We start from the raw sequence: 57,671 nt of genomic DNA, 5'->3' as shown, positions 1-57,671 counted from the left end.
AGCCTGTTCACCAACTTCTGGGTTGGCACCCGCTCCCAAACCTTCGGTTAAGGAAACTCCCAATTGAATTTTGGTTGGAATAGGGCTATTTTGCAATGCCTGAGCATCGGTATTACAAATAACAAAATCAACTCCGTTAATTCCCTGAGAGTACATATGGTTTACGGCATTACTACCTCCGCCACCTACTCCAATGACTTTTATTACGTTTGATTGATTCTTTGGTAAATCGAATGAAATGTTGCTAAAATCTGAACTGCTCATAATATGACTTTTTGGTGTTATTGGTCTTTTTCTTTTTAATTTATTCTGCGTTGTCTAAAAAATCTCTAAACTTATCTCCCCATTTCTCAAAAATGGATTTTTTAGGCTCTTTGAATTCCTCTGGTTTTTCTTCTACTTCATTTTCTACTTCATTCTTATTTTCAACTTGCTCTTCTGTAATTTGTTGTTGAGCAATTTTTTCTTTTTGTTTATCTAGCCTATTTAATCCATTCATTAATAACCCAACAGCCGTTGCATATTGCGGACTTGAAAGGCTTTCGTCTGAATCTCCTGCTAAATTTTCATTTGGATATCCTATTCTTGTATCCATTCCTGTAATATACTCTACAAGCTGTTTTAAATGCTTTAGTTGTGCTCCTCCTCCCGTTAAAACTATTCCGGCTATTAATTTTTTCTTTGGTTCCTCGTGTCCATAGTTTTTTATTTCTAAAAAAACTTGTTCTATAATTTCGACTACACGAGCATGGATAATTCTTGAAAGATTTTTAAGGGTAATTTCCTTTGGATCTCTTCCTCGCAATCCAGGAATTGATACAATTTCATTGTCCTTATTTTCTCCTGGCCAAGCAGATCCAAATTTTGTTTTAAGCAATTCTGCTTGTTTTTCAATTATTGAACATCCTTCCTTAATGTCTTCAGTTATAACATTCCCTCCAAAAGGGATAACTGCTGTATGACGAATAATTCCATTTTTAAAAATTGCTAAATCCGTTGTTCCTCCACCAATATCAATTAAAGCTACACCTGCTTCTTTTTCTTCATTACTTAATACTGCTTCTGCAGACGCCAAAGGTTCTAGAGTTATTCCTGCTAAATTTAAACCAGCGCTTTTAATACAACGCCCTATATTTCTTATTGATGAAACCTGGCCAACAACTACATGAAAATTGGCTTCCAATCTACCTCCATACATTCCAACTGGCTCAGTAATTTCTGCTTGTCCATCAACCTTAAACTCTTGCGGTAATACGTGAATAATTTCTTCACCTGGAAGCATAACTAATTTATGCACTTGCTTTTCAAGTTTATCTAGATCGTCATCGCTAATTACTTCTTCAGAATTAGCTCTAGTAATGTAATCACTATGTTGTAAACTTCTAATGTGTTGACCTGCAATACCAACAACAGCCTCCTTTATTGCGATACCAGAAACCGCTATAGCTTCATCAACTGCCATTTGTATGGACTGTATGGTTTGAGTTATATTATTTACAACTCCTCTATGCACTCCCAAACTTTTGGCTTTTCCTGTACCGAGTAATTCAATCTTCCCATATTCATTTCTACGACCTATCATAGCAACAATTTTTGTTGTTCCTATATCTAATCCAACTGAAATATCATTATGTTCCATACCTTACTTTTTTGTGCAAACAACCTGGTTGTTGTATTTTAAATTTATTGATGTATAACTATCTATAGTTTTATCTGTCATGGTTTTATTAAAAAAGGCTTTTAAGTTTTTAAATTTTGAATCTAAATTCTCAATTTCGCCTATTTCAATTTCCTGTTCTCCAACTCGCATACTTAAAACATACTCGTTGTTAGCTGTTTTTCGACCTCCAATTATTTGTTTTTTCAAAAAATCATCGCTTAAAATTTTTGAAACCAACACATAAATTTGAGCAATATCATTATCATTAATATCTCCAGAAATTAACATAACTCTGGCCGAGTGATTATTTGATAATGGCATTTTTTTTGCCTGTTTATCAATATAATAACTTCTATTATTAGATATGACTCTTGCTATTGGAGTTCGTTGTTTTATTACAGTTTTCAACAAACCATCAACCGTTAAAAAAACCGATGCGTTTTCCACCATTGAATGTGATCGCACATTATTTTCCAGTTTTTGTAAATCTATAACAGTTTTTGCTTCATTTTTAACCGACTTTCCATTTTGTATTAACAATTTATTAACCATTTCATAATTCATAAAAAGGTTATCTCCTTGCTTAAATTCCACGTTAATATCCGTTACTTTTTTACCACTATGTTTATGATGAGCAAACCCATATAAAAACACTACTAAACCCAGTAGAAATAAGCCCTTTATGTAATTCCAATTAATTTTCAATTGTTAAACTATTTTTAATTGATTCTACCATTTCTCCAATGTCACCTGCTCCTATTACAACGACAATTTCCGATTTCGATTTTAATATATTTTCTACTAAATTTTCTTTAGAAGATATTTGTTTATTTTTAATAGATATTTTCTCTAGTAACCAATTAGAATTAACATCTTTTATTGGCAATTCTCTTGCAGGGTAAATATCGAGTAATATTAATTCATTAAACCTAGATAAACTCTTAGCAAAGTCATTAATAAAATCTCTTGTTCTGCTATATAAATGTGGTTGAAACACACCTAAAACCTTTTTATTTGGGTACATTTCTTTTACAGAATCAACTACTGCATTTATTTCTGTTGGATGATGCGCATAATCATCAATTAAAACTAAATTTGGAGTGTTAATTTTATATGAAAAACGTCTTTTTATTCCCTTAAATGAAAGTAAAGCTTTAGCAATGACAGGTAATGTTATACCGTAACTATTTGCCATTGCCAAAGCTGCCACCGCATTTAGCACATTATGTTTTCCTGGTAAATATATCTTCGCATTTTTAAAATCTTCAATAGGTGTTTTAACATCAAAAATATACGCTCCATTTTCTATTCTAATATTGTAAGCGTCAAAATCGGCTCCTTCTTCCAAACCAAAAGTTTGCCCTTTAATTGGAAGTCCTTTTTTTACTATTAATTTGTCTGAAACTTTATTTGCAAATTCTTTAAATGATTTTTCTAATTCAGAATGCTCACCGTAAATATCCAAATGATCTGCATCCATTGAGGTAATGCAAGCAATATTTGGAGAGAGCTTTAAAAACGATCGATCAAATTCATCGGCTTCAACAACGGAAACCTCATCACCTCCAAGAATTAAATTTGAATTATAATTTTCAGAAATACCTCCTAAAAAAGAAGTTGATTTCACATTGGCTTCTTTTAAAATATGCCCTAAAATTGTTGATGTAGTTGTTTTACCATGAGTTCCTGCAACGGCTAAACAAATTGTATTTTTAGTTATTTCGCCTAAAATTTCTGAACGCTTTAGAACTTTAAAATTATTATCTATAAAATAATTTAACTCTTTATGGTTGTTTGGAATTGCTGGAGTATAAACAACAATTGTTTGTTCTTTATTTTTAAATGATTCGGGAATAAAATCTATTGAATCTTCAAAATGAATTACAATCCCTTTGTTTTGTAAATTAGTAGTGATTTCGCTAGGTGTTTTGTCGTATCCAGCGACATTTTTCCCACAACTATTAAAATAAATGGCAATAGCACTCATTCCGATTCCTCCGACTCCAACAAAATAAACGTTATGTATATTATTTAAATTCAACTAACTAATAATTAATTTTTCAATTTCTTTTACAATATCCTTTGTTGCATTTGGCAACGCCAATTTCTTTATGTTTTTACTTAATTTTTCGCTCAAAATTTCGTCATTAATCAATTCAGAAAACATAGTTTTAAACATTTCTAATTCCGACTCCCTTAATAATAATGCCGCATTTTTATTTACCACAGATAAGGCATTTTTTGTTTGGTGATCTTCGGCAACATTTGGCGACGGAATAAAAATTACTGGTTTACCAACAATGCATAATTCGGAAATTGAACTAGCTCCTGCTCTACTTATTAAAATATCCGCAGCTGCATAAGTTAAGTCCATTCTATTTAAAAAAGCATATGTTTTCACACCTTCTAAATCATCATATTTTTTAAACTCTTCATAATATAATTTCCCCGTTTGCCAAATAACCTGAATTTCATTTTCAACTAACCATTTAATATGCTTTTCAATTAAATTATTAACGGCACGTGCTCCTAAACTCCCTCCAATTATAACTAAGGTTTTTTTAGCTGAATTCAATCCAAAAAATGAAATAGCTTCGTCTCTTAAATTATCGACTTTTAACAAATCTTGACGAACTGGATTACCTGTTTTAATAATCTTATCCGATGGGAAAAAGCGTTCAAGACCTTCATAAGCAACACATATTTTATTGGCTTTTTTACTAAGTAATTTATTTGTAATTCCTGGATATGAATTTTGCTCCTGAATTAATGTTTTTACGCCCTTTATACTTGCTGCATAAAGTGTTGGTCCACTTGCAAATCCACCAGTTCCAATTACCACAGTTGGTTTAAACTTTTTTATAATTTTAAAAGCATTCCACAAACTACTCAATAATTTAAATGGAAAGGCCAAGTTTTTTAATGTTAATTTTCTTTGTAGTCCAGAAATCCATAAACCTTCTATTTCATAACCAGCTTGCGGTACTTTCTCCATTTCCATTCTATCCTTAGCTCCAACAAATAAAAATTTTGCATTAGGGTATTTTTCCTTTAGCTCATTAGCTATTGAAACAGCCGGATAAATGTGACCTCCGGTACCACCACCACTCAATATTATGTTAATCGATTGCTTCATGTAAAATATCTAAAGGATTTTCTTCAGTTTCTGAATTTATAATTTTCTCTTTATCGGCTGTTACACTTAAAATAATTCCTATTGCAAAACATGTCATCCAAATGGATGTTCCTCCACTACTTATTAATGGCAATGTTTGGCCAGTTACTGGAAATAAATTTACCGCTACAGCCATATTAATAATTGCTTGAAAAATAATAGGTAAGCCAACTCCAATTATTAGTAAAGTTGCAAATATTGTTGTTGCTTTTTTTGCAGCTACTAAAATTCTAAATAGCAATAAAAAATACATTAAAATTACTGTTAGTGCTCCAAATATTAATCCATACTCTTCTACTATAATTGCAAAAATAAAATCGGATGATGATTGCGGTAAAAAGTTTTTTTGAACACTTTTTCCTGGGCCACGTCCTTGCAAACCTCCACTTGCTATTGCTATTTTGGCTTTTTCTACCTGATAGCCCTCTTCAGCATTTTTATCTGAAAAGTTTTCTATTCTACTAATCCAAGTATCAACACGGTTTGGCATTACGTTAGGAAATGCTTTTGCTGTTAGAATAAACAAAGCCAAGGCAACAATTCCTAAACCTAAAATTGAAGCCAAGTATTTAAATGGGTACCCACCAATAAATGTTAACAACAAAATCATAGTAAATATTATGGCTGTTGTTGAAAAGTTTGCTGGTAAAATAAATGCTAAAGTAACCGCAACGGGCAACCACAATTGCCACAAACTTTCTTTAAAAATTATTATTTTATCTTTATTTCTAGCTAAATATCTTGAAACATAAACCATTAGCACTAAGCCTGCCAATGTAGATGTTTGAAATCCGATTCCAATAATTGGAATCTGAATCCATCTACTTGCGTTGGCACCTCCAATTGTTGTTCCTTTAGCCAATGTAACAATTAATAAAACAATTACTATTGGTAACATTAAAACCGATCCTCCACTAAAAAAACGATATGGTATTTTATGAACTCCGTATATAATTAAAAAACCAAAAAAAAGTAGCACTACATGTTTAATTAGGTGATATGTTGTTGTTCCTGAATTTGCAACATACACTAAATTTGTACTTGCACTATATACAGGCATAAATGACAAAATAGCCATAAATCCTACAATAGCCCAAATAGTGCGATCTCCTTCAATATTTTTTAATATACTTTTCATTTATAGCTCTCTTACAGCCTTTTTAAATTGATTACCTCTATCTTCGTAATTTTCAAATAAATCAAAACTTGCACAAGCTGGAGATAATAAAACAGTATCTCCTTTTTCAGCAATTTTATACGCAACCTTAACAGCTTCTTCGGCTCCTGCTGTTTCAACAATTAGATCAACTACATTATTAAATGTTTGAATTATTTTCTTATTTTCAACACCCAAACAAATAATTGCTTTCACTTTCTCTCTAACCATTGGCATTAAATCCAAATAATCATTTCCTTTATCCACACCACCTACAATCCAAACTGTAGGAGTTTTTACACTATCAAGTGCATAATATGTTGCATTAACATTTGTCGCTTTCGAATCATTAATGTAATGCACACCATTTATTTTCAAAACAGGTTCAAGTCTATGTTCTGCACCTTCAAAATCTTCCAAACTTTCTCTAATTAAGTCTTTTCTAACCTTTAATAACGAGGCAGTCATGGCTGCTGCCATTGCATTTTTTGTATTATGTTTACCCTTTAATGCTAAAGTTGATATACCCATTATTGTTTCTTCGTTTTTATATTTTATTATTATGTTTTTATCTTTTATATAGGCTCCTTGCTTTACTTTTTTTGTTAATGAAAAAGGCAGCAAAGTCGCTTTCACTTTATTTTTACTCAAATATTTTATAATCTCTTCATCATCAGCATCATAAATCAAAAAATCATTTTCTGTCTGATTTTCGGTTATTCTAAATTTAGAATTGATGTAATTTTCATACTTATACTCATATCTATCCAAATGATCTGGAGAAATGTTTGTGATTATCGCTATATGTGGCGCAAACTTTTCGATGCCATCTAATTGAAAACTACTCAGTTCCAATACATGAATATCAAAATGATGTTCCGCAACTTGTTCTGCAAAACTTTCTCCAATATTTCCTCCCATTCCAACGTTTAAATTGGCTTGAGTTAGAATATGATTCACCAACATTGTTGTGGTTGTTTTACCATTTGAACCCGTTATACCTACTATTATTCCGTTCGTATATTTAGATGCAAACTCAATCTCTGAAATTACTCGAATACCTTTTTGTTTTAACTCAACTATTAAAGGAGCTTTGTCTGGTATTCCTGGACTTTTCATAACCACATCCGAATCAAATATTTTGGCTTCAGTATGTATTCCTTCTTCAAAAGAAATATTATTATTTAAAAGAACTTTTTTATATTTTTCAGCAATTGTACCTTTATCCGAAACAAAAACTTTATATCCTTTTTGTTTACCCAAAATAGCAGTTCCTACACCGCTTTCTCCCGCTCCAAGCACAACTAGCTTCATTTATCTCAACTTTAATGTTACTATTGTAAACACAGCCAACATAATACCAACAATCCAAAATCGAGTTACAATTTTACTCTCATGATAGCCCGATTTTTGATAATGATGATGTAACGGTGACATTTTAAAAATTCGCCTTCCTTCACCAAATCTTTTTTTTGTATATTTAAAATAACTTACTTGCATAATCACAGATAAATTTTCAATTAAAAATATTCCTGCCAAAATTGGAATTAACAACTCTTTTCTAACCGATATGGCCAATACTGCAATTATTCCTCCTATTGTTAAACTTCCGGTATCACCCATAAACACTTGTGCCGGATACGTATTATACCATAAAAACCCAACTAAAGCACCTACAAAACCCGCAATAAAAATGGTCATTTCTCCAGAGTTTGGTATATACATAACATCTAAATAATCTGCAAAAATGATATTTCCAGACACCCAAGCAAAAATCCCCAAAGTGAGCACAATTATTGCTGAAGTCCCAGCCGCCAAACCATCTATTCCATCAGTTAAATTTGCTCCATTTGAAACCGCTGTTATAATAAATATTACAATTGGTATAAATAACAACCAAGCATAATCTCTTAAACCATCTCCAATCCAATCAAAAGCTGCTGCATAATCGAGTTCGTTATTTTTTAAAAACGGAATGGTTGTTTTAGTCGATTTCTCAGCCTCTCCAAATAAAACTGGAACACCTTCTTCTGTAACATATTGCAATTTTTCTGGTAGTTTTTCCTTCATTGTTACATCTGGATGAAAAAATAACATAGCTCCTACAAACAATCCAAGAGTTACTTGACCCAACACTTTAAACCTTCCTTTTAAACCATCTTTATTTTTCTTGAATATTTTTATATAATCATCTACAAATCCAATAGCCCCCATCCAAACTGTTGTAACTAATAAAATTATGATATAAACATTATCTAATTTAGATAATAATAATACCGGAATTAAAGTTGCCAGAATAATGATAACTCCACCCATTGTAGGAGTTCCTGCTTTTTCAACTTGACCATCTAACCCTAAATCTCTTACAGACTCACCAACTTGCTTACGCTGTAAAAAACTAATTATCTGTTTTCCATATATAGTAGAAATTAACAAAGATCCAATAAAAGCCAACGCTGAACGAAAAGAGATATACTGAAACAATCCTGCTCCTGCTAAATCGTACTGTCTTTCTAAAAAATCAAATAAATAATATAACATCTCTTTATTTTTCTATAGCATTTAAAAATTGTGATACCTTTTCAAAATCGTCAAAATTTGAACGAATTCCTTTTACTTCTTGATATGTTTCGTGCCCTTTACCAGCAATTAAAATAATATCACCTCTTTTAGCTAGTTTAGCAGCAGTTTTTATAGCTTGCTCTCTATCTAATACTGTTAGGGTTTTCTTATAATTTTCAGCATCAACTCCCACTTCTATTTCATTTAATATCACTTGAGGATCTTCAGACCTAGGATTATCTGAAGTAAATACAACTTGAGAACTTAATTGAGATGCTATACGTCCCATAATAGGACGTTTAGCTTTATCTCGATCTCCACCGCATCCCACAACGGTAATAACTTGTTCGTTTCCGGTTCTAATATCATTTATTGTTTCTAACACATTTTTTAAAGCGTCTGGTGTATGTGCATAATCAATTATTGCTGTTACACCTTCTTCTGAAATAAAATGTTGAAACCTACCACTTACATTCTCTAACTCACTTATAATTCTTAATGCTTCTACTTCCTCCAATCCTAAAATTTGAGAAACCCCAAAAACTGCCACCAAGTTATATGCGTTAAAACTCCCTATAAGCTTTGTCCAAACTTCATTATTATTTATACTTAATAGCAATCCAGAAAATTGATTTTCAAGAATCCTAACTTTAAAATCGGCCATTGTTTTTTGAGCATATGTATACTTTTTGGCTGATGAGTTTTGGACCATAACCGAACCATTTTTATCATCAACATTTACAAGCGCAAATGCATCTTTAGATAAATTATCAAAAAATGATTTTTTTACGTCTCTATACTCCTTAAAAGAATTATGATAATCTAAATGGTCATGTGTTAAATTTGTAAAGACACCTCCGTTAAATTTTAATCCTTCAGTTCTTTTTTGATGAATACCATGTGAACTAACCTCCATAAAACAGTAATCCACACCAGTTTCTACCATCTGTTTTAAATACCTATTAATAACCAACGAATTTGGTGTAGTATGTGTGGCCTCAAATTGTAATTTATCTACTAAAACTTTTACTGTAGACAAAAGACCAACTTTATATCCTGCTTTTTGAAATAAATTATATAATAAAGTAGCAATTGTAGTTTTTCCATTTGTACCAGTAACCCCAACCAATGTTAAATTAGCAGAAGGATTATCATAAAAATTAGAAGCCATAATAGCTAGTGCTTCATCAGAATCTTTAACTTGAATATAAACTATGTTTTTATTAATATTCTCAGGTAAAACTTCACAAACAATAGTATTTGCACCTAACTCTATTGCCTTTTCAATAAATTTATGCCCATCAAAAACAACACCTTTTTGAGCAAGAAACAAATCATTGTTACCCACCTTTCGAGAGTCGAATTGGATTTCATTAAAAGCTCTATCCGTGCTGCCGTGCACCGCTTTAATTGAAACCTTATATAATATGTCTTTAACTATTTTCAATTAAGATAACTTTATTACTATTGTTGATCCTTTTACTAATTTTTCACCCTCTTTTTGAGATTGTTCTACCACTTTTCCAACTCCTGAAAAATTGACTTTTAAACCCATATTTTCAAGTAAAGAAATGGCGTCCATAGCCGCCATTCCTTTTACATTTGGGATTGAATTAAATTCTTTATTAGATTTTGCATAATATGCCTCAAAGTTTGATTTTACACTTTCAAAATTAGGCGCAACGTTATCAATCTTATTAATTATATGATTGTTTGAATATATTTTCTGAGCTATATCTTTAAAAACAGGTCCAGAAACATCTGCACCATAAAATCCAGTTTTGGTATCTGGTTTATGAATCACCACAATGCAAGAATACTTAGGGCTTTCAGCAGGAAAATATCCAGTAAACGATGAAATGTATTTTTTATCTTTAAGCCATTCGGAATAATTTCCATACTCAACACGTGCTGTCCCTGTTTTACCTGCCATTGAAAAATCTTCTGAATACAACTTTCTACCAGTACCCCTATAAACAACATTTTTTAAAATCTCTTGTATCTTACTAACAGTCTCTTTTGAGCAAATAGACTTATTGATAACTTCTTTATCAAAAGATTTAACATGTTTATTCCACGATCTAATTTCTTTAACAAATCTTGGCTTAACCATTTCACCATTATTTGCAATAGCGTTATAAAAAGTTAAGGTTTGCAACGGAGTTAATTTTAAATTATATCCATACGCAATAGAAGGCAATGCATTTTTACTCCATAAACTATGATTAGGGCCTGGAATCAATGGCTCTCCCTCTCCTTTTATTGGCAAACCTAATTTCTCATTTAAATTCATTGCATACAATGAATTAATAAATCTCTCTGGTTTTTCGCCAAAATTTTCTTCTATTAACCGCGCAAAAGCAATATTTGAAGACACCTCCAAAGCTCTTGCAGCTGAAATTTTACCATAACCACCTCTCTTAGAATCATTAATATACCTTCCATACAACCTATACCTTCCATTACCTGTATCTACAATAGTACTTGTATCAATTACTTTAGCCTCCAAAGCTGCAACCATAGACATTAATTTAAATGCTGAACCCGGTTCGTGAGATTCATATACAGCATAATTTCGTTTTTCGTAATACTTTCCCTCGCTGCTTCTTCCTAAGTTTGAAATAGCCTTAATCTCACCCGTTTTAGTTTCCATAACAACAACGCAACCGTGCTCGGCGTTGTAATATTCTAACTGTCTCAATAACGAATGATGAGCTATATCTTGTATATTAACATCAATTGTAGTAACAATATCTTTACCATTGATTGGCTCTTTTTCATTTCTATCATTAATAGGTTTCCATTGTCCTTTTGCAATTTTTTGCTTCATTCTTAACCCATTCTTCCCTATCAAAAATTTTCTATAAGCACCTTCAATTCCAGGAGCACCTCTATAATCATCATAGCCAATAGTTCTTTCTGCAACCTTTCCTAATGGATGCGCTCTAACTGTAGACTGCTCCGCAATAAAACCACCTTTATACATTCCCAAATTAAAAATTGGAAAACTTTTTATTTTTATATACTCAGAATACCCCAATTTCCTGGCAATAAACAAATACCTATTTTTTGAATTTCTTGCTTTTCTAATTTTGCGCTCCCAAGCTGCACTAGAATTACCTAGCATTTTTGCTAACTCATTGGATAAACTTCTTATATTCTTCTCAAAAACTTCACCATCAACAGTATAAGCATCCATTCGAATTTCATATTGAGACATTGAAGTAGCCAATAAACTACCGTCCGCCGCAAAAACACTACCTCTATTTGCATATATGGTGTCATTCCTTAAAGTTAATTTTTCAGAAAGATTTCTATATTTATCTCCTTCAGAAAATTGAATATTAGTAAGTCTTAAAATTATTGCAACTAAAAAAAGCGCAATGCAAAAACACACCACGTACAATTTATTTAAAATACCTTTTTTAGTTACTCCCAACTTTCTATTTTTTACTTGTAATTACTTTTATTACTTGTGGAGGTTTTTCACTAGGTTTAATACCTGATTCTAAAACCTTACCCCTAACCGTTGATTCTAATCTCATTTTCATTGAAATTGACCTAGTATCAAGAAACTCTGCTCTTAACTCTTTCAACTCATTTTTAAGCTTCGCAATTTGCATCACTTTTTTATCCGAACTATGAGAACTCGCAATCATCATTAACATTAAGCCAACTACGAATAAGATAAATCTCCAATTCTTAAATGAATCTTTACTTATTAAAAATTCACCTTTCAATAAATTATATATGCTCGTTTTAATTATTGACATTATACAACAGTTGCTATTCTAAGTTTTGCACTTCTAGCTCTATTATTTAACTTTACCTCTGCTGCTTTTGGAATAATCAATTTACCCACCTTTTTCATAGGCACATCCACATTCCCAAACATATCCTTCTCTGGATCACCTTCAAACAAACCACTTCTAATAAAACGCTTTACAAGCCTATCTTCAAGGGAGTGATATGAAATTACACTCAACCTTCCTTGCTCATTTAATAATTCAGGCACCTGAAGTAAAAACTCTTTTAAGACTTCTATTTCTTGATTTACCTCTATTCTAATTCCTTGGAATATTTGAGCTAAAATTTTATGCTCAACAGCTTTCGGAACAAATTGGCTTAACACCTCTTTTAACTCAAAACTTGTTTTTATTTCTTTTTCATCTCTCGCTTCAACAATTTTTTTAGCAATAGCACGGGCATTTCTCATTTCACTGTATTGAAACAGAATTGCACTAATTTGCTCTTCCGTGTAATTGTTAATAACTTCAAAAGCCGATAACTTACCAGATTGATTCATTCTCATATCCAAATCTGCATCAAACCTTGTTGAAAAACCTCTTTCAGCCTCATCAAATTGATGAGAGGAAACACCTAAATCAGCTAATATTCCATCAACCTTTTTAACTCCATAAAACCTTAAATACCTTTTTATAAATCTGAAATTTTGAGGAATTAAGGTAAATCTTGAATCTTCAATTTTATTTCTTTGCGCATCTTCGTCCTGATCAAAAGCAAACAATCTACCTTCTTCACCAAGCCTACTCAAAATCTCTCTAGAGTGACCACCACCACCAAATGTAACATCTACATACACTCCGTTTGGTTTAATATTTAAACCATCAACACTTTCTTTCAATAATACTGGATTATGATATTCCATTTACATCAATTTCAGATTCATTACCCATTACTTCTTCCGCCAAATCGGCAAAATCATCAGTTGAGTTATCTATAACATTTTCATAATTATCCTTATCCCAAATCTCAACAATGTTTACCGCTGTTGATAAAACTACATTTTTAGAAATACCAGCAAATGCTTGTAAATCTTTCGGAATTAATAACCTTCCAGAAGCATCCAATTCTACAACTTTAACACCTGCAGTAAACCTTCTAATAAAGTCATTATTTTTTTTCACAAACCTATTTAACTTGTTTACCTTTGCCATTAAAATATTCCACTCAGACATTGGATACAATTCCAAACAAGGCTGAAACACAGAACGTTTGATCACAAAACCATCTTGCAAAACCGGAGCCAACTGCTTTTTTAAAGCAGCCGATAAAAGCATTCTGCCCTTAGCATCTGCTTTACCTTCGTATGTTCCAATTAGATTTACCATAATAGTTTCAGTATGAATTCAAAAATATAAATTTTTTCCCACATTTAACCACTTTTACCCACTTTGTTAATAACTTTTACCACACAATACCATTTCATAGTTATTTTTTTGACTTCCAGGTTTTTAAATAATTAATTTCAGACATTGATAAAAAAGTCGTATTTTGGAAAAAAAAGTTACCTTTGCACTAAGCTTAAAATTTAAAATTTAATGAGCAGTAATCTTAAAAAAGAAGGGAAATTCAGTTACATTGAAGCCGGTGAAGGACAGCCAATAATATTGCTGCATGGCTTAATGGGTACCTTAAGTAATTTTGATAGTGTATTAGATCATTTTTCAAAAAATGGTTACAAAGTAATTATACCTGAACTTCCAATTTATACGCTTCCTCTTTTAAAAACAAATGTTAGAAACTTATCTAAGTTTTTAAAAGAATTTATGGAGTTCAAGAAAATTGAAAAAGCAATTCTTCTAGGAAACTCATTAGGTGGCCATATTGCTCTGTACTTTACAAAACTAAATTTGAAAAATGTTGCGGGATTAGTCCTTGCAGGTAGCTCTGGCTTATATGAAAAATCTATGGGAGATACGTTTCCTAAGCGAAGTAACTTTGAATATATTGAAACCAAAACTCAAGAAGTATTTTACGATCCACAAGTTGCATCAAAAGAAATGGTTGACGAAGTATTTAGCACTGTAAATGACAGGCATAAAGTTATTAGAACACTTGCCATTGCAAAAAGTGCCATAAGACATAATATGGCTAATGATTTAGCTGATATGAATGTTCCAACTTGCATTATTTGGGGTAAAAATGATTCGGTAACACCTCCTGAAGTTGCAATTGACTTTGAAAAACTTTTACCAGATGCAAATTTATTTTGGATTGATAAATGTGGACATGTTCCAATGATGGAACATCCAGAAGAGTTTAATAAAATTCTTCAGAACTGGTTAAAAGAGCGAAATCTTTAAACAATGAAAATAAATACCGCTAGTTTTGTAATTAGCAATTCCGACGTGGCAAAATGCCCAAAAGAAAGAATACCTGAGTATGCTTTTATTGGACGTTCAAATGTTGGGAAGTCTTCTTTAATAAATATGCTAACAGGACAAAATAAGTTAGCAAAAACATCTGGAAGACCCGGTAAAACACAACTTATAAACCATTTTAAAATTAATAATAATTGGTTTTTAGTAGATTTACCAGGTTACGGTTATGCTAAAGTTTCTAAAAGCGTAAAAAAAACATTTCAAAGTTTTATAAAGAATTATTTTTTACAAAGGGAACAATTAATTTGCTCTTTTATACTTGTCGATTGCAGACATGAACCACAAAAAATAGATTTGGAATTTATGGAGTTTTTAGGCGAAAATGAAATTCCTTTTTGTATTATTTTTACAAAATCTGATAAGTTGAAAATTTCTGAACTAAATAGAAACATAAAAAACTATGTAAAAATAATGACCAGTACAGTTTGGGAGGAAATGCCTAAATATTTTATTACCTCTGCAACTTCATCGAATGGAAAAGAAGATTTACTTAATTATATTGATGAAATAAACGCTGGTTTAGATTTAAATTCTTAAAATGGCTTCAACTGCAACTAACTTAAACATCTTATTTGAAGATAATCATCTTATAGTTGTAAATAAACAATCTGGAGATATTGTTCAAGGCGATAAAACTGGAGACAAACCTTTAAGTGAAATTGTTAAAGAATACATAAAAAACAAATACAACAAACCTGGAAATGTTTTTTTAGGTGTTGTACATCGATTGGACCGACCAACAACGGGAATTATAGTTTTTGCTCGCACTTCAAAATCGCTTGAACGATTTAATAAAATGCTGCGCGATAAAACTGTTAACAAAACATATTGGGCCATTGTAAAACAGAAACCAAAAAAGAAACAAGACACTTTAATTGGATATTTAAGAAAGAACCCAAAGAACAATAAGTCAACTTCATATTCTTCTGAAATTGAAGGAAGTAAAAAAGCAATTCTTCATTATAAAATACTAAAATCCTTAGACAATTATCACTTATTAGAAGTTGATTTAGAAACTGGAAGACATCATCAAATTCGTTGTCAATTAGCTTCCATTGGTTGTCCAATTAAAGGTGATTTAAAATACGGTTTTAATAGAAGCAATAAAGATGCAAGTATACATTTACATGCACGTAAAATTAAATTTACACACCCCGTTAGTAAAGAAGAAATTGAAATTACAGCACCAACTCCAAATGAAGTTATATGGAATTTATGTAATTAATAATATACTTTTCCCATCTTTTTTTCGTTAAATAACACTACTTAAACATAAAAGCGGGGTAAAATAGCATTTAACTATCTCAGCAACAAATACATTTATATGAAAAAAATATTTTTAAGCTACGCTTTAGTCTTAATTACTTTTTCTGGGTTTTCCCAAAATTGGCTAACAAATTTGGAGGAAGCCAAAGAAATTTCTGCAAATGAAAATAAAAATATAGTCTTAGTTTTTCAGGGTTCAGATTGGTGCGCTCCCTGTATTAAATTAGATAGAGAAATATGGAGTACACAAGAATTTAAAAAATATGCCGATAAGAATTTTGTAATGCTTAGGGCCGATTTTCCAAGAAAAAAGAAAAACAAACTCACAGAAACTCAAATTAAAAGCAACAAAGAATTAATGGAAAAATATAATCTAAATGGTTATTTTCCGTTTGTTGTTGTACTTGATAAAAATGGAAAGGTTTTAGGAAATACAGGTTACAAAAAAACGACTCCAAAAGAATATATAAACACTCTTTCTTCGTTCTAAAGAAATGAAAAAATGTTTTCTATTAAATATTGCTTTATTAGTTTCAACCGTTATTTTAGGACAGCACACTCAAAAACGCACCTTAAAATTGATGGGAAGCAGATTTGATATTACAGTAGTAGCAAGTGATTCTGCCAAAGCTGCAATGCATATTAACACTGCTATTTCTGAAATAACACGAATTGAAAAAAAAATCTCCTCTTGGGATTCTAATTCTGAAACTTCAGCAATAAATAAAAATGCAGGCATTAAACCAATTAAAGTTAGTAACGAATTATTTTATTTAATTGAACGTGCCATAGCTATTTCAAAATTAACTGACGGAGCTTTTGATATTAGTTACGCTTCTATGGATAAAATATGGAAGTTTGATGGCAGTATGAAAACAATGCCTTCAGAAAATAAAATTAAAAACTCTATTGCTAAAGTTGGTTTTCAGAATATAATTCTCAATAAAGAAAATAAAACTGTTTTTCTAAAACAAAAAGGAATGAAAATCGGTTTTGGTGGAATTGGAAAGGGTTACGCAGCTGATAAAGCCAAACAACTACTAATTTCAAAAGGTGTAAAAGCAGGAATTATAAATGCTTCTGGCGATATGAATACTTGGGGAAAGCAGCCGAATGGAAAAGAATGGATGGTTGCAATTACCAACCCTATGAATAAAAACATTGCATTTGCTACTTTACCAATTAGCAATAAAGCGGTTGTTACATCTGGTAATTATGAGAAATATGTAACGTTTAACAATATTAGATACACACATATTATTGATCCAAGAACCGGTTATCCAGCTATAAATATTATAAGCGCATCCGTTTTTGCTCCTAAAGCTGAACTTGCAGACGCACTAGCAACTTCAATTTTTGTTATGGGAACAGAAGTTGGATTAAACAGAATAAATCAACTAAAAGGAGTTGAATGTATTATTATAGACGGTACAGGAAACATTCACTACTCTAACAATATTAATATAAATAAAATATGATAAAAAAAATGGGATTAATGGCATTAGCTATTACTTCTTTAACATCGTGTGTTGCTGTTAAAGAATATGAAAAAGTATATATTAACGATCCTGATATGGTGCTTTCATCTAGAAAAATTGAGAAGTTTGAAACAAGTGCACAAGTATATCGTGAAGCTGCTTCTGGTGCGAACGGAGGAAAATCTGGTGGAGGCTGCGGCTGTAATTAAAAAATATTTATAATGAAAAAAATAACACTAATTTTAATTACACTTTTCTCAATTGCATCTTACTCACAAGAAAAAACTGCAGAGAAAACTTATAAAAAAAGGGTTTTAGAAAACACCGAAGTTGATTTTATTTCTAGTTACTATTCTCAAGACGGAGACAATGCCGCTGTAACAGGTGGAATTGGGACTGAAGAATTAACAGACATTGCAAGTACTTTAACAGTTTCTATTCCTTTAAATGATGACGATGTTTTAACTATTGATGCAACAATTTCAGCATATAGTTCAGCGTCTTCAAGTAATTTAGATCCGTTTGATGCTTCTGGAGCTTCAAATAATAACGGACATGATGACGATGATCACGATGATGATAATAATAGTTCAGGAAGTGGAGGAAGCCCTTGGGTAGAATCTTCTGGAGCATCACAATCTGATGCTTGGGTTAATTTAACTGCAAATTACAGTCATTCTTCTGATGACAGAAATACAATTTTAGACGGAAATATAAGCGTTTCTAAAGAATATGATTATACATCTTTTGGATTTGGAGGTAGTTTAACAAAGCTATTTAACGAAAAAAACACCGAAATTGGAGTGAAAGCAAATGTCTATTTCGATTCTTGGCAACCAGTTTTTCCAACCGAAATAGATTCATATTTAGAAGCTAACCAAAACTTAAATAACGGCTTTTTTAGTGGTATTGAAATATTAGACCAAGATGGAGATATAGTTAATAAAAACGGCTCAAATGTATGGAGTCCTTTAAACAATACACTTATTGAAGATGAATCTAGAAACACGTATTCTTTATCATTAAGTTTTTCTCAAATTATTAGTGAAAAAGCTCAATTTTCAATTTTTGCAGATATTATTCAACAAGATGGTTGGTTAGCAAACCCTATGCAACGTGTTTATTTTTCAGACAGAGATAATTATTATATAGGCAATGCTTCAAGTATTTCTAACTACACTTCAAAGGAGAATACAGATGTTTTTCAATTAGCTGATGATATTGAACGTTTGCCAGATACTCGTTTTAAAATACCTGTTGGAGCACGTTTTAATTATTATATAAATGAAGTAGTTTCTTTAAGAACATATTACCGTTATTATTATGATGATTGGGGAATTTCATCTCATACAGCTAGTCTTGAAGTGCCTATAAAACTAAGTGATAAGTTTACTATTTATCCTTCATATAGATATTACAATCAAACTGCTGCAGATTATTTTGCACCTTATGAAGAATTAGTTTCTACGAATGAATTTTATACTTCAGATTACGATTTATCCGAATTTAATTCAAACCAATATAGTTTAGGAATTTCTTATACTGATATTTTTACAAAACGTAGAATTTGGAAACTTGGTTTAAAAAGTGTTGACTTGAAATATAGTAATTACGAAAGAAATACAGGATTAAGCTCTAGTATTGTTTCTTTAGGATTTAAGTTTATCGCAGATTAAAGCTATTCAAAATGGACTAACACTGAATAAAGAATATTTATGTTTAACTAACTTGAGATTCTTCATTATCATTCAGAATGACAATAAAATTAATAATTACGTCAACTTAAATTTATTCAAAGTTGATTAATAAACAAAAAAGAGCCTAATTAAATTAGGCTCTTTTTTGTTTATGCTTTATTTTTCTTGGCAACAATTTCATCCAAACATAAGTTCCCTACACTTCCTTTATGCGTATGTTTTACTTTTTTATCTGGATTAAATTTACCATCGTTAATATCTTTACCAACAATTTTATAAGCATCTCTAAACGGTGTTCCGTTTTGCACTAGTTCATTTACTACCTCAACGCTAAACAAATACAAGTATTTATCTTCTTCAACAATATCTTCCCTAACTTTAATATTTTTTAACGAATAGGTTAACATTTCTAAACAAGCTTTTAATGTTGAAAATGAAGGAATTAAACCCTCTTTTAACAATTGTAAATCTCTGTGATAACCACTAGGTAAATTATTGGTAATCATTGTAAATTCCATCGGTAAGGCTTGAAGTTTATTACACTTTCCTCGAATCAATTCAAAAACATCTGGATTCTTTTTATGTGGCATAATACTAGAACCAGTTGTTAATTCATCTGGAAAAGAAATGAAATTAAAATTCTGACTCATATACAAACAAATATCCATACTCATTTTTGCTAACGTAGCAGCAACAGAACTCAAACCAAATGAAACTGATTTTTCTAATTTCCCACGTCCCATTTGAGCCGCAACCGAGTTAAATTTCAATGTTTCAAAATTTAATAATTTAGTAGTTTCATCTCTATCAATAGGAAAAGAACTTCCATAACCTGCAGCTGAACCTAACGGATTTTGATCTGCTACTTTGTAAGCCGCTTTTAAAAAGTAAATATCATCAATCAACGTTTCTGCATAAGCTGAAAACCACATTCCAAAAGATGATGGCATTGCTACTTGTAAATGCGTATAACCCGGTAATAGCACATTTTTATATTGTTCTGCTAACTTAATTAACAAATCAAATAATTCATCAACACCATCATTAATTTCAGTTAAAGCATCTTTTAAATACAAATGAACATCAACTAAAACTTGGTCGTTTCTAGAACGTGCTGTATGAATTTTTTTACCGGTATCACCTAACTTTTCAGTTAGCATAAACTCAACTTTTGAGTGCACGTCTTCAAACGAATCTTCAATAGTAAACTCTCCAGCTTCAATAGTTTTTAAAATTGCATTCAATTCAACTTCCAAAGCATTAATTTCTTCCTTTGAAAGCAATCCTATTTTATGGAGCATTTTAGCATGAGCCAAATTTCCAATTACATCATACTTTGCCAAAATTAAATCTAACTCCCTATCATTACCAACTGTAAAAATATCTATTTTTTTATCGGTTGAAAATCCCTTATCCCAAAGTTTCATAATTATTATTGTATTAAGTTGTTGTGTTTAGTTTTTATTGATTGTCATATTGAGCAATTGTGAAATATCTCACTCAAACCGAGGAGATTATTCATTTCATTCAGAATAACAATTATTATACTATTTCTTCTAATATTTTAATATATAAATCCACACCTTCTTCAATTTCTCTAACATAGATAAACTCATCTGCCGTATGCGAACGTAAACTTTCTCCTGGCCCCAATTTTAATGAAGGACACGTTAATATTGCTTGATCTGAAATGGTTGGCGATCCATATGTTTCTCTACCTAATTTAACGCCTGCCAACACAATTGGATGGTCTTTTGGAATTGACGAAGAGTTTAAGCGTTGTGATCTTGGGCAAACTTCTGATTTAACCTTAGATTCAACAATTTCAAACACCTCTTGGTTGCTATATGCATCAGTAACTCTTACATCTACCACAAATTTACAGCTCGATGGTATTACGTTGTGTTGACTTCCTGCTTCTATTTGAGTAACTGTCATTCTTACTTTACCAAGTGTTTCAGATACTTTAGGAAATTCATAGGTTTTAAACCAATTAATATCTTCTATAGCGTTATAAATGGCGTTATCTGCATTACCGTGAGCTGCGTGCCCCGAAGTTCCTTTTGCTTCGCAATTTAGTACCATTAAACCTTTTTCGGCGATAGCCAAATTCATTAAAGTAGGTTCGCCCACAATAGCAAAATCAATTTCTGGCAATATGGGTATAATACTATGTAATCCATTTGGTCCCGTATTTTCTTCTTCAGCTGAAGCAACCATTAAAAAATTGTATTTTAAATCTTCTCTATTATAAAAATAGGTAAAGGTTGCTAGCAACGAAACCAAACATCCTCCGGCATCATTACTTCCTAATCCATATAACTTACCATCTAAAACTTCCGCTTTTAAAGGATCACGCGTATACCCTTTATTTGGTTTTACCGTATCGTGATGTGAATTTAGTAATATTGTTTTTTTAGAAGGGTCGAAGTATTTATTAATTGCCCAAACATTGTGTTTTTCACTTTCAAACTTAATGTCATGATGCGAAAACCATTGCATAATCAATAATGCAGTTTCATTTTCTTCTCCAGAAAAAGATTGCTTTGAAATCAACTTTTTAAGTAATTCAATAGCCTGTTTTGTTAATTGATCAATCATTTTTAATTGTTAATTACTTTAAATTTTCGTCTATATTAACTTAACGAAGTTTTATATTGTTAATGTTGTATATAATTTTGTTGAATTTTTTATTAAAGAAGCATCTCCAATTTTCACTTTACTTACTCCTTTTTTTAATGAATTAAAACAATTATGCATTTTTGGAAGCATTCCGTCTGCAATAATTCCACGAGCTACTAACTCTTCATATTTTTCAGAATTAATTTCTTTAATAACAGAATCTTTATCTTCAATGTTTTCTAAAACACCCTTTAATTCAAACACAAAATTTAATTCTGTATTATACATTGAACTCATACCTATTGATACTTCAGAAGCTATTGTATCTGCATTTGTATTTAATAATTGCCCCTTTTTATCATGAGTAATTGCACAAAAAACTGGTGTTACATTATTTTGTAATAGCACATTTATAATTTCCGAATTAACGGCATCAACATCACCCGCAAAACCATAATCGATATCTTTTACAATACGTTTATGTGCCAAAATACAGTTGGCATCGGTGCCTGAAAGTCCCATTGCATTGCACCCAAAACCTTGCAACTTTGCTGTTATTTTCTTATTTAATAAACCAGCATATACCATTGTTACTACTTCAACTGTTGCTTCATCTGTTACTCTCCTACCGTTTATCATTTTAGGTTGTAAACCCATTGCAGAGGAAACTTCAGTGGCCTTTTTACCTCCACCATGAACTAAAATTTTAGGTCCCTTCAATTCTGAAAAATCCTTTAAAAAAGAAAATAATGCTTCTTCATTGTTAATTACATTACCTCCTATTTTTATAATTTGTAGTGTTTGTTTAGTCATTGTTTAAATTTGTTCTTTATGTCATATTGAGCTAAGGTGAAATATCTCAAATAATGATATGAGATTCTTCATTTGGCGATCTCTTCATTCAGAATGACAATTACTATAATTACATATTCTCCAATATTTTTTTCAAAACTATTTGAGCAGAATATGTTCTATTATTTGCTTGTTCAATTACAATTGAATTTTCAGAATCGATAACTTCATCCGCAACTACAACATTTCGTCTTACTGGTAAACAATGCATAAATTTACCATTGTTTGTTGCCCTCATTTTATCACCGGTTATCATCCAATTAGAGTCGGTATTTACAACTTTACCATATTCTTTAAAACTGCTCCAATTTTTTACATATACGAAATCTGCATTTTCAAAAGCTTTCTTCTGGTCATATTCAATAGTTGAATCTTTTGTTATTTCTGGATCTAACTCATAGCCTTCAGGATGTGTAATAACAAAATCAGCATCTTGTAATTGCATCATTTCAACAAAAGAATTTGCAACCGCATGTGGTAATGCTTTTGGATGCGGTGCCCAACTTAATACTACTTTTGGCTTATGATTAACTTTGTTTTCCTCTAACGTAATAGCATCTGCTAAAGCTTGTAAAGGGTGACCAACAGCACTTTCCATATTCACCACAGGAATGCCTGCGTATTTTTCAAAGTTGTTTAATACAACCTCTGCTAAATCTTTTTCTTTATCTGTTAAACTTGCAAAAGCTCTTATTGCAACAATATCGCAATACTGTGCAATTACCTCAGCGGCTTCTTTTACGTGTTCCGATTTATTTTCATTCATTATAACACCATCTTCATATTCCAACTGCCACCCTTCTGCTCCGAAATTCATAACAATCGGATTCATACCTAAATTTTGAGCTGCCTTTTGAGTGCTCAAACGGGTACGTAAACTGTTGTTAAAGAACAATAAACATATTGTTTTATCTTTCCCTAAACTTTCAAACTTTAATGGTTGTTTTTTTAACTCAATAGCCTCTTGCACTGTGTTTTGCAAATTATCTAAATCGTTAATACTTAAATAATGATTCATTTTATTTTGTAATTATTTTAGTAAACTCCGAAGTATTATTAATTGCATCAATAATAAAATTATCTTTTAACCCATTAACAATCCAAGTTTCTATTTTTGCATTTTGAGCAATTTCGGCAGCAGCAATTTTTGTAGCCATACCACCTGTACCATGCTTAGATATTGAATTACTATTTATTTGATTTTTTAATGGTTCAATTTCCGAAGTTTCTTTTATAGTTTTTAATTTGTCAGCCTCTATTGAAGCTTTGGTATAAATACCGTTTGTATTTGTTGCAATAATTAACAAATCGACATTTAATAATGAAGCTGTTAATGCCGATAATTTATCATTATCTCCAAACTTAATTTCATCTGTTGCAACAGTATCATTTTCATTAATAATGGGTATGTAATTATTTTCAACCAACACATTTATAGTGTTTTTAATATTGGTTCTAGATTTTTCTTTTTTGAAATCGGAATACGACAATAAACATTGAGAAGTAAACAAGCCAAGCTCCCAAAAATTCTCATGAAAAATTCGCATTAAATGCGGTTGACCTATTGATGCCAAAGCTTGTTTAACATTAATTAGTTTACCATTGCTTTCTAGCTCAACAAATTGTTTAGCTACAGCTATTGCACCCGAACTTACGATAACAAATTCGTATTTATCTTTTAATTGAGCTATTTGACGTGCAATATCCTCAAGTTTACCTCTAGAAATTTGATTGGTTTCTTTTGTTAAAACATTAGAACCAATTTTTAATAAAATTCTTTTTTTATCTAATTTGCCCATTTCCTTTTACGTACCATTTATTAGTAACCAAATGATGTAAGCCCATTGGACCTCTATGATGTAATTTATCTGTACTAATTGCCAACTCTCCTCCTAATCCAAACTGACCACCATCGGTGAATCTAGAAGATGCGTTTTGATATACTGCAGCACAATCCGTATTTTCCATAAAGGTTTCTGCTGTTTCATCATTTTTTGTAATAATAACTGCAGAATGTCCTCCACTATACTTGTTTGATTTAGAAATTGCCTCTTCAGTGGAATCCACACTACCAATAACAATCTTATAATCTAAAAACTCTTGATACCAAATTGATTCATTTTCATAAGCTGAAATATTATCAAATTTCGATAAAACAGCATCACCAAAAATCTCAACATTAGACTTTAACAATTTATCAACCAATGCTTTTATAAATTGATCTTTGTTTTCCAAATTTGAATTAATTAACACTTTATCTACTGCATTACAAACAGATATATTTGATGTTTTCCCGTTATTGATAATATTCAACGCCATATCAATATCTGCTTCAGAATCTACATACACAAAGTTGTTTCCTCTCCCACTTACAATTACAGGACATTTAGCATTTTTCTTAACAAATTCAATCAATTTTTCTCCACCACGTGGAACAATTAAATCTAATTGTTGCGTAGGATTTTCAAGAAATTCTTGTGTTTTAACCCTATCGTAATTTAGATACTCTACCCAATCTGTAGAAATATTGTGTTGCTTTAAAGCTTTGTGCCATAATTCCACAATTTTTAAGTTCGAATTTAACGACTCCTTCCCTCCTTTTAATAAAATTTTATTACCAGATTTAAAAGCAATACCTGCAGCTTCAACAGTAACATCTGGCCTAGATTCGTATATAATTAAAACGGTTCCAAAAGGAGCTGTTTTATTAACTATTTTAATACCGTTTTCGTGAATAAAGTTAAATAACTCTTTACCAATTGGCTCAGAATCTGCTACTAATTGTTTTAATGATAAAATCATCCCTGCAATTTTAGCATCATCAACTTTTAGCCTTTTTTCCATTGCCAAATCATCTCCATTGTAACCTTCTACATCTAGAGTATTGGCTGAAACTATTGACGCTTGTTCTGAATTGATTAATTGAGCCATTGTGCTCAAAACATCATTTTTTTGTTGAGTTGTTAATAGTGCATTCATTATAAAACTTCTTGTAATGCATTTATAAAAACATCTACTTGATCTGTATTCATTGTTAAAGGAGGTAATATTCTTAGCAGATTCTTATTCATTGATCCACCTGTAAAAATCTGTTTTTCAAAAATTAGTTTTTTACGTAACTCTCCAACTTCAAAATCGAATTCAACACCTAACATTAAACCTTTTCCTTTCACTTTTTTTACTTGCGAAATGGTTTTAATTTGCTCTAAAAGGTATGCTGAAGTTTTATTAACATTCTCTATTAATTCTTCCTCTTTGATAATATCTAATACTGAAATTGCTGCTGCACAAGCCAAATGATTCCCTCCAAATGTAGTACCTAACATTCCATATTTAGCCTCATGTTTATCCAAAATTAAAACACCTCCAATTGGAAATCCATTTCCCATTCCTTTTGCCGTTGTAATAATATCTGGTTTAATAATATGATGTTGAAACGCAAAAAACTTTCCGCTTCTTCCATAACCAGACTGAATTTCATCTAAAATTAGAAATACTCCATGTTTTTTGCAAAATTTTTCAACTTCTTGAAAAAACTCGGTAGTACCTTCATCCAACCCTCCAACACCTTGAATTCCTTCAATAATAACTGCAGCAACATCTCCCTTTCCAATTTCGTGAATTACCAATTTAATATTATTTAAAGGTAAAAATGTAACTTCTTGCTGTAAATTAATTGGTGCATTTATATTTTTATTATCAGTTGCCGCAACTGCAGCCGAAGTTCTTCCGTGAAAAGAATTATTAAAAGAAATAATTCTACTTTTACCTGTTTTAAAAGAAGCTAATTTTAAGGCATTTTCATTTGCCTCTGCTCCAGAATTACATAAAAACAAATTATAATTTTCACAATTAGATAACTTCCCTAATTTATTAGCCAACTCTTTTTGTAATGGGTTTTGAATTGAATTAGAATAAAATCCTAAATTATTTAATTGGCTAGTAATATCATTTACATACTTTGGGTGTGTATGGCCAACTGAAATTACTCCATGACCACCATATAAATCCAAATATTTTCTGTTATTTTCATCCCATACATAAGCACCTTCTGCTTTTACAGGTGTTACATTATACAACGGGTAAACATCAAATAATTCCATAACAATAATTTTAAATTTGATTAATTTTTTCGAAAGATGTTACAAGACCTTTTATTAAAGACGAACTTAGTCCTTGATGTTCCATTTCATTTAAACCTTCAATTGTGCAACCACTTGGAGTTGTAACTTTATCAATTTCTTCTTCTGGGTGATTACCCGATTTTATTAATAAACTTGCAGCACCCAATGCAGTTTGCATCGATAATTCTTGTGCCTCTTCTGCATCAAAACCTAATTGAACTGCACCTTGTGTTGTTGCACGAATTAAACGCATCCAAAAAGCAATTCCACTTGCGCAAATAACTGTGGCAGCTTGCATTAACTTTTCTTCAATACACATTGTTTTCCCTAAAGAATTGAATATCATTTTAGCCAATTCAACATTCTCACTTCCTTTCTTATTTGCACTTAAACAAGTCATAGATTGCCCAACCGAAATAGCTGTATTTGGCATGCTTCTAACAATAGCAATATCTTTTTCTAAAATATTTTCTATTTCATTTATTTTTCTACCTGTAACAACTGAAATAACGGTATGTCTTTTAGGATTAACCACATCTTTAATTTCTTCCAAAACATCACGAAGTTGATTTGGCTGTACAGCAATAATAATAACATCCGAAAAACGAACAGCTTTTTTATTATCTGTTGAAATTTTAACATTGGGTAGTTTTGACCAAGAATCTAAAGATGATGTATTTCGTTTTGTTAAATACAAATTTTTAAACTTAAAATTGTCTTGAGTTAAAATACCAATTGCTATTGAATATCCTAAATTTCCTGTTCCTAAAATCGCTATTTTCATTTGTTCGGTTTTATTTTTTCAATTTGGTCAAACGAGCTCGCAAAATTCAAATTCAATATAAATTATTATTTGCTTAGTTCATTTGTTTACTTTTTTTTGTGAATTCTAAAATGAATTCGCTTTTAATTTTAATCCTTCTGATTCATTAAAGCCAAACATTAAATTCATATTTTGAATAGCCTGACCAGAAGCTCCTTTTAATAAATTATCAATTGCCGAGGTAATTAACAATTGATTTCCGTGTTTTTGAAGATGTAAAAAACAATTGTTAGTATTTACAACTTGTTTTAAATGAATTGGTGATTTTGAAACATGCGTAAACGCAGCATCTTTGTAAAAATCTTCAAATAACTCAAAAGCTTTTTCAAGGCTCTCATCAAATTTCAAGTATATACTTGCAAAAATTCCTCTACTAAAGTTACCTCTATTTGGTATAAACAATAATTCTTGATTAAAACCATTTTGAAGTTCCGTTATGCTCTCTCCTATTTCTCCTAAATGTTGATGTGTAAATGCCTTATAAACTGAAAAATTATTATCTCTCCAGCTAAAATGTGTTGTTGCCATAGGTGAAACTCCGGCTCCTGTAGAACCTGTAGTAGCATTTATGTGCACAGTATCGTTAATTTTTGAAGCATTTGCTAATGGCAATAAAGCCAATTGAATTGCAGTTGCAAAACATCCTGGATTGGCAATATTTGCAGCCCCTTTAATTTCACTTTTTTGAGATTCTGGAATTCCATAAACAAATTTTCTCCCTTTAAAATTGGCATCAGCATTTAATCTAAAATCGTTACTTAGATCAATTACTTTTGTTGATTTAGAAAATTCATTATTTTCTAAAAAGGCTGTAGAATTTCCGTGTCCTAAACACAAAAATAACACATCAACATTTTTATTAATTGTATCAGTAAACTTTAAATCTATAGAACCTAATAAATCTTGATGTACTTGATAAATATAGTTTCCTGCATTTGATGTACTATATACAAAATCTAAATCTGCTTTTGGGTGATTTACCAATAATCTAATTAATTCCCCTGCAGTATATCCTGCTCCACCAACTATTCCTACTTTAATCATAATTATGAATTTACGCTGTGATAAATTTTATTTGCTGTTCCCAATATTTTAATAAATCCTTTTGCATCTTCTGCACTCCAAGCCTTATTTGTTTCTCCATATTCACCAAATTTAGATTTCATTAAATCGTGTCTAGATTCAATTCCATTTAAACTAAAGTGATAAGGTTTTAAGGTTACAAAAACTTCTCCTGTAACTGTTTTTTGAGAATTAGTTAAGTAAGCTTCAATGTCTCTCATTGCAGGTTCGAAGTACTGACCATCGTGCAATAACATTCCGTAGGTACTACCTAATCCTTCTTTCATATTTTGTTGCCATTTAGAAAGTACATGCTTTTCTAACAAATGATGCGCTTTAATAATTACGGTTGCAGCCGCAGCTTCAAAACCAACTCTTCCTTTAATCCCAACAATTGTATCTCCAACATGAATATCTCTACCAATTGCGTATTTAGAGGCTATTTCTTCAAGTTTTAAAATTGTATTTACAGGAGTATCTATTTCATCATTCAATCCAACCAATTCACCTTTTTCAAAGTGTAATTTAATATCGGTAGGTTCGGTTTTTTCTAATTGACTTGGGTAAGCTTCTTCTGGCAAGGCTTGGTGAGATGTTAAGGTTTCAACACCACCAACACTTGTTCCCCAAATTCCTTTATTAATGGAATACTTTGCTTTAGACCAAGGATAATCTACTCCGTGTTTCTTTAAATATTCAATTTCTTCTTGTCTGGAAAGTTTTAAATCTCGAATTGGTGTTATAATTTCAATTTCTGGAGCTAGGGTTTGAAATATCATATCAAATCTAACCTGATCGTTACCTGCACCAGTACTTCCGTGGGCAATGTATTTTGCGTTTATTGTTTTGGCATATTCTACAACTTCAATTGCCTGAAACACTCTCTCTGCACTTACAGATAATGGATATGTATTATTTTTTAACACATTACCATACACCATAAATTTTATGGCTTTTTCGTAATATATATCTAAAATATTTTGATTTGTATGAGATTTTACCCCCATATCATATGCTTTTGCTTCAACTACTTTTAATTCTTCTTCAGAAAATCCACCTGTATTAACAAGTACGCTGTGAACTTCTAAATTTAATTCGTTTTGTAAATATTTAACACAATATGATGTGTCTAAACCTCCGCTATATGCAACTACAACTTTTTCCATGATATTTATTTTTTCTTCTTTAGAAATAATGCTTGTTTAATCTTTTTTAATCTACTTAATACTTTAGAATCGTATTTATGCTCTTTTATAATTTTTTTGTGCTTAGGATCGTATAACATTCCTGTGCATAAACACATTTTACGTTCGGTTCTCGTTAAAACATCGAAATTTTTACAAGTTCTACAACCATTCCAAAAAGCTTCGTCGGTAGTTAATTCCGAAAATGTTACAGGTTGATATCCTAATTCGTAATTAATTTTTAAAACTGCCAAGCCTGTAGTTATTCCAAAAATTTTAGCGTCAGGATATTTCTCTTGAGAATATTCTAAAATTTTCTTTTTTATTTTTTTAGCTAAACCCTGATTTCTAAAATTTGGATGTACAATTAAACCCGAGTTTACTACAAACGATTTATTATCCCAGGTTTCTATATAACAGAATCCTGCAAACTCATCATTTTCTATAGCAATAATAGCATCACCCGTACTTATTTTTTTTGAAATATATTCTGGAGTTCTTTCTGCAATTCCAGTTCCTCTAACTTTTGCAGACTCTTTAATAGTTTCACAAATTATCTCAGCATATTTAATATGCGATATATTAGCAATAACAACTTTCATTGTTTACCTTTTGAATTATAAAATTAACTTAATTATGTTTTTTTATGAGAAGCGAAAACGAACGCATCGTTTTCAATAGAAAATTACGCCCATAAGGGGCGGCGCAAAAAGCGGCGTACAATTGAAGTATTTAAATTGCTTATTTTCATTGGTACAATATTACGCATTTTTTTAATATAATTTTAGTTTTGTTTAATAATTAACAACATTCCTATTTACGCTCCTTATAATTAACAATTATTAATAGAAATAAGCAAAAATATGCTAAATCAAAAATTGAAATAATTCCTGATTTTCATTTAAGTACTCTCTCAAAAATCCTTTTTGTTTCATTCTAGTTAATAAAGGTTCAAAATCCTCTTTCGACTCAAGCTGAATTCCTACAACAGCAGGTCCTTTATCTCTATTATTTTTCTTGGTGTACTCAAAATAAGTTATATCGTCATTTTCTCCCAACACTTCAACAACAAATTCTTTTAGGGCTCCAGCTCTTTGTGGAAATTTAATAATAAAATAATGCTTTAGACCTTGAAATAAAAGAGCTCTTTCCTTCATTTCTTCCATACGGGTAATATCATTATTACCTCCACTAACTATGCAAACAACTGTTTTTCCCTTAATCTGTTCTTTATGTTGTTCAAGTGCAGCAATAGATAATGCTCCGGCTGGTTCAACAACTAGGGCATTTTCGTTATATACTTTTAATATGGTTGAACAAATTAACCCTTCACAAATAACATCTGTTTTATGAAGTAATTCTTTACACATTTCAAAAGTAATTTCCCCCATACGTTTTACTGCAGCACCATCAACAAATTTTTCAATTTCATCTAAAGTAGTATTCACTCCATTTTTTAATGAAGTTGTTAAAGATGGCGCTCCCTTTGGTTCTACACCAACTAAAATTGTTTCTGGACTTAATGATTTAAATACACTTCCCACTCCAGAAGCTAAACCACCACCTCCAACAGGCAAAAATAAATAATCAATAGGTATGTCGGTAGCGTTTAATAATTCTAAACCAATAGTTCCTTGACCTGCAATTACATCTAAATCATCAAAAGGGTGTACAAAAGTACTTTGATTTTTATCACAAAATTCTTTTGCGGCTAATTGACTATCATCATAGCTATCACCAAAAAGTCTAACTTCTACAAATTCACCTCCAAACATTTTAACTTGGTCAATTTTTTGGTGTGGCGTTGTAACTGGCATAAAAATAGTCCCGCTAACTTCTAGTTTTTTACAAGCAAAAGCAACACCTTGTGCATGATTTCCTGCACTTGCACAAACAATACCATTTTTTAATTCCTTGGCAGATAATCCTTGAATTTTATTATAAGCTCCACGAATTTTATACGAGCGTACAGCTTGAACATCCTCTCTTTTAAAATAAATGTTAGCCTCGTACTGGTCGGAAAAATTCTTCATAAACATTAAAGGAGTTGCTTGTACAACTCCTTTAATGCTCTGTTGAGCTTTATAAATATTTTCTAATGAAATCCTATTTTTAATAGATTCACTCAAAATTTAAACTTTTTAAACAATTTTTTTCATTGCAGTCATTGATTCTCTTAAATATTCACCAATTTCTTCTACTGGGTGATTTCTAATAACTGCATTTACTTCAATTAACTCCTTGTTATCAACTCCGTTTGAACCGTCGTTAAATGGGCGACCAACGAAATTACTTGGTGTTTTCTTAACATAATCGGCAATTAAAGGCTTACAAGCGTGATCAAATAAATAACAACCGTATTCAGCTGTATCAGAAATTACACTATTCATTTCGTATAATTTTCTACGCGCAATAGTATTTGCAATTAATGGCGTTTCGTGTAACGATTCATAATATGCAGATTCATCAATTATTCCAGAATCTGTCATAGCTTCAAAAGCCAATTCAACACCTGCTTTTACCATTGCAACCATTAAAACTCCGTTATCGAAATATTCTTGTTCCGAAATTTCAACATCTCCAGCTGGAGTTTTTTCGAAATTAGTTTCTCCCGTTGCTGCTCTCCAAGTTAAAAGGTTTACATCATCATTTGCCCAATCCTCCATCATTGTTTTAGAAAATTCACCTTCCATAATGTCATCCATATGTTTTTGGAATAACGGACGCATAATATCTTTTAATTCTTCAGATGCATTAAACGCGGCAATTTTTGCTGGGTTGGATAAACGATCCATCATATTTGTAATACCTCCGTGTTTTAAGGCTTCGGTTATAGTTTCCCAACCATATTGAATAAGTTTTGACGCATAACCTGCATCCACACCTTCTTCAATCATTTTGTCAAAACATAAAATAGATCCCGTTTGTAACAATCCACATAGAATTGTTTGCTCACCCATTAAATCTGATTTTACCTCTGCTACAAATGATGACTCTAAAACACCTGCTGTGTGGCCTCCTGTGGCAACTGCATATGCTTTTGCTTGATCCCATCCTTTTCCTTCTGGATCATTCTCAGGATGTACAGCAATTAAAGTTGGAACTCCAAATCCTCTTTTATATTCTTCTCGAACTTCAGAACCTGGTGATTTTGGAGCCACCATAATAACCGTAATATCTTTACGAATTTGCATTCCTTCTTCAACAATATTGAAACCGTGAGAATACGATAATGTTGCTCCTTTTTTCATTAGAGGCATAACTGCCGAAACAACTGCCGTATGTTGTTTGTCTGGTGTTAGGTTAATCAATAAATCAGCTGTAGGAATCATTTCTTCATACGTTCCAACAGCAAAATTATTCTCTGTTGCATTTTTAAAAGATTGTCTTTTTTCTGAAATAGCTGCAGCTCTTAAAGTATAAGATACATCTAAACCTGAATCTCTCATGTTTAAACCTTGATTTAAACCTTGAGCTCCACACCCAACAATTACTATTTTTTTTCCTTTTAAAGCCTCTACACCTTCCCCAAATTCGGAAGCATCCATAAATCTACATCTTCCTAATTGATCTAATTTATCTCTTAATGAAAGTGTGTTAAAATAATTTGCCATTTTTTAATTTATTTATTTCTTTTTAGTTAAATTCTTGTAATAATTCTGATATTGCCATTTTAGGTCGTGTAATTGCTATTCGACCCGAGCGTACAAATTGAAGCAACCCAAAAGGCTTTAATTTTTTATACATTTTATCAATATTCTCTTTAGATCCAGAAGCCTCAATTACAAAATAACGTTCGGTTATTGTTAATACATGAGCTCTTCTAAACTTCATTCTTTTTTGAATTTCTTCATTATACAAATGTTCTGTTGAAATTTTAAATAAAGCTGTTTCATTATAAATAATTTCATCTTCTGTATGAAAGAAGGCTCTAATTACCTCAATTTGTTTTTCTAATTGACCAACAACTTTATGTGCCTGAACTTGACTAATATTTACAACAAAGGTAAACCTATGAACGTTTTCAATTTCTGATTTTGAAACAGTCATACTTTCAATATTTATATGACGCTTTAAAAATATTGCCGAAAGGCGATTTAGTATCCCTACATTGTTTTCAGTATAAACTGAAATTGTAAAATTTTTAATTTCTTCCATCTTAACTTAATCTTATATCTGAAACACTTGCTCCTGTTGGTATCATTGGAAATACATTATCTTCTTGTTCTATAACAACTTCTAAGAAAAATGCTTCTTTTGAAGCCATCATTGTTTTGATAGCCCCTTCTAAATCTTCTCTTTTAGAAACTCTAGTAGCTTCAATGTCATAAGCTTCTGCAAGCTTTACAAAGTCTGGACTTATCATTTCTGTGGAAGCATAACGCTTGTCAAAAAACAGTTCTTGCCATTGGCGTACCATTCCTAAATAACTATTGTTTAAAACAACAATTTTTACAGCTGCTTTTGTTTGAAGTATGGTACCTAACTCATTACAAGTCATTTGGTATCCTCCATCACCAATAATTGCAACCACTTCTCTATTAGGAACGCCCATTTTTGCTCCTATTGCTGCTGGTAACGCAAATCCCATGGTTCCTAATCCACCGGAAGTTACACTACTTCTTGTTTTTACAAAATCGGCATATCTACAGGCAAACATTTGGTGTTGACCAACGTCTGAAACTACTACAGCTTCACCTTTAGAAACTTTATTAATTCCACCCAAAACTTCACCCATTGTTAATCCTTCCTTGGTTGGGTTTAATTGATCTACTATTACTTCATTCTTTTCTATTGCGTATAGCTTGTCAAACTCACTCATCCATTCTTTATGCTCTGCTTTGTTAACATAAGACATAATTTCTGTTAGAGTTTCTTTTACATCACCTAAAACTGCAACGTCTGTTTTTACATTCTTATCAATTTCAGCTGGGTCAATATCAAAATGAATAACTTTTGCTTGCTTTGCATAGGTATTTAAATTACCTGTAACACGATCATCAAATCGCATTCCGATAGCAATTAAAACATCACATTCATTTGTTAATTTATTTGGTGCATAATTACCGTGCATTCCTACCATACCTACATGTAAAGGATGTTTGGTTTCTAAAGCAGAAAGACCTAATGCCGTTGAAGCTGAAGGTATATCAGTTTTTTCTATGAAATTTTTAAATTCTTGTTCAGCACTTCCAATAATAACACCTTGCCCCCATACAATAAATGGTTTTTTTGCATTGTTAATTATTTTTGCAGCTTCTTTAATTTTATCAACTTCAATTTTAGGAGTAGCCCTATAGCTTCTTATTTTTTCACATTTTTTATATGAATAATCTAACTCTCCAAATTGAGCATCTTTTGTGATATCAATAAGTACTGGACCCGGTCTACCAGATTTTGCAATATAAAATGCTTTTGCTATTACTTCAGGAATTTCAGAAGCTTTTGTAATTTGGTAATTCCATTTTGTAACTGGTGTTGAAATACCAATAATATCTGTTTCTTGAAAAGCATCAGAACCTAATAAATGAGATGCTACTTGCCCAGTAATGCATACTAAAGGTGTAGAATCTATTTGGGCATCTGCAATACCTGTTACTAAATTTGTTGCTCCAGGGCCTGAAGTTGCAAAAACAATTCCAGGTTTTCCGGTAACACGAGCAAAACCTTGGGCAGCATGTGCTGCTCCTTGTTCGTGACGCGTTAATACGTGGTGAAACTTATCTTGATATTTATAGATTTCATCATAAACAGGCATTATTGCTCCACCTGGATATCCATAGGCTAAATCAGCACCTTCTTCCAACAAACACTTTATAACCGCTTCGGCACCTGAAATTTTAACAGATGTAGTCGCTTGATTTTGTTTTGCTTCGTTGTTTAATGTTTTCATACTCTTAAAATTTATCCGTAACACATCCTTCTGAGGCTGAAGAAACTGTTTTAGCATATTTATACAATATTCCTTTTTTATGTTTAGGCGCAGGCTCAACCCATTTTGCTTTTCTTTCTGCCAATTCTTCTTCTGAAATTAAAACATCTATAGAGTTATTTGTTGCATCAATTTTAATGATATCCCCATCTTCTACTAAACCAATAGCTCCACCCGATTGTGCTTCTGGAGTAATGTGCCCTACAACAAAACCATGCGTTCCTCCTGAAAAACGTCCGTCTGTAATTAAAGCCACTGATTTTCCTAATCCAGCTCCCATTATCATTGAAGTAGGTTTTAACATTTCTGGCATTCCAGGACCTCCTTTTGGCCCTACATAACGTATAACAACAACATCTCCTCTTGAAACCTTTCCTGCTCCTATTCCATCATTTGCTTCTTGTTCGCTATTAAATACAACCGCTTTACCTTCAAACAAACTTCCTTCATTCCCACTTATTTTTGCAACCGCACCTTTTGAGGCCAAATTACCATACAATATTTGAAGGTTTCCTGAAGATTTTAATGCCTTATCTGTTGAATGTATTACTTTTTGATCTTCTTCAAAAGAAATAGCTTTAACATCTGCTAAATTTTCAGCAAGAGTTTTTCCTGTTATCGTCATACAATCTCCGTGTAAAAACCCTTTTTCTAACAAATACTTCATAACAGCTGGAGTTCCTCCAACACCATGAACATCTTCCATTAAATATTCTCCACTTGGTTTTAAATCTCCAATTAATGGTGTTCTATCGCTAACTCTTTGAAAATCTTCTAATGTAAAATCAATACCAGCTGCATGTGCAATGGCCAAATAATGCAATACTGCATTTGTAGAACCTCCTAATGCATTCACCACGGTAATTGCGTTTTCTAATGATTTTTTGGTAATTATATCTAGTGGTTTTAAATCTAATTCTAATAAATTATTAATTGCAGCTGCAATACGTTCGCTTTCACTTTCTTTATGTGGATTTTCGGCTGGGATTGAAGAATTATATGGTAATGCAAACCCCATAGCCTCTATAGAAGATGCCATTGTATTTGCGGTATACATTCCTCCACAGGCTCCTGCTCCAGGAATCGATTTTTTTATAATTTCCTTATATTCTTCTTCAGTAATTTCTCCTGAAATTTTTTGTCCCAATGCTTCAAAAGCAGAAACAATATTTAATTTTCTTCCTTTATAATTTCCAGATTTTATGGTACCTCCATAAACCATTAACGAGGGACGATTTAAACGTAACATCGCCATTATTGCTCCTGGCATATTCTTATCGCAACCAACAACAGTTACTAAACCGTCATAACTTTGAGCGTTCATTACAATTTCAATAGAATCTGCAATAATATCACGAGAAGGCAGTGAATAATTCATTCCCGAAGTTCCCATAGAAATACCATCACTAACACCAATTGTATTAAATTTTAATCCAACAAGTGGCAGTTTATTAACTTCTTCTTGAATAAAACCAGCTAACCCATTTAGGTGCATATTACAAGGATTACCGTCGTATCCTGTACTTGCAATTCCTATTTGAGGTTTTTTCATATCCTCTTCAGTTAAACCAACTCCATACATCATAGCTTGGGCAGCAGGTTGTGTTGGATCTTGTGTTACTCTTTTACTGTATTTATTTAATTGCATTTATCTCAAATATTTTTGAAATATTTTAAAATATATTTAAAATATTTATTTTATTTCTAAATTTTATATAACTAACAACAAAAGTAAATTTCACATTTGTTATTTTCTTTATTCTTTTATTTTTTTTACAATACTCATTTACCTTTTATTACCCATACCTCGCTGATTTTATGACAGTTAAACCTCTTTTTTTTACAATGATTATAAATTAAAAAAACCTCCCTAAATTTAATTAGGAAGGTTTACTATAATATTATGATATTACTCAACTATTCCTAATCGGTTTGCGAAATTATCACAACGACAACGACAGAAATAATATTGATAATAGTTTGTTTCATTTTGTTCAACAAATATTGCAAAATAATTGGTACAAAAAAACTATTTAATCATTTTTTTTGCTTTTTCTTGAATTATACTCTCAACTGATACGTTTTGAATATTGCTTTCTAACCAAGATATTATATCTAAGTACAAGAAAGCGCGTTTTTCATAAGGATGATTTTCAAACTTTATTAATTCTTTGTGGAGTTTTATAAATTCCTTTTTAATATCTTGAGGATAAATATTACTTAGATTTTTTAAAAACGTAATCATTTTTGCCTGCACCTGATTTAGATCGTTCATTTTTCTTAAAAATTTATAAGTTGAGACTATCAATTTCTCAATATTATAATCTAATCCGGCTTCATAATGGGCCACTAGGTTTAATACACGCGAAAAACATAATAAATCTTCTCGCATTTTTAACTCCTTATTATTTATAATCTTTTCTAAATAATGAATACACATTTCATTATCTCCAGCTCCAAAGTACATACATCCTATTTTATAGTAAAAAACCATTATATGATGCTTGTCAATTTTTGTGGTATATAACTCTAACTCATCCAATAAATCGTTTACATAAACCAAACCTTCACTAAAACGTCCTTCTAAAAAAAATAAATTTAATTTATTCTGATTTAAGTATAAAAAATTTAATATTTGAGTGTTCGCATTTAATGCTATATTTCCTTCATCTATATCTTTTTCGAGTAAACTTAACACCGTGTTAAACTTTGTTTTTTGTCTGGTTAAGTACAAAGACTCCAATAAATAATTAACTCCTTTTAAATAAAAAACTGGATTTTGTAATTTCATTTCAGGTTTTTCCTGAAACAAATCAACCCATTTTTTTGAATATTTAAAACTGGAAATAAAATCTTGCATTATTAAGCTCCTCCATAAATATGCCTTATACAAAAACAACTTTTCTCCAAAACCCAAATCTGATAATTCAAATTTAGGTAACCTTTTTTCAAAATAATTTACAACCTCTTTAGAAGTGCTATCATTCTTAACATATCCTTCCTTCAACATTAAGCTATACAATTGTAACGACAAATTTGAAAGCTTACTAATTCTAACATTTTTAACACTTAATTCTTTTGCTTGTATGGCCAACTCATCAGCTCTATTACTTAAACTCCTAGTTATATATTGAGACTCTATAACTTTTTCAAACTGAACAATTTCATAAGCTAAATTACTCTCTTCATTTTTTAAGGCTAATTCTTTCGCTTTTTCTAAAATTTTTAAACTTTGCTTATACAAACCTTTACCATATAATATTGCTGCAAAATCAAACTGTTCTCTAATTTGAGATCTTATATTCTGATGTACCGGATTAAACCTTAAACTCACCAAAATTTGCTTATACAAATGCGCCTTAGTATTAGATATTTGCTGCTTTTTTATGTTTGTTTTTTTTAAAATAAGCTCGTCATTATAAGAACTTACTTTATCTAATAAATTAAACAACACCATAAAATTAGCTTCAATATTTCCTCCTAATCTCCCTACATACAGCTTAAATTGTCGTTTTTCGGATTTGGTTAATGATTTAATTAAAGAAAAAAGTGCATCTTTTTGTTCAATAGCCATTGTAACTAAAATATTTTTATTATGTTGCTTATCAGTATATTAACAATCTATACCACTACTTGAATATAGTAAACAAAGATAATCATTAATTATATTAATTAACCTAAAGTATATTTTTGACTTTCAAATGTGATAAAAAAAATTCAATAATGAGTAAAAATAAAGTCCATATTTTTGACACAACATTAAGAGATGGTGAACAAGTCCCAGGCTGCAAACTAAATACTGAACAAAAATTAGTTATTGCTAAGCGCCTGGATTTATTGGGTGTTGATGTGATTGAAGCAGGATTTCCAATTTCGAGTCCAGGTGATTTTATATCTGTAGTTGAAATTTCTAAATTAGTACAAAACGCAACCGTTTGTGGTCTTACACGAGCGAATAAAAAAGATATTGAAGTAGCAGCTGATGCTCTAAAACTTGCAAAAAGACCAAGAATTCATACTGGAATTGGAACTTCTGAATCGCACATTACTTATAAGTTTAAATCTACTCAAGATGAAATTAAAAAACGTGCTTATGAAGCTGTAGCTTATGCAAAGAAATTTGTTGAGGATGTAGAGTTTTATGCCGAAGATGCTGGTAGAACAGACAATGAGTACTTAGCCCGAGTTTTAGAAGAAGTAATTAAAGCAGGTGCAACTGTTTTAAACATACCAGACACCACAGGTTATTGCCTACCAGATGAGTACGGTGCTAAAATTAAATACCTAAAAGAAAACGTAAAAGGAATTGACAACGTAATTATTTCGTGTCACTGTCATAACGATTTAGGTTTAGCCACTGCAAATGCAATTGCAGGTGTTCAAAATGGTGCACGTCAAATTGAATGTACTATTAATGGAATTGGTGAACGAGCTGGAAATACTTCATTAGAAGAAGTTGTTATGATCCTAAAACAACACCCTTATTTAGGATTAGATACCGGAATTAACACCAAATTATTATATGACACTAGTAAATTAGTACAAGATAGTATGGGAATGATGGTTCAACCAAACAAAGCTGTTGTTGGTGAAAATGCGTTTGCACATAGTTCTGGAATTCACCAAGATGGTGTAATTAAAAATCGTGAAACTTATGAAATTATGGACCCTGCTGATGTTGGAGTTACAGAATCTTCAATTGTTTTAACAGCACGAAGCGGAAGAGCCGCACTTGCATATAGAGCTAAAAATGTTGGATACGATTTAACAAAAATTCAATTAGACGATTTATATCCACAATTTTTAAAATTCGCAGATTTCCATAAAGAAGTAAACGATGAGGATATTCATCACTTAATGGAACTAAACCATATTCGTGCTACGAATCCTTAGAAATAAAGATATCCATTTTTTAGAATAAAATTTAGATGCTGAAATTAAAATCTACAGTTTTATTAAAAAATTGATATTTATTTAAAAAAACCAAACTAAAATCATTATTTTTATTTGATTATTAATCAAGCCTTTTCTTTTGAAGAGGCTTGATTTGTATAAAAACAAGAAAATAAATAGTTGATTTTACAACATAAAAAGCTTGGTGAAATCATACAACAAATAGAATATGAATTTAAATATCGCTTTACTTCCCGGAGATGGTATAGGACCAGAAGTAACTCAACAGGCAGTTAAAATATTGGATGCTATTGCCGAAAAACATGGGCATACATTTAAATACACAGAAGCTCTTGTAGGAGCTATTGCCATTGACAAAACAGGAAATCCGCTTCCAGATGAAACATTAAAAATTTGCTCTGAAGCCGATGCTATTTTATTTGGAGCCATTGGAGATTCTAAATATGACAACAACCCAAATATAAAAATAAGACCAGAACAAGGGTTACTTCAATTAAGAAAAAAACTAGGGCTTTATGCAAATATAAGACCTGTAATAACTTACGAATCTTTAATTCATAAATCTAATTTAAAAGAACATGTTATAAATGGCGTAGACATTGTAATTTACCGTGAATTAACAGGTGGTATTTACTTTGGAGAAAAAAACATAAGTTCAGATGGTTTAAGTGCTTCGGATACATGTAATTATTCGGCTGAAGAAATTGACAGAATTAGCCATTTAGCATTTAAAGCTGCAAAAGCAAGAAGAAAAAAATTAACCTTGGTTGATAAATCAAATGTTTTAGCAACATCAAAACTTTGGAGAAATCGTGTAATTGAAATAAGCAATCATTATCCTAATGTTGATTTAAGCTTTTTATACGCAGACAATGCAGCTATGCAATTAATCTTAAAGCCTACCCAATTTGATGTTATTTTAACTGAAAATATGATTGGTGATATTTTATCTGATGAGGCCAGTGTAATTTCTGGCTCTATTGGATTGCTAGCTTCCGCATCTGTTGGAACAAAAACCGCTTTATTTGAACCTGTACACGGATCCTTCCCAAAGGCCAAAGGTAAAAATATGGCAAACCCATTAGCTGCAATATTATCTGCGGCATTATTATTAGAACATTTTGAATTATTTGAGGAAGCTGAATCAATTAGAATAGCTGTTGAAAAATCTATAGAACTTAATATAACAACCCCCGATTTAAATTCTACAAATCATTTTTCAACCACCAATGTTGGAACCTTTATAAGCGACTTTATTTTGGATGATGAAAATACCTTTTATAATAAAAATAATATAGATTTAGGGCAATCAACAATTATATAACTAAAAGTATAAATATCTATATTTAACTCAAACATACATTAAATAACCTTTGGAAGAATTAATATTTAACTTTTAAAAGTAAAATAATTATGGTTATTTCGTATGATATTTACGAAATCAAGGATTTTTTTAGGAAGTTTATAAAAATGGTAAAACAATGACCGCAAAACAAAGCATTATAAATAAAATAATTTCAAGCAAAAATAAACCTCAGTTAAATTTTAGCTTAAAAAGAAAAACTGAAGCTTTTACAACAAATTTGTTTTATACATTATTCGATTCAAATGCTTGCATAGAACAAAACATAGAACAATTGGAGGCTGATTTCAAAGAAATTTATAAACTCGCTTGCAACATTCAATCTTCTTGTGATGAAATTTGGGATAAATTTTTAAACACATTACCTGAAATTTTTGAAAACTTAAACTTAGATGCACAAGAGTTGGTAAACGGAGATCCCGCATCAAACAATATAGAAGAAGTTTATTTGGCCTATCCTGGATTTTATGCTATTGCCATTTACCGTTTTAGCCATGAGTTATTTAAATTAAAGGCGCCTTTAATTCCAAGGTTAATGAGTGAATACGCACATAGCAAAACAGGAACCGATATTCATCCAGGAGCTACTATAGGAAAATCATTTTTTATTGATCACGCCACCGGAACGGTAATTGGTGAAACATGCATTATTAAAGACCACGTAAAAATTTATCAAGGAGTAACTTTAGGAGCCTTACAAGTATCAAAAGAATTAAAAAATACAAAACGTCATCCAACGGTTGAAAATAACGTAACTATATATGCAAATGCAACTATTTTAGGTGGAGAAACTGTAATTGGAGAAAATACTATTATTGGTGGTAACGTTTGGATTACAGAGTCGGTTCCTCCAAACTCTTTAGTGTATCACAAACCTGAAACCATATTAAAACAAAAAAGATAATGGCGCAACGTATAGCTAATTTAATAGGAAAAACTCCATTAGTAAAAACGTCTTCGATTATAAAAAAAGAAGGAATTACGTTATTATTAAAACTCGAAGGAAACAATCCAGCTGGAAGTGTAAAAGACAAACCCGCCTATAATATGATTGCGTCGGCAATTGAACGTGGCGACATAAAAAAAGGAGATTATTTAATTGAAGCAACTAGTGGAAATACAGGAATTGCTTTAGCAATGATTGCACAACAATTTGGACTTCAAATGGAATTGGTAATGCCCGAAAACTCTACTGTTGAACGTGTTCAAACAATGCGAGCTTATGGAGCAAAGGTTACCTTAACGCCTAGTGATGTTGGTATTGAAGGCTCACGTACCTATGCCAACAAAATGGTCAAAGAAAAAGGATATACAATGCTCGATCAATTTGCAAATGATGACAATTGGAAAGCACACTATAAAACTACAGGGCCTGAAATTTGGAATGATACCAGCGGAAAAATTACCCATTTTGTTTCGGCTATGGGAACTACAGGAACCATAATGGGAACCTCAACGTATTTAAAAGAACAAAATTCTGAAATTCAAATCATAGGTGCACAACCAATGGATGGCTCTAAAATACCAGGAATTAGAAAATGGTCACCAGAGTTTGTACCAAAAATATTTAATCCCAAAAAAGTAGATTTAGTTATTGAGGTAAGTGAAGATGAAGCCAGAGCAATGACAAAAAAATTAGCACGAGAAGAAGGGATTTTTGCCGGAATGAGTGCTGGAGGCGCTGTAACTGCTGCTGTTAAACTTTCAAAAAATATTGAAAATGGACTTATAGTTGCCATTATACCAGATCGTGGAGATCGTTATTTGTCTTCTGACTTATTCGAATAAAACGTTGTAGCATATAATTGTATTAATAATTGTATTAAATACGCTTTTATTGTAATTTTACATCTCATTAATTGTACATACAATGAGAAAAATACAAATGGTTGATCTTAAAGGTCAATACAGCAAAATCGAAAAACAAATCGATCAAAAAGTATTAGAAGTATTAAAATCTACTGCTTATATAAACGGACCAGAAGTCCATTCGTTTCAAAAAGAATTAGAAGAATATTTAGGAGTAAAAAATGTGATTCCTTGCGCAAATGGAACTGATGCTTTACAAATTGCAATGATGGGATTAGGTTTAAAACCTGGCGATGAAGTTATTACTGCCGATTTTACCTTTGCAGCAACAGTAGAAGTTATTGCCTTACTAAATTTAACTCCTGTTTTAGTTGATGTTGAAAAGGATACTTTTAACATAGATATTGAAGCAATTAAAAAAGCTATTACACCTAAAACCAAAGCAATTGTACCTGTTCATTTATATGGGCAATGTGCAAATATGGAAGCTGTTTTAGAAATTGCTAAAGAACATAATTTATTTGTAATTGAGGATACGGCACAAGCAATTGGAGCCAATTACACTTTTAAAGATGGCTCTAAAAAGAAAGCTGGTACGATAGGAAATATTGGAACAACTTCATTTTTCCCTTCCAAAAATTTAGGATGTTATGGTGATGGTGGAGCTATTTTTACCGATGATGATGATCTTGCACATATTATTAGAGGTATGGTAAACCATGGAATGTACGAACGCTATTACCACGATGTAGTTGGGGTAAATTCGAGATTAGACAGCGTTCAAGCAGCAATCCTCCGCATTAAATTACCGCATTTAAATGAATATTGTGACGCTAGAAGAACGGCAGCACGTTATTATAATAATGCATTTAAAAACGAACAAAATATTATTACACCTAAATTGGGTAATGGTTGCGAATTTGTTTGTGATAATTGTGATTGCCACGTATTTCATCAATACACATTACAAATTTTAAATGGAAAACGTAACGAGTTACACCAACATTTATTAGATAATGGAATTCCAAATGCAATCTATTATCCTGTTCCATTACATAGTCAAAAAGCGTATGCCGATGAACGCTATAACGAAGCCGATTTTGAAGTAACTAACGAGTTAAAAAACACGGTTATTTCATTACCAATGCATACCGAATTGGATGAGGAGCAACTAGAATTTATTACAAAAACAGTAAAAGAATTCATAAATAAATAGTCATGAAAAAAGTATTAGTAACAGGAGGTTTAGGATTTATTGGATCTCATACCGTAGTTGAATTGCAAAACGAAGGTTTTGAGGTTATTATTATTGATAATTTATCTAACTCAAGTATTGAAGTTTTAGATAAAATTACATCAATTACAGGCATTAAACCTGAATACCATAATATTGATTTAAAAGATAAACTAGCTGTAAAAATATTTTTTGAACACCACCCAGTTGATGGAATTATTCACTTTGCAGCCTCTAAAGCTGTTGGAGAAAGTGTTCAAATGCCACTAGAATATTACGAAAACAACATTGGAAGTTTAGTGTATATATTACAAGAATTAAAAGCTAACAACCTAAATAATTTTATATTTAGTTCTTCCTGTACAGTTTATGGACAAGCTGACGAATTGCCAATTACCGAAAATGCTCCTATTAAACCTGCAGAATCTCCATACGGAAACACAAAGCAAATAGGAGAAGAAATTATAAAAGATGCTACAAAAGTATCTAATTTAAAGGCAATTGCTTTACGTTATTTCAATCCAATTGGGGCACATGAATCTGCTAAAATTGGTGAATTACCAATTGGAGTTCCTCAAAATTTAATTCCATTTGTGGTTCAAACCGCTGCAGGAATTCGTGAAGAATTATCTGTTTTTGGTAGTGATTATGACACTCCTGATGGAACTGCTGTTCGCGATTACATTCACGTTGTAGATTTGGCAAAAGCTCATATTGTTGCTTTAAGACGCTTAATTGAAAATAATAATAAAGCCCAATTCGAAATTTTTAATTTAGGAACTGGAAAAGGAAATTCTGTATTAGAAGTTATTCAATCTTTTGAAAAAGTTACTGGTAAAAAAGTAAATTACAAATTGGTAGATAGAAGAGCAGGTGATATTACTGCTGCCTATGCGGATACCAATTATGCAAATGATGAATTAGGTTGGAAAACTGAATTATCTTTAGATGACGCTTTACTTTCTGCTTGGAAATGGCAAGAAACACTAAAGTAATTTCGATATAAATTAAATTAAAAGGCTTTCAAAAATTTGAAAGCCTTTTTTGTTTAATTCGGTGGATAACACAGTAATATTTTTGATTTTATTTGTGTTTTAAATGTTATAGTGTCAATTGCAGCCGAAAGGAATATTTCATCTCCTTGAACAAAACTATATTCTTTATTTCCACATATTATCACTCCTTCTCCAGAATATATTACGGCAACAAAAAAACAGCCGTTACCTTTAAGAGTGTAACTTCCATTTAAATCGAGTTCACCCAATCCAAAACAATTGGTATGCTTTTCATTAAAGATTGTTTTTAAGGTAAATTCTTTTCCAGAATCTAATATTTCTGGTTTAACTTTCCACTTTTCTAATGCCTCATTATAAGAATAGGTATCGTAATGAAAACATTCAAGCATATTTTCTTCCCCAACACCTTGATGAATTAGTTCGTCTCCAATAGTTAGTCCTCCAGGGGTTATTTTCTCTACACGCATTGTATAATCTGTTGGTTCTTGAACTTCCATCAAAAAACAACCGCTTCCTATTGCATGTGGCACTCCACCATAAATCATAAAAGCATCTCCCGGTTTAACTTCTATTTTGTGAAGACAATTAAGCATACCTTGTATATCTTGGCTTTCAAAATATTTTTTCCACAGTTTCTTGGTAACACCTTCTTTAAAACCCATATAAATGGCACTTTTTTCTCCATTTATTTCTCTATTGTTTAATACATACCAAGACTCCGTTTTTCCAAATTCTGAATTAAGCATTTTACGCGCATATTCTTTATCGGGATGAACCTGAATGGTTAATCGTTCTAAAGAATCGAGCATTTTTATCAATACTCCAGTAGTTCCGTATTTTTTCGCAAGTTTTTCACCTAAATATAATTCTAGATTAGAGTTTACTAATTCTTTAAGTGATATGTTACCTAAAGGTGTATTTATTATAGAAAGACCTTCGTCTAATGGTCTATTATTACCTCTGGCCGTAATAGTTGACATAATCCATTCTTCTGGAAAACTACTATCGGTTTCTGGAATATCTTTCTTCCATTTATCAATTAATGCACCGCCTTCATAAGTTCTCCAAACACGATTTGAAAACTGTTTTAGTGGTAAATAAGCAAATTGTTCCAAATTTTTATTCATCATTAGTTCTAAATTGTAGTAATTTAATATTAAATAAATTCTAAGAATCCGTTTATTGCCACATACAACATATAACAATTAAAAATAAAAGTTGCCCACAAAGCTATATTTAAGCCAACACCTATTTTAAACTGTTTCATTATCTCCTTTTTATTCAAAAGTAAAATCAAAAATAAGGTTATCAATGGCATAATAAAAGGACTTAAAGCTTGAGAAGCAATTAATATCCAAACAGGTTTTCCTCCAAGAAATGGAACTACCAAACCAGATAAGGCAACCAATACAACAATAGTTTTGTACAGTGGTTTTTTCATATCACGTTCTGTCCCAGTATAATCTGAAATTATCCAAGGAAATAGAAGTAAATTTGGAAAAATAGAAGAAAGTCCTGCTCCTATTATTCCCAGAGTAAATAAAGTAAGCGCAAAATCCCCCGCCCAAGGTCCTAAGGCATGCATCATATCCGTAGCATCTTCAACAGGAACTCCCTGAAAATACAGGGTACCTGTTGCACTTATCATAATAGCTAAACTTATAAAAAATGTCATAGCCATAGATGACATTGCATCGTTGTTTTCGGTTTTAAGGTCATCTATTCCCCAATTTTGTTCTTGTACCAATATACTTCGCGAAGCCAAACAAACACCTGCCATTGTTGTACCTACCATTCCTGCGATAATTATTCCTGTGTTATCGCCTATTGGTAATTTTGGAAAAAATCCTGTAATTGAAGTGCCCGATTCTGAAACTACCATTACACTTGTAATTATAAAAGCTAATGCCATAAATGCCACCATTATACTCATAGCTTTAATAAAATTTGCATGTTTACCTGTCCAAAAAAGACTGATTAATAAAACAATAAAGAATATGGCGATAATTGGAACATTAAGAAAAGAGATGGAAGTTTTTACTGAAATCCATTCCATTGTAACCTCAGCTACAACACCCATAACACCAATAACTGAAGAAACTATTGAAACTAATAGTGCTGTAATAATAAATATTGTTAACGGTTTTCCAAAATTCTTTTTGAAATTATACATTAAAGTATTACCTGAAACTATAGTAAGTTTACTTATGGATATTATTAAAAAATAAGTAAAAAAACAAGACAAGAATAGAGCCCAAGAAAGACTTAGTCCAAATTTAGCTCCAGAAACTACCATCGAAGTTACACTACCTGTCCCAACAACATAACCGATGATAAAAAATGCTGGTCCAAAGTTTTTAAGGATCTTTTTTAACTTTTCTGAAAGTGAAGCATTTTCTTTTTTCGTGCTCATTTTTTATATTGTTTTATTGTAGAATTATTACCTAAAGTAACTACTCTTCGTTTTAAAATGTAACCTTGCTATTGTCCTTATTTATTCTTTGTTTATTGCTAGCATTAAAAACCACACCTTCTAAATTGGTTATTTTGGTTAAATTTAAATGTGTTGAATTAAATCTAATAATGTGCATATAGGAAAATTTCCAACAAGCTTATAATTTAAAACTATTTATAGTTTTTTAACGATTTTAAAATGAATCTTCATTTTATTTACAGCAAGTTGAGGGTTTCCATCCTTTATGGCGCAGAATATTTCTTCGTGTATTTTAATCTCCTCTAAATCAACATTTTTTTTCACATCCGAAACAAATTTGCTCTTATCACAACTATTATTTTCGTATACACTAATAAGTTTGGGAGTAATTTGTAACATTAACGTATTCATGGTGCTGTTACCACTGGCTTTTGCAATTGCTAAATGAAACAATAAATCCTCTTGAAAAGCATTTTCACCATTCAATGATTTTAATTTATAATTAGTAAGTTTTTCTTCAATTTGCTTAACATCGAATTCCGTTCTTCTTTCAGCGGCTAATCCTGCAATTTTTAATTCCAAATGAACTCTAGTTTCCACTAAAGATTTAAAATCTTGTTCTTTTAGACTTAATACATCTCCAATAATTCCATTTAAGGCTATTTGACCAATGTCTGCAATAAAAGTACCGGTTTGAGGAATTGATTTTACCAGTTGATAAAACTCTAATTTTCGAATGGCTTCTCTAACATTTCTTCGACTTACATCTAATTTTTCAGACAGCACTCTTTCTGAAGGTAGTTTATCTCCAGGCTCTAGATTTTTGTATAGTATTAAATCCTTAATTTTATTAATAATATCATTTTGGATAATAATATTCTCTTTTCTATTTAGTGCTTCCGACTTCATTTAATATTTTTATGAATTTTATGCCTGAAATTAGAGATACGCTTAGTATCAATATATTAATAATTGTATTTAATATGTGAAAATTTGTTTTAGTAGATTAGTATGAAATATTGGTGTTATAAATTTTACCAACCTGATATTCAGGTCGGCAAAACTTTAACCAAACATAAATAATAATTTGGAATTCTGATTTAGTTTATAAATTAATCAGAAGTATAAAGTGTGTTAGAACAGTATCGTTTATTAAAAATAAACGACAAGAGAACTTTAAATAACCTCGGGTTTAAAATTGAAATACATCAATATAAACCCAAGGATAAAACTTAACCATGCTCTAATCAAAAAACATTTTTATTAGTAACCTGGATTATTTGGTTGTAAGTTTGGATTTCTCTCTAACTCGTCTCCAGGCAATGGCATTAAATAATCGTCAGCTGTAAAGTTTGGCTTAGCACCTTCATAACCAGCAGGACCAAATACTTCATCTCCCATTTTTCTTCTTACAATATCATACCATCTTTTACATTCAAAAGCTAGTTCAACTCTACGCTCTTCTAAAACATCTTCAACAGTAATTGAAGTAAGATCTGCCGGAACAGCACTTGGAGCAAATACCATTTCTCTATCCGCACCAGTTTTATAAGCCCCACCTTGTCTCGCTCTAGCTCTAACTCTATTTAGATAAGTAAGTGCAGGACCGGTTTGACCAACTTCTACACCTGCCTCTGCAGCAATTAACAATACCTCTGCAAAACGAATCATTGAATAATTATGACTTGTTGCTCTACCACTTCCACGAGCAAATTCTCCTGGGTAACGACTATATTTAGCAATGTATGGTGTATTTCTTGCATCTTGATGCTCACTATATGTAAAATTATCATAAGTTTGAAAAGCAACTACTCCAGCCTTATTTGCTATATATGCTTCTTCATCAAAACTTACTTTAGTTCTATAATCGTTTTGATCAAATGATGCATATACTGCTTCAGTTGGAACTGCAACAGACCATCCGCCACCTTCATTTCGTTGGTCATTTCTAATACCTGTCATTGGAGCAATTTGATCGTAGGCATTATTAGAAGCCTCCACGTTATTATAATCTAATGCAAATATTGGCTCCGGAGAACCATCTATTACCTCTGCATTAAATAAGTTTTGAAAATTTGAATCCAGATCTAATTGATAAGCAGGTGTAGTAATCACTTCTACCGCTTCATCATATGCTTTTTGAAACATTGCTTTATCATCTGTACCGGCCATTGTTAAATAAACTAATGCCAAATAAGAACTAGCAGCCGCTTTTGATGGTATTCCTGCAGATGGTTGAGTATTTGGTAACCATTGCTTGGCAAATGTTAAATCTGAAATAATATTTGCATAAACCTCTGCTGCTGGTGTTCTACTAATTGCGCTAGAAGCCTCTGCATCAGTTACTGAAGCCCCTAGATATGGAACAGCACCAAACTGTCTAACTAAATGAAAATAATAAAAAGCTCTAATAAAATAAGCCTGTGCAACAACTGGATTTTTAACATCCTCATCCACAGCCACCTTTGCAGCACCCTCAATTGCTAAATTAGCAGCAGCAATTCCTTGGTAAGTTTTTAACCAAAATTCACTAATCATTCCATTATCAGTTAAAGTAGTTAACATATCATGTTCTACTCTTCTTGTTTGTGAAGATTGAAGATTTACCATATCTGAACGCAACATTAATGCTATAGAAAGTTTTCTTCCCCAGAACTTCTCGTTGATTGCGTGCGTTTTTGCACCTTCAACAGCAGTTTGTATATCATTAGTTGTTTGGAAAAAACCATCCGGAGCTAACAAACCTATCGGCTCTTCTTCCAAATCTGAACATCCTATTATTGATAATCCTATCAATAAGAATATATATTTAAATGCTTTCATATTTTTTTATTTTTAAAATTTTAAATTAACACTAAAACTCACAGACCTTACGGTTGGATAATTCCCAAAATCGTATCCACTAAGTGTATTGCTCGATATATTACTATCAGGATTTGTACCTTCATAGTTCACCTCAGGGTCTAAACCTGAGTAATCTGTAATAGTAAATAAGTTTTGCGCACTTAGAGAGAATCTTACATTTTGTAAATTCCACTTTTCAGCAATTTCTGAAGGTAAATTATATCCTAATGCTATATTTTTTAATCTAATATAACTTCCATCTTCAACAAAACGAGAAGATATTTCTCTATTGCTATTATTTCCAACACGTGGCATATTTGTATCTGTATTACCCGATCTCCACGCATTATTAAAATAGTCATATGTTGTATTGGAATCTCCATTCATCAACTGAACATTTGTCATATTGAATATTTCTCCACCAGATGAACCTTGAAAAAAGATGTTCATATCAAAGTTTTTGTATGAAAAATCATTATTAAGTCCCCAGTTAAAATCTGCATTAGGATTCCCAATTATAGTTCTATCTGAAGCTGTTATATCACCACTACCATCTACATCCACAAATAATGGATCTCCGGCAACAGCATCTGGTAAAGTTGCTGTCCCTGATGGAGCAGTTCCTCCTTGAAATACTCCTGCATAATCATATCCCCAAAAAAGACCAACTTCTTCTCCTACTCTTAAAATTGTACTATCATCTAAACTAAAGTAACTTGGAGTACCATCAAAAAACAAATCTTTATCATTTACTAAACTAACAACTTTGTTTTTGTTTGCTGCAATGTTAAAATCTGTGGTCCATCTAAAATTATCGTTAGAAATATTTCTTGTACTTACAGAAAATTCAAAACCTTTATTATTTATTTCTCCTAGATTTGTTAAAATTTCATCATTTAAAAAACCAAAATATTCAGGAGTACCATTGTTACCTAAAATTAAATCTTTGGTATCAATATTATAATAATCTAATGAAAGAGAAATTTTATTATTTAATAAACCTAAATCAACACCAATATTTGATTGATAAGAAGACTCCCATTTTAAATCTGGGTTAGCAGGTTGATCTGGCGTAATAGCTGATACCGTTTCGCCATTGCTTGATGCATAAAGACTTTCAAATCTAGCCAAAGATTGGTAAGAAGCAATAGATGGGTTACCTGTAACACCATAACTTACTCTTAATTTTAAATTAGAAATGTTGTCGCTATCCTTTAAAAAGTCTTCGTTAGATATTTTCCAACCGAAAGCAGCTGAAGGAAAAACTGCATATTTTTCATTGGCAGCAAAGTTAGAAGCACCATCTCGTCTTACTGTAGCAGTAATTAAATATTTATCATTAAAATCATAATTTACCCTACCAAATACCGATTGAACTTCTTTTGTTGTAATAGAAGAATCCGGTTGTAAAAATCCGGTTGAAGTACCTAAACCATAGTAAATAAAACTATCTGAAATTAAACCTGTACCAGCTACAAATGACATTTCACTAACATCTCTTTGGTAAGAATACCCTCCTAATAATGTTAAATTACCATTACCCAACTCTTTTTTATATGTTAAGTAATTTTCACTCAATAACGTAGTGTTTTTTCTATTCTCAATACTTGCTCTACCTCCAACAGCACTTGCTGAAACTGAAAGTGATGATGGCACATAAAGTCCTTGGGTACTATTTCTTGTACTATACCCAAAAGTTGTCTTAAAAGTAAGATCTTCTAAAATATCATAGCTTAAATAAGTGTTTGCTCTAAAGTTATCTATTTTAGTTTCATCAGTTCTTAAAGTGGCAACTGCATAAGGGTTGTCAATTGGATCACCAATACCCGTTTGAGAAGTATAGCTACCATCAGCATATTGAACTGGTAAATCTGGAGAAAATCTCATCGCTAACGAAATTACATCATCTCCACCTGCACCAATACCATTCCTACCTGTAGATTGGGTTGCAACACCGGTTTTATTACCTCTACTACCAGTTAGGTTCATACCTAATTTTAATTTATCCGTAACCTGGGCATCAATATTAGATAAGAAGTTTGCTCTTTCAAAACCAGAGTTAACAATAACCCCATCTTGTTTAAAAAAGTTACCAGATGCATAAAAATTCATATTTTCTGAACCTCCAGAAAATGAAACTTGATGATTTTGCGTACTTCCTTGCTGATAAATTAAGTCTTGCCAATCTGTATCAAAACCTGAACCAGTAAAAGTATTAGATCCGCCTCGGTTTGCTATTATCTCATTTTGATAAGCTACAAAATCACTTGCATTTAGTAAATCTAAACTATTTGCAGTATTTTGAACAGAATAAGTAGTATTAAGTTCAATAGAAATTTTACCTTTTCTACCCTTTTTTGTTGTTACCATTATAACCCCATTAGATCCTCTAGACCCATAAATTGCAGTAGCCGACGCATCTTTTAATACTTCCATAGCTTTAATGTCATTTGCTTGAGGCATTGTTGCTCCAACAAAACCATCAACAACAATTAAAGGAGAACTACTTGCACCGATAGAAGTGTTACCTCTAATTTTTATGCTAATAGGAGCACCTGGCTCACCACCATTATTAGATTGCACAACAACACCTGCTGCACGACCTTGTAAGGCCTGAGATGCATCTAATACAGGGTACGCTGTTAATTCTTCTTCTTTAACAGAAGATACAGAACCTGTAACATCACTTTTCTTTACCGAACCATATCCAACAACAACAACTTCTTCAAGTTGACTTGCATCTTCAATCATCTGAACATTTAATACTTTTTGATTGGTTATTGTGATGGATTGTGTGACAAACCCCAAAAATGAGAATTGAACAACATCACCTTTTTTCACATTTAATTCGTACTTTCCATCAAAATCGGTAGCAGCACCTCTTGATGTATTAGCAATAATTACGTTAATCCCAGGAATAGGGGCGTTGTCAGCTCCAGTTACTGTTCCTGTAAGTAAATACCCGTCTTGAGCTAATATTGTGAGATTAACCATCAATATTAGAATTAGTGTTAACTTTAATTTTAAATTCATTTTGTTTAAATTATTTTATTAGTGTTTTCTTTAATGTGACCTCACATTAATACTGCGATATCAATCGCTATAGCTCCGACTTTAAGAAATATAATCCTCTTTAAAAACGTCAATTATAATTTACAATTTATTAGAAGGATGTTTTCACTAAAGTGATTACTCGTTTTTTTTTAACTTCTTCACTGAAGTAAATTTTAATAAGAATAAGGATTCCTAACCTTGTTTAATTTTAAAAATTACGCTTCATAAAATATTTGATTTTAATTAGATTTAGATTTGATTATTGGTTTTCCAATTTGGTTAACTACTCTGGTTTACCAGTTTGGTTTTCCAAAAGTATGTTATTTTTTTGTTAAAAAAAAGTTTTTATATGTTTTATTACCCTAAAACTATTTTTTATTACCAGTCGTTATTTTAATGGTGAATAAAACTTCTATTTATAAAATAGGTTCTATAGTGTGAATAATTAAAAAACTTGAGGTATAATTTTATTTATTGGGTAAACTCAATATTAAAAATTGTGCATAAAAAAAAGGCTTTCAAAATATGAAAGCCTTCTTTAATATAATTCTAGTAAACAATAATTCTGTTTACTATTTCTAAAAACTAATTACTAAACTGCTGCACCACTAGCTGAAACAGTTCTGTCTATTTTACGCATCAATCCTTGCAAAACTTTTCCTGGACCTACCTCAATAAATTCAGTTCCTCCATCTGCAACCATTGCCTGTACACATTGAGTCCAACGAACTGGAGCAGTTAATTGAGCTATTAAATTTTCTTTAATTTCTTCTGGTTTTGTTACGGCTTTAGCTACTACATTTTGATAAACTGGACACGTAGGCTTGCTAAAAGTTGTATTTTTTATGGCCTCTGCTAATTCTTCTCTTGCAGGAGCCATTAATGGAGAATGAAATGCCCCACCAACAGGTAATTTTAATGCTCTTCGAGCTCCTTTCTCTAATAATAATTCACAAGCTTTATCTATTGCCGCTATTTCCCCAGAAATTACCAATTGCCCAGGGCAATTGTAATTTGCTGCTACCACTACCCCATCAATACTTTCACAAATTTCTTCAACTACATTGTCATCCAATCCTAAAACTGCGGCCATTGTAGATTCTTGCGCTTCACAAGCTTTTTGCATAGCCAAAGCTCTTTTTGAAACTAGTTTTAAACCATCTTCAAAAGTTAATACGCCATTTGCAACTAATGCAGAAAGTTCTCCTAATGAATGACCCGCAACCATTTCTGGTTTAAAATCATCGCCTAAAACTTTTGCTAATATTACCGAGTGTAAAAATATAGCTGGTTGGGTTACTTTTGTTTGTTTTAATTCATCCGCAGTTCCTTCAAACATAATATCAGTAATTGCGAAACCTAAAATTTCATTTGCTTTTTCGAAAAGCTCTTGTGCTAAAGGATAGTTTTCGTATAAATCTAATCCCATCCCTGAAAATTGTGCTCCCTGACCTGGGAAAATATATGCCTTCATAATATAATTTTTCGGTTTAAATTTGAAAATGCAAAAATACGAAATATTTGCTATATTCGTATCAACTTACTTCTAATGAATCATAAACTTAAATCTGAAGCTTTTACAATTTACCTTATTTTAGGATCCATGTTTATTGCTGCGTTGGTCGCCTCAAATTTAATTTTTCAAAAATTCTTTTATTGGAATCCTTTTGGAATTTTTCGTTTTGAACTTTCAGTAGGAATTTTACCTTATCCTATTACTTTTTTAATAACCGATATTATTTCCGAAATATATGGTAGAAAAAAAGCAAATCAGGTTGTAATAGCTGGAATTTTCGCTTCATTTTTTTCAATGGGTATAGTTTTAATTGCAAATTATGTTCCTGCAATTGATAATTCTCCTATTAACAATGAAATTTTTACAAAAGTGTTTGGATTATCTCCTATTGCGGTTTTGGCTTCAATGCTTGCTTATTTATTTGCACAGTTTATTGATATTCGCATTTTTCATTTTTGGAAACGCATTACAAAAGGAAAGCATTTATGGTTGCGTAACAACTTCTCTACATTTGCATCGCAGTTTATTGATACTTTAACAGTGGTTTCTTTACTGTGCTTTTTTAAAGTACTTCCTTGGAGTTTATTTTCAACTTTATTAATTAGCGGCTTTCTTTTTAAAATATTGATTGCTTTGTTAGATACACCAATTTTGTATTTAATCGTTTATTTATTTAAACGCAGATTTAACCTAAAAGCTGGTGAAGAAATTGAGCTCATTCACTAATTAAATTTTGGCATATTTTTTGAATTAACATTAATACTAGGTAACAAAATAATAATTAGATTGATATACTAGTATAAATGAAACATAAAGTAAATGGCTAAAGCCATCAATAAAAAGAAACATTTATTTTTTATGAAAAAAGCACACGTTTTTTTGATGCTTACAATTGCACTGACCTTATTTAACACAAGCTGTAACAAGTCTGATTTAGATATCGATGTTCCAGCTTGTATTGAAAGTAAAATTATTGCAATTCAAAATAATAGTGTTACCAATCCGCCAACAGAAGTTTGGAGGTGGGTAGATAATAATAAGGTATATTATTATATAACCTCAGATTGTTGCGACCAATTTAATCTATTATATGACACCCAATGTAACCTAATATGTGCACCAGATGGTGGTTTTTCGGGGCAAGGCGATGGAAATTGCCCAACATTTTCAAATAATATTACAAAAACTTTAGTTTGGATAGATGAAAGAAATTAAACTACAATTATTTAATTTCCAGTAAAAAAGGCAGTTTTTATTTTAAAGGTCTCTTTTTTATCATTCCACCTTTGGTATCTTTTATACTATTCATTATTATAAATGCATTTTCATCAATTTTATCTATTTCTGTTTTAATCCGAGCAATTTCGAGTCGAGTAACAACAGTATATAAAATATCTATATTTTTTAAATCCACACCAGTTCTACCAAATCCTCCTTTTCCACCATAAATAGTTACACCTCTTCTTAACTCCTCGGTTATCATTAAACGAATTTTTTCACTTTTATCAGAAATTATTGTAATACCTGTATATTCTTCAACACCTTCAATAATAAAATCTACTGTTTTGGCAGCAGCCATATAAGTTAGCATTGCATACAATGCAACTTCTATAGACATTATATACGCTCCAAATGAAAATATGATAACATTAAAAATTAAAATAATATCCCCTATACTTAATCCTGATTTTTTACTTAAATAAATTGCT

The 57,671-nt window shown here is 31.3% G+C and carries 52 protein-coding genes (2 of these 52 only partly in view); 15 read left to right on the top strand and 37 right to left on the bottom strand.

What is annotated here, in order from left to right; genetic code table 11:
- The 13 genes in view from ftsZ to mraZ are tightly spaced (at most 40 nt apart) and all read right to left on the bottom strand, a layout consistent with a single transcriptional unit that may run on beyond the window.
- Positions 1 to 264, bottom strand: the 5' end (the start) of a protein-coding gene (gene ftsZ / locus Q0776_RS06900) for a cell division protein FtsZ (RefSeq protein ID WP_298366351.1). It extends 1,665 nt beyond the left edge of the window; only the first 264 of its 1,929 coding nucleotides appear in the window; it begins with the start codon at positions 262 to 264; the stop codon falls past the left edge of the window.
- A 40-nt stretch (positions 265 to 304) separates the two neighbouring features.
- Positions 305 to 1,639 (bottom strand): cell division protein FtsA, encoded by a 1,335-nt coding sequence (gene ftsA, locus Q0776_RS06895; protein WP_298366349.1) that lies wholly within the window; start codon positions 1,637 to 1,639, stop codon positions 305 to 307.
- Positions 1,640 to 1,642: 3 nt separating this feature from the next.
- Positions 1,643 to 2,365, bottom strand: a complete 723-nt coding sequence (locus Q0776_RS06890; protein WP_298366347.1) for a cell division protein FtsQ — start codon at positions 2,363 to 2,365, stop codon at positions 1,643 to 1,645.
- Positions 2,355 to 3,701 carry a UDP-N-acetylmuramate--L-alanine ligase gene (gene murC / locus Q0776_RS06885; protein ID WP_298366345.1) on the bottom strand — a complete coding sequence of 449 codons (1,347 nt, stop codon included), beginning with the start codon at positions 3,699 to 3,701 and terminating at the stop codon, positions 2,355 to 2,357. The genes Q0776_RS06890 and murC overlap by 11 nt, the downstream gene beginning before the upstream one ends.
- Positions 3,702 to 4,796: an undecaprenyldiphospho-muramoylpentapeptide beta-N-acetylglucosaminyltransferase gene (gene murG, locus Q0776_RS06880; RefSeq protein ID WP_298366343.1), complete on the bottom strand. Its 1,095-nt coding sequence runs from the start codon at positions 4,794 to 4,796 to the stop codon at positions 3,702 to 3,704.
- Positions 4,780 to 5,973, bottom strand: coding sequence for an FtsW/RodA/SpoVE family cell cycle protein (locus Q0776_RS06875; RefSeq protein WP_298366341.1), 1,194 nt, complete (start codon positions 5,971 to 5,973; stop codon positions 4,780 to 4,782). The genes murG and Q0776_RS06875 overlap by 17 nt, the downstream gene beginning before the upstream one ends.
- The gene (gene murD, locus Q0776_RS06870) at positions 5,974 to 7,305 is read right to left on the bottom strand and encodes a UDP-N-acetylmuramoyl-L-alanine--D-glutamate ligase (protein WP_298366339.1); all 1,332 of its coding nucleotides are present in this window, start codon (positions 7,303 to 7,305) and stop codon (positions 5,974 to 5,976) included.
- Positions 7,306 to 8,532 (bottom strand): phospho-N-acetylmuramoyl-pentapeptide-transferase, encoded by a 1,227-nt coding sequence (gene mraY / locus Q0776_RS06865; protein ID WP_298366337.1) that lies wholly within the window; start codon positions 8,530 to 8,532, stop codon positions 7,306 to 7,308.
- Between the two features lie 4 nt (positions 8,533 to 8,536).
- Positions 8,537 to 10,000 carry a UDP-N-acetylmuramoyl-L-alanyl-D-glutamate--2,6-diaminopimelate ligase gene (locus tag Q0776_RS06860; RefSeq protein WP_298366335.1) on the bottom strand — a complete coding sequence of 488 codons (1,464 nt, stop codon included), beginning with the start codon at positions 9,998 to 10,000 and terminating at the stop codon, positions 8,537 to 8,539.
- Positions 10,001 to 11,992 (bottom strand): penicillin-binding protein, encoded by a 1,992-nt coding sequence (locus Q0776_RS06855; RefSeq protein WP_298366333.1) that lies wholly within the window; start codon positions 11,990 to 11,992, stop codon positions 10,001 to 10,003. It lies immediately after the preceding gene.
- Between the two features lie 4 nt (positions 11,993 to 11,996).
- Entirely contained in the window at positions 11,997 to 12,326 is a 330-nt protein-coding gene (locus tag Q0776_RS06850; protein WP_366138950.1) for an FtsL-like putative cell division protein, read from the bottom strand.
- A complete protein-coding gene (rsmH, locus tag Q0776_RS06845) occupies positions 12,326 to 13,222 on the bottom strand; it encodes a 16S rRNA (cytosine(1402)-N(4))-methyltransferase RsmH (RefSeq protein WP_298366331.1) in 897 nt (298 codons plus the stop codon). The genes Q0776_RS06850 and rsmH overlap by 1 nt, the downstream gene beginning before the upstream one ends.
- Positions 13,209 to 13,685: a division/cell wall cluster transcriptional repressor MraZ gene (gene mraZ, locus Q0776_RS06840; RefSeq protein ID WP_298366329.1), complete on the bottom strand. Its 477-nt coding sequence runs from the start codon at positions 13,683 to 13,685 to the stop codon at positions 13,209 to 13,211. The genes rsmH and mraZ overlap by 14 nt, the downstream gene beginning before the upstream one ends.
- 210 nt (positions 13,686 to 13,895) lie before the next feature.
- Here mraZ and Q0776_RS06835 point away from each other — a divergent pair, with 210 nt between their 5' ends.
- The 7 genes from Q0776_RS06835 to Q0776_RS06805 all read left to right on the top strand — a co-directional run bounded on the left by Q0776_RS06835 (position 13,896) and on the right by Q0776_RS06805 (position 19,158).
- Positions 13,896 to 14,660, top strand: coding sequence for an alpha/beta hydrolase (locus Q0776_RS06835; RefSeq protein WP_298366327.1), 765 nt, complete (start codon positions 13,896 to 13,898; stop codon positions 14,658 to 14,660).
- A 3-nt stretch (positions 14,661 to 14,663) separates the two neighbouring features.
- Positions 14,664 to 15,275, top strand: a complete 612-nt coding sequence (yihA, locus tag Q0776_RS06830) for a ribosome biogenesis GTP-binding protein YihA/YsxC (protein WP_298366325.1) — start codon at positions 14,664 to 14,666, stop codon at positions 15,273 to 15,275.
- A gap of 1 nt (position 15,276) precedes the next feature.
- Complete coding sequence (locus Q0776_RS06825; RefSeq protein ID WP_298366322.1) at positions 15,277 to 15,963, top strand: RluA family pseudouridine synthase; 687 nt, start codon at positions 15,277 to 15,279, stop codon at positions 15,961 to 15,963.
- A 99-nt stretch (positions 15,964 to 16,062) separates the two neighbouring features.
- Positions 16,063 to 16,494, top strand: a complete 432-nt coding sequence (locus tag Q0776_RS06820) for a thioredoxin family protein (protein ID WP_298366319.1) — start codon at positions 16,063 to 16,065, stop codon at positions 16,492 to 16,494.
- A 4-nt stretch (positions 16,495 to 16,498) separates the two neighbouring features.
- Positions 16,499 to 17,482, top strand: coding sequence for an FAD:protein FMN transferase (locus Q0776_RS06815; RefSeq protein WP_298366316.1), 984 nt, complete (start codon positions 16,499 to 16,501; stop codon positions 17,480 to 17,482).
- The gene (locus tag Q0776_RS06810) at positions 17,479 to 17,691 is read left to right on the top strand and encodes a DUF4266 domain-containing protein (protein WP_298366314.1); all 213 of its coding nucleotides are present in this window, start codon (positions 17,479 to 17,481) and stop codon (positions 17,689 to 17,691) included. Before Q0776_RS06815 ends, Q0776_RS06810 begins: the two co-directional genes overlap by 4 nt.
- Before the next feature lie 12 nt (positions 17,692 to 17,703).
- On the top strand, positions 17,704 to 19,158 hold the full coding sequence (locus Q0776_RS06805) for a DUF3570 domain-containing protein (RefSeq protein ID WP_298366312.1): 1,455 nt from the start codon (positions 17,704 to 17,706) through the stop codon (positions 19,156 to 19,158).
- Positions 19,159 to 19,328: 170 nt separating this feature from the next.
- Here the strand turns inward: Q0776_RS06805 and argH are convergent, their stop codons facing one another.
- From argH to Q0776_RS06720, 17 genes are all read right to left on the bottom strand, one after another.
- Complete coding sequence (gene argH, locus Q0776_RS06800) at positions 19,329 to 20,606, bottom strand: argininosuccinate lyase (RefSeq protein ID WP_298366310.1); 1,278 nt, start codon at positions 20,604 to 20,606, stop codon at positions 19,329 to 19,331.
- A gap of 115 nt (positions 20,607 to 20,721) precedes the next feature.
- Positions 20,722 to 21,780: a M20 family metallo-hydrolase gene (locus tag Q0776_RS06795; RefSeq protein ID WP_298366308.1), complete on the bottom strand. Its 1,059-nt coding sequence runs from the start codon at positions 21,778 to 21,780 to the stop codon at positions 20,722 to 20,724.
- 51 nt (positions 21,781 to 21,831) lie between these two features.
- Positions 21,832 to 22,614, bottom strand: a complete 783-nt coding sequence (gene argB, locus Q0776_RS06790) for an acetylglutamate kinase (protein WP_298366306.1) — start codon at positions 22,612 to 22,614, stop codon at positions 21,832 to 21,834.
- 109 nt (positions 22,615 to 22,723) lie between these two features.
- Positions 22,724 to 23,671 (bottom strand): N-acetylornithine carbamoyltransferase, encoded by a 948-nt coding sequence (locus Q0776_RS06785; RefSeq protein WP_298366304.1) that lies wholly within the window; start codon positions 23,669 to 23,671, stop codon positions 22,724 to 22,726.
- Between the two features lies 1 nt (position 23,672).
- Positions 23,673 to 24,452 carry a glutamate 5-kinase gene (gene proB, locus Q0776_RS06780; protein ID WP_298366302.1) on the bottom strand — a complete coding sequence of 260 codons (780 nt, stop codon included), beginning with the start codon at positions 24,450 to 24,452 and terminating at the stop codon, positions 23,673 to 23,675.
- The gene (locus tag Q0776_RS06775; RefSeq protein WP_298366300.1) at positions 24,436 to 25,632 is read right to left on the bottom strand and encodes a glutamate-5-semialdehyde dehydrogenase; all 1,197 of its coding nucleotides are present in this window, start codon (positions 25,630 to 25,632) and stop codon (positions 24,436 to 24,438) included. Before Q0776_RS06775 ends, proB begins: the two co-directional genes overlap by 17 nt.
- Positions 25,632 to 26,756: an aminotransferase class III-fold pyridoxal phosphate-dependent enzyme gene (locus Q0776_RS06770; RefSeq protein WP_298366298.1), complete on the bottom strand. Its 1,125-nt coding sequence runs from the start codon at positions 26,754 to 26,756 to the stop codon at positions 25,632 to 25,634. Before Q0776_RS06770 ends, Q0776_RS06775 begins: the two co-directional genes overlap by 1 nt.
- Positions 26,757 to 26,766: 10 nt before the next feature.
- Complete coding sequence (gene proC / locus Q0776_RS06765) at positions 26,767 to 27,561, bottom strand: pyrroline-5-carboxylate reductase (protein ID WP_298366296.1); 795 nt, start codon at positions 27,559 to 27,561, stop codon at positions 26,767 to 26,769.
- A gap of 105 nt (positions 27,562 to 27,666) precedes the next feature.
- Entirely contained in the window at positions 27,667 to 28,644 is a 978-nt protein-coding gene (argC, locus tag Q0776_RS06760) for an N-acetyl-gamma-glutamyl-phosphate reductase (RefSeq protein WP_298366294.1), read from the bottom strand.
- A 2-nt stretch (positions 28,645 to 28,646) separates the two neighbouring features.
- Positions 28,647 to 29,828 carry an argininosuccinate synthase domain-containing protein gene (locus Q0776_RS06755; RefSeq protein ID WP_298366292.1) on the bottom strand — a complete coding sequence of 394 codons (1,182 nt, stop codon included), beginning with the start codon at positions 29,826 to 29,828 and terminating at the stop codon, positions 28,647 to 28,649.
- A 5-nt stretch (positions 29,829 to 29,833) separates the two neighbouring features.
- A complete protein-coding gene (locus Q0776_RS06750) occupies positions 29,834 to 30,448 on the bottom strand; it encodes a GNAT family N-acetyltransferase (RefSeq protein WP_298366290.1) in 615 nt (204 codons plus the stop codon).
- A 264-nt stretch (positions 30,449 to 30,712) separates the two neighbouring features.
- Positions 30,713 to 31,978 (bottom strand): threonine ammonia-lyase IlvA, encoded by a 1,266-nt coding sequence (gene ilvA, locus Q0776_RS06745; RefSeq protein ID WP_298366401.1) that lies wholly within the window; start codon positions 31,976 to 31,978, stop codon positions 30,713 to 30,715.
- A 9-nt stretch (positions 31,979 to 31,987) separates the two neighbouring features.
- Entirely contained in the window at positions 31,988 to 33,460 is a 1,473-nt protein-coding gene (ilvC, locus tag Q0776_RS06740) for a ketol-acid reductoisomerase (RefSeq protein WP_298366287.1), read from the bottom strand.
- Positions 33,461 to 33,482: 22 nt separating this feature from the next.
- Positions 33,483 to 34,004, bottom strand: coding sequence for an acetolactate synthase small subunit (ilvN, locus tag Q0776_RS06735; RefSeq protein ID WP_298366285.1), 522 nt, complete (start codon positions 34,002 to 34,004; stop codon positions 33,483 to 33,485).
- A gap of 1 nt (position 34,005) precedes the next feature.
- Positions 34,006 to 35,739, bottom strand: coding sequence for a biosynthetic-type acetolactate synthase large subunit (gene ilvB / locus Q0776_RS06730; RefSeq protein ID WP_298366284.1), 1,734 nt, complete (start codon positions 35,737 to 35,739; stop codon positions 34,006 to 34,008).
- A gap of 4 nt (positions 35,740 to 35,743) precedes the next feature.
- Complete coding sequence (gene ilvD, locus Q0776_RS06725; protein WP_298366281.1) at positions 35,744 to 37,426, bottom strand: dihydroxy-acid dehydratase; 1,683 nt, start codon at positions 37,424 to 37,426, stop codon at positions 35,744 to 35,746.
- Positions 37,427 to 37,807: 381 nt separating this feature from the next.
- Positions 37,808 to 39,352 carry a hypothetical protein gene (locus Q0776_RS06720; RefSeq protein ID WP_298366279.1) on the bottom strand — a complete coding sequence of 515 codons (1,545 nt, stop codon included), beginning with the start codon at positions 39,350 to 39,352 and terminating at the stop codon, positions 37,808 to 37,810.
- Positions 39,353 to 39,501: 149 nt separating this feature from the next.
- Here Q0776_RS06720 and Q0776_RS06715 point away from each other — a divergent pair, with 149 nt between their 5' ends.
- From Q0776_RS06715 to galE, 6 genes are all read left to right on the top strand, one after another.
- Positions 39,502 to 40,671: a 2-isopropylmalate synthase gene (locus tag Q0776_RS06715; protein WP_298366277.1), complete on the top strand. Its 1,170-nt coding sequence runs from the start codon at positions 39,502 to 39,504 to the stop codon at positions 40,669 to 40,671.
- Positions 40,672 to 40,900: 229 nt separating this feature from the next.
- On the top strand, positions 40,901 to 42,016 hold the full coding sequence (gene leuB, locus Q0776_RS06710; RefSeq protein WP_298366275.1) for a 3-isopropylmalate dehydrogenase: 1,116 nt from the start codon (positions 40,901 to 40,903) through the stop codon (positions 42,014 to 42,016).
- A gap of 157 nt (positions 42,017 to 42,173) precedes the next feature.
- The gene (gene epsC, locus Q0776_RS06705) at positions 42,174 to 42,959 is read left to right on the top strand and encodes a serine O-acetyltransferase EpsC (protein ID WP_298366272.1); all 786 of its coding nucleotides are present in this window, start codon (positions 42,174 to 42,176) and stop codon (positions 42,957 to 42,959) included.
- On the top strand, positions 42,956 to 43,843 hold the full coding sequence (cysM, locus tag Q0776_RS06700; RefSeq protein WP_298366399.1) for a cysteine synthase CysM: 888 nt from the start codon (positions 42,956 to 42,958) through the stop codon (positions 43,841 to 43,843). Before epsC ends, cysM begins: the two co-directional genes overlap by 4 nt.
- A gap of 82 nt (positions 43,844 to 43,925) precedes the next feature.
- Complete coding sequence (locus Q0776_RS06695) at positions 43,926 to 45,080, top strand: DegT/DnrJ/EryC1/StrS family aminotransferase (RefSeq protein WP_298366270.1); 1,155 nt, start codon at positions 43,926 to 43,928, stop codon at positions 45,078 to 45,080.
- Positions 45,081 to 45,082: 2 nt separating this feature from the next.
- Positions 45,083 to 46,093: a UDP-glucose 4-epimerase GalE gene (gene galE / locus Q0776_RS06690; RefSeq protein ID WP_298366268.1), complete on the top strand. Its 1,011-nt coding sequence runs from the start codon at positions 45,083 to 45,085 to the stop codon at positions 46,091 to 46,093.
- 53 nt (positions 46,094 to 46,146) lie between these two features.
- On the opposite strand, the gene Q0776_RS06685 is transcribed toward galE, so the two are convergent.
- The 6 genes from Q0776_RS06685 to fabD form a co-directional block, all read right to left on the bottom strand.
- On the bottom strand, positions 46,147 to 47,244 hold the full coding sequence (locus tag Q0776_RS06685) for a type I phosphomannose isomerase catalytic subunit (protein WP_298366266.1): 1,098 nt from the start codon (positions 47,242 to 47,244) through the stop codon (positions 46,147 to 46,149).
- A 26-nt stretch (positions 47,245 to 47,270) separates the two neighbouring features.
- On the bottom strand, positions 47,271 to 48,527 hold the full coding sequence (locus Q0776_RS06680; RefSeq protein ID WP_298366264.1) for a divalent metal cation transporter: 1,257 nt from the start codon (positions 48,525 to 48,527) through the stop codon (positions 47,271 to 47,273).
- Between the two features lie 216 nt (positions 48,528 to 48,743).
- Positions 48,744 to 49,457: an FCD domain-containing protein gene (locus tag Q0776_RS06675; protein ID WP_298366262.1), complete on the bottom strand. Its 714-nt coding sequence runs from the start codon at positions 49,455 to 49,457 to the stop codon at positions 48,744 to 48,746.
- A 354-nt stretch (positions 49,458 to 49,811) separates the two neighbouring features.
- A complete protein-coding gene (locus Q0776_RS06670; protein ID WP_298366260.1) occupies positions 49,812 to 51,371 on the bottom strand; it encodes a RagB/SusD family nutrient uptake outer membrane protein in 1,560 nt (519 codons plus the stop codon).
- A 12-nt stretch (positions 51,372 to 51,383) separates the two neighbouring features.
- On the bottom strand, positions 51,384 to 54,386 hold the full coding sequence (locus tag Q0776_RS06665) for a TonB-dependent receptor (RefSeq protein WP_298366258.1): 3,003 nt from the start codon (positions 54,384 to 54,386) through the stop codon (positions 51,384 to 51,386).
- Between the two features lie 652 nt (positions 54,387 to 55,038).
- The gene (gene fabD / locus Q0776_RS06660; RefSeq protein WP_298366256.1) at positions 55,039 to 55,920 is read right to left on the bottom strand and encodes an ACP S-malonyltransferase; all 882 of its coding nucleotides are present in this window, start codon (positions 55,918 to 55,920) and stop codon (positions 55,039 to 55,041) included.
- A gap of 75 nt (positions 55,921 to 55,995) precedes the next feature.
- Here fabD and Q0776_RS06655 point away from each other — a divergent pair, with 75 nt between their 5' ends.
- Positions 55,996 to 56,688: a queuosine precursor transporter gene (locus Q0776_RS06655; protein WP_298366254.1), complete on the top strand. Its 693-nt coding sequence runs from the start codon at positions 55,996 to 55,998 to the stop codon at positions 56,686 to 56,688.
- Between the two features lie 93 nt (positions 56,689 to 56,781).
- Entirely contained in the window at positions 56,782 to 57,177 is a 396-nt protein-coding gene (locus Q0776_RS06650; RefSeq protein WP_298366252.1) for a hypothetical protein, read from the top strand.
- A gap of 37 nt (positions 57,178 to 57,214) precedes the next feature.
- Here Q0776_RS06650 and Q0776_RS06645 read toward each other — a convergent pair whose 3' ends face one another.
- Positions 57,215 to 57,671, bottom strand: partial view of a YitT family protein gene (locus Q0776_RS06645; RefSeq protein ID WP_298366250.1) — the 3' end only. The gene runs 509 nt beyond the window's last position; only the last 457 of its 966 coding nucleotides appear in the window; its start codon lies off the right edge, out of view — the gene reads right to left on this strand; its stop codon occupies positions 57,215 to 57,217.

This window comes from uncultured Lutibacter sp. (genome assembly GCF_947495725.1).
In the GTDB taxonomy this organism is placed as follows: Bacteria; Bacteroidota; Bacteroidia; order Flavobacteriales; family Flavobacteriaceae; genus Lutibacter.
Note: the sequence above shows the minus strand (reverse complement) of the source record. Positions and strands in the feature narration are given on the sequence as shown.

What these genes read in the sequence shown, in the direction of transcription:
- ftsA (WP_298366349.1), bottom strand. Translation starts at nt 1,639, where the DNA reads ATGGAACATAATGATATTTCAGTTGGATTAGATATAGGAACAACAAAA.
- murG (WP_298366343.1), bottom strand. Translation starts at nt 4,796, where the DNA reads ATGAAGCAATCGATTAACATAATATTGAGTGGTGGTGGTACCGGAGGT.
- Q0776_RS06875 (WP_298366341.1), bottom strand. Translation starts at nt 5,973, where the DNA reads ATGAAAAGTATATTAAAAAATATTGAAGGAGATCGCACTATTTGGGCT.
- murD (WP_298366339.1), bottom strand. Translation starts at nt 7,305, where the DNA reads ATGAAGCTAGTTGTGCTTGGAGCGGGAGAAAGCGGTGTAGGAACTGCT.
- mraY (WP_298366337.1), bottom strand. Translation starts at nt 8,532, where the DNA reads ATGTTATATTATTTATTTGATTTTTTAGAAAGACAGTACGATTTAGCA.
- Q0776_RS06850 (WP_366138950.1), bottom strand. Translation starts at nt 12,326, where the DNA reads ATGTCAATAATTAAAACGAGCATATATAATTTATTGAAAGGTGAATTT.
- rsmH (WP_298366331.1), bottom strand. Translation starts at nt 13,222, where the DNA reads ATGGAATATCATAATCCAGTATTATTGAAAGAAAGTGTTGATGGTTTA.
- mraZ (WP_298366329.1), bottom strand. Translation starts at nt 13,685, where the DNA reads ATGGTAAATCTAATTGGAACATACGAAGGTAAAGCAGATGCTAAGGGC.
- Q0776_RS06835 (WP_298366327.1), top strand. Translation starts at nt 13,896, where the DNA reads ATGAGCAGTAATCTTAAAAAAGAAGGGAAATTCAGTTACATTGAAGCC.
- yihA (WP_298366325.1), top strand. Translation starts at nt 14,664, where the DNA reads ATGAAAATAAATACCGCTAGTTTTGTAATTAGCAATTCCGACGTGGCA.
- Q0776_RS06825 (WP_298366322.1), top strand. Translation starts at nt 15,277, where the DNA reads ATGGCTTCAACTGCAACTAACTTAAACATCTTATTTGAAGATAATCAT.
- Q0776_RS06820 (WP_298366319.1), top strand. Translation starts at nt 16,063, where the DNA reads ATGAAAAAAATATTTTTAAGCTACGCTTTAGTCTTAATTACTTTTTCT.
- Q0776_RS06815 (WP_298366316.1), top strand. Translation starts at nt 16,499, where the DNA reads ATGAAAAAATGTTTTCTATTAAATATTGCTTTATTAGTTTCAACCGTT.
- Q0776_RS06810 (WP_298366314.1), top strand. Translation starts at nt 17,479, where the DNA reads ATGATAAAAAAAATGGGATTAATGGCATTAGCTATTACTTCTTTAACA.
- Q0776_RS06805 (WP_298366312.1), top strand. Translation starts at nt 17,704, where the DNA reads ATGAAAAAAATAACACTAATTTTAATTACACTTTTCTCAATTGCATCT.
- argH (WP_298366310.1), bottom strand. Translation starts at nt 20,606, where the DNA reads ATGAAACTTTGGGATAAGGGATTTTCAACCGATAAAAAAATAGATATT.
- Q0776_RS06795 (WP_298366308.1), bottom strand. Translation starts at nt 21,780, where the DNA reads ATGATTGATCAATTAACAAAACAGGCTATTGAATTACTTAAAAAGTTG.
- argB (WP_298366306.1), bottom strand. Translation starts at nt 22,614, where the DNA reads ATGACTAAACAAACACTACAAATTATAAAAATAGGAGGTAATGTAATT.
- Q0776_RS06785 (WP_298366304.1), bottom strand. Translation starts at nt 23,671, where the DNA reads ATGAATCATTATTTAAGTATTAACGATTTAGATAATTTGCAAAACACA.
- proB (WP_298366302.1), bottom strand. Translation starts at nt 24,452, where the DNA reads ATGGGCAAATTAGATAAAAAAAGAATTTTATTAAAAATTGGTTCTAAT.
- Q0776_RS06775 (WP_298366300.1), bottom strand. Translation starts at nt 25,632, where the DNA reads ATGAATGCACTATTAACAACTCAACAAAAAAATGATGTTTTGAGCACA.
- Q0776_RS06770 (WP_298366298.1), bottom strand. Translation starts at nt 26,756, where the DNA reads ATGGAATTATTTGATGTTTACCCGTTGTATAATGTAACACCTGTAAAA.
- proC (WP_298366296.1), bottom strand. Translation starts at nt 27,561, where the DNA reads ATGAAAATAGCGATTTTAGGAACAGGAAATTTAGGATATTCAATAGCA.
- argC (WP_298366294.1), bottom strand. Translation starts at nt 28,644, where the DNA reads ATGATTAAAGTAGGAATAGTTGGTGGAGCAGGATATACTGCAGGGGAA.
- Q0776_RS06755 (WP_298366292.1), bottom strand. Translation starts at nt 29,828, where the DNA reads ATGGAAAAAGTTGTAGTTGCATATAGCGGAGGTTTAGACACATCATAT.
- Q0776_RS06750 (WP_298366290.1), bottom strand. Translation starts at nt 30,448, where the DNA reads ATGAAAGTTGTTATTGCTAATATATCGCATATTAAATATGCTGAGATA.
- ilvC (WP_298366287.1), bottom strand. Translation starts at nt 33,460, where the DNA reads ATGGCAAATTATTTTAACACACTTTCATTAAGAGATAAATTAGATCAA.
- ilvN (WP_298366285.1), bottom strand. Translation starts at nt 34,004, where the DNA reads ATGGAAGAAATTAAAAATTTTACAATTTCAGTTTATACTGAAAACAAT.
- ilvB (WP_298366284.1), bottom strand. Translation starts at nt 35,739, where the DNA reads ATGAAAACATTAAACAACGAAGCAAAACAAAATCAAGCGACTACATCT.
- ilvD (WP_298366281.1), bottom strand. Translation starts at nt 37,426, where the DNA reads ATGCAATTAAATAAATACAGTAAAAGAGTAACACAAGATCCAACACAA.
- Q0776_RS06720 (WP_298366279.1), bottom strand. Translation starts at nt 39,352, where the DNA reads ATGGCTATTGAACAAAAAGATGCACTTTTTTCTTTAATTAAATCATTA.
- Q0776_RS06715 (WP_298366277.1), top strand. Translation starts at nt 39,502, where the DNA reads ATGAGTAAAAATAAAGTCCATATTTTTGACACAACATTAAGAGATGGT.
- leuB (WP_298366275.1), top strand. Translation starts at nt 40,901, where the DNA reads ATGAATTTAAATATCGCTTTACTTCCCGGAGATGGTATAGGACCAGAA.
- epsC (WP_298366272.1), top strand. Translation starts at nt 42,174, where the DNA reads ATGACCGCAAAACAAAGCATTATAAATAAAATAATTTCAAGCAAAAAT.
- Q0776_RS06695 (WP_298366270.1), top strand. Translation starts at nt 43,926, where the DNA reads ATGAGAAAAATACAAATGGTTGATCTTAAAGGTCAATACAGCAAAATC.
- galE (WP_298366268.1), top strand. Translation starts at nt 45,083, where the DNA reads ATGAAAAAAGTATTAGTAACAGGAGGTTTAGGATTTATTGGATCTCAT.
- Q0776_RS06685 (WP_298366266.1), bottom strand. Translation starts at nt 47,244, where the DNA reads ATGATGAATAAAAATTTGGAACAATTTGCTTATTTACCACTAAAACAG.
- Q0776_RS06680 (WP_298366264.1), bottom strand. Translation starts at nt 48,527, where the DNA reads ATGAGCACGAAAAAAGAAAATGCTTCACTTTCAGAAAAGTTAAAAAAG.
- Q0776_RS06675 (WP_298366262.1), bottom strand. Translation starts at nt 49,457, where the DNA reads ATGAAGTCGGAAGCACTAAATAGAAAAGAGAATATTATTATCCAAAAT.
- Q0776_RS06670 (WP_298366260.1), bottom strand. Translation starts at nt 51,371, where the DNA reads ATGAAAGCATTTAAATATATATTCTTATTGATAGGATTATCAATAATA.
- Q0776_RS06665 (WP_298366258.1), bottom strand. Translation starts at nt 54,386, where the DNA reads ATGGTTAATCTCACAATATTAGCTCAAGACGGGTATTTACTTACAGGA.
- fabD (WP_298366256.1), bottom strand. Translation starts at nt 55,920, where the DNA reads ATGAAGGCATATATTTTCCCAGGTCAGGGAGCACAATTTTCAGGGATG.
- Q0776_RS06655 (WP_298366254.1), top strand. Translation starts at nt 55,996, where the DNA reads ATGAATCATAAACTTAAATCTGAAGCTTTTACAATTTACCTTATTTTA.
- Q0776_RS06650 (WP_298366252.1), top strand. Translation starts at nt 56,782, where the DNA reads ATGGCTAAAGCCATCAATAAAAAGAAACATTTATTTTTTATGAAAAAA.